Annotated in this window: 56 protein-coding genes (1 of these 56 only partly in view); 28 read left to right on the top strand and 28 right to left on the bottom strand. The window is 54.4% G+C overall.

Features of this window, described 5'->3' with window-relative positions; translation table 11 throughout:
* The first annotated feature begins 343 nt into the window (after window positions 1-343).
* Window positions 344-2,029, top strand: a complete 1,686-nt coding sequence (locus tag J1782_RS14550) for an NAD-dependent malic enzyme (RefSeq protein WP_371819785.1) — start codon at window positions 344-346, stop codon at window positions 2,027-2,029.
* 65 nt (window positions 2,030-2,094) lie between these two features.
* Here the strand turns inward: J1782_RS14550 and J1782_RS14555 are convergent, their stop codons facing one another.
* The 5 genes from J1782_RS14555 to J1782_RS14575 all read right to left on the bottom strand — a co-directional run bounded on the left by J1782_RS14555 (window position 2,095) and on the right by J1782_RS14575 (window position 7,805).
* A complete protein-coding gene (locus tag J1782_RS14555; RefSeq protein ID WP_217153387.1) occupies window positions 2,095-2,865 on the bottom strand; it encodes a DUF3750 domain-containing protein in 771 nt (256 codons plus the stop codon).
* A 379-nt stretch (window positions 2,866-3,244) separates the two neighbouring features.
* The gene (locus J1782_RS14560; protein ID WP_217153388.1) at window positions 3,245-4,225 is read right to left on the bottom strand and encodes a LacI family DNA-binding transcriptional regulator; all 981 of its coding nucleotides are present in this window, start codon (window positions 4,223-4,225) and stop codon (window positions 3,245-3,247) included.
* Between the two features lie 110 nt (window positions 4,226-4,335).
* Window positions 4,336-5,481, bottom strand: coding sequence for a Gfo/Idh/MocA family protein (locus tag J1782_RS14565; RefSeq protein WP_217153389.1), 1,146 nt, complete (start codon window positions 5,479-5,481; stop codon window positions 4,336-4,338).
* The gene (locus J1782_RS14570) at window positions 5,474-6,547 is read right to left on the bottom strand and encodes a sugar phosphate isomerase/epimerase (RefSeq protein WP_217153390.1); all 1,074 of its coding nucleotides are present in this window, start codon (window positions 6,545-6,547) and stop codon (window positions 5,474-5,476) included. The genes J1782_RS14565 and J1782_RS14570 overlap by 8 nt, the downstream gene beginning before the upstream one ends.
* Window positions 6,548-6,560: 13 nt before the next feature.
* Window positions 6,561-7,805 carry an MFS transporter gene (locus J1782_RS14575; protein WP_165060332.1) on the bottom strand — a complete coding sequence of 415 codons (1,245 nt, stop codon included), beginning with the start codon at window positions 7,803-7,805 and terminating at the stop codon, window positions 6,561-6,563.
* Window positions 7,806-8,053: 248 nt separating this feature from the next.
* Here J1782_RS14575 and J1782_RS14580 point away from each other — a divergent pair, with 248 nt between their 5' ends.
* From J1782_RS14580 to eagI, 6 genes are all read left to right on the top strand, one after another.
* Entirely contained in the window at window positions 8,054-8,731 is a 678-nt protein-coding gene (locus J1782_RS14580) for an SDR family oxidoreductase (protein ID WP_165060330.1), read from the top strand.
* Window positions 8,732-9,011: 280 nt separating this feature from the next.
* Entirely contained in the window at window positions 9,012-10,253 is a 1,242-nt protein-coding gene (locus J1782_RS14585) for an MFS transporter (RefSeq protein WP_217153391.1), read from the top strand.
* 289 nt (window positions 10,254-10,542) lie between these two features.
* Window positions 10,543-12,273 (top strand): ABC-F family ATP-binding cassette domain-containing protein, encoded by a 1,731-nt coding sequence (locus J1782_RS14590; protein ID WP_217153392.1) that lies wholly within the window; start codon window positions 10,543-10,545, stop codon window positions 12,271-12,273.
* A gap of 347 nt (window positions 12,274-12,620) precedes the next feature.
* Window positions 12,621-13,370, top strand: a complete 750-nt coding sequence (locus tag J1782_RS14595) for a pirin family protein (protein ID WP_217153393.1) — start codon at window positions 12,621-12,623, stop codon at window positions 13,368-13,370.
* 975 nt (window positions 13,371-14,345) lie between these two features.
* Window positions 14,346-15,590, top strand: a complete 1,245-nt coding sequence (gene mtr / locus J1782_RS14600; RefSeq protein WP_152323865.1) for a tryptophan permease — start codon at window positions 14,346-14,348, stop codon at window positions 15,588-15,590.
* Window positions 15,591-15,775: 185 nt separating this feature from the next.
* Window positions 15,776-16,426, top strand: coding sequence for an acyl-homoserine-lactone synthase EagI (gene eagI / locus J1782_RS14605; RefSeq protein ID WP_152323864.1), 651 nt, complete (start codon window positions 15,776-15,778; stop codon window positions 16,424-16,426).
* Here the strand turns inward: eagI and J1782_RS14610 are convergent.
* The gene (locus J1782_RS14610; RefSeq protein WP_152323863.1) at window positions 16,392-17,153 is read right to left on the bottom strand and encodes a LuxR family transcriptional regulator; all 762 of its coding nucleotides are present in this window, start codon (window positions 17,151-17,153) and stop codon (window positions 16,392-16,394) included. The genes eagI and J1782_RS14610 overlap by 35 nt on opposite strands.
* A 337-nt stretch (window positions 17,154-17,490) precedes the next feature.
* On the bottom strand, window positions 17,491-19,029 hold the full coding sequence (norR, locus tag J1782_RS14615; protein WP_217153394.1) for a nitric oxide reductase transcriptional regulator NorR: 1,539 nt from the start codon (window positions 19,027-19,029) through the stop codon (window positions 17,491-17,493).
* Between the two features lie 157 nt (window positions 19,030-19,186).
* Here norR and norV point away from each other — a divergent pair, with 157 nt between their 5' ends.
* Window positions 19,187-20,620 carry an anaerobic nitric oxide reductase flavorubredoxin gene (gene norV, locus J1782_RS14620; RefSeq protein ID WP_217153395.1) on the top strand — a complete coding sequence of 478 codons (1,434 nt, stop codon included), beginning with the start codon at window positions 19,187-19,189 and terminating at the stop codon, window positions 20,618-20,620.
* Between the two features lie 11 nt (window positions 20,621-20,631).
* The gene (gene norW, locus J1782_RS14625; RefSeq protein ID WP_217153396.1) at window positions 20,632-21,765 is read left to right on the top strand and encodes an NADH:flavorubredoxin reductase NorW; all 1,134 of its coding nucleotides are present in this window, start codon (window positions 20,632-20,634) and stop codon (window positions 21,763-21,765) included.
* A 6-nt stretch (window positions 21,766-21,771) separates the two neighbouring features.
* Here the strand turns inward: norW and J1782_RS14630 are convergent, their stop codons facing one another.
* From J1782_RS14630 to J1782_RS14655, 6 genes are all read right to left on the bottom strand, one after another.
* Window positions 21,772-22,344, bottom strand: coding sequence for a hypothetical protein (locus tag J1782_RS14630; RefSeq protein WP_217153397.1), 573 nt, complete (start codon window positions 22,342-22,344; stop codon window positions 21,772-21,774).
* A gap of 109 nt (window positions 22,345-22,453) precedes the next feature.
* Entirely contained in the window at window positions 22,454-23,041 is a 588-nt protein-coding gene (locus J1782_RS14635; protein WP_217153398.1) for a flavin reductase family protein, read from the bottom strand.
* Between the two features lie 57 nt (window positions 23,042-23,098).
* The gene (locus tag J1782_RS14640) at window positions 23,099-23,953 is read right to left on the bottom strand and encodes a metal ABC transporter permease (protein WP_152323857.1); all 855 of its coding nucleotides are present in this window, start codon (window positions 23,951-23,953) and stop codon (window positions 23,099-23,101) included.
* Entirely contained in the window at window positions 23,950-24,801 is an 852-nt protein-coding gene (locus J1782_RS14645; protein WP_152323856.1) for a metal ABC transporter permease, read from the bottom strand. The genes J1782_RS14640 and J1782_RS14645 overlap by 4 nt, the downstream gene beginning before the upstream one ends.
* Window positions 24,798-25,592, bottom strand: coding sequence for a metal ABC transporter ATP-binding protein (locus tag J1782_RS14650; protein WP_217153399.1), 795 nt, complete (start codon window positions 25,590-25,592; stop codon window positions 24,798-24,800). The genes J1782_RS14645 and J1782_RS14650 overlap by 4 nt, the downstream gene beginning before the upstream one ends.
* Entirely contained in the window at window positions 25,589-26,530 is a 942-nt protein-coding gene (locus tag J1782_RS14655; protein WP_152323854.1) for a metal ABC transporter substrate-binding protein, read from the bottom strand. Before J1782_RS14655 ends, J1782_RS14650 begins: the two co-directional genes overlap by 4 nt.
* Window positions 26,531-26,718: 188 nt before the next feature.
* Here J1782_RS14655 and mntR point away from each other — a divergent pair, with 188 nt between their 5' ends.
* From mntR to J1782_RS14670, 3 genes are all read left to right on the top strand, one after another.
* A complete protein-coding gene (mntR, locus tag J1782_RS14660) occupies window positions 26,719-27,174 on the top strand; it encodes a manganese-binding transcriptional regulator MntR (RefSeq protein WP_152323961.1) in 456 nt (151 codons plus the stop codon).
* Window positions 27,175-27,380: 206 nt separating this feature from the next.
* The gene (locus J1782_RS14665; RefSeq protein WP_165060311.1) at window positions 27,381-27,716 is read left to right on the top strand and encodes a hypothetical protein; all 336 of its coding nucleotides are present in this window, start codon (window positions 27,381-27,383) and stop codon (window positions 27,714-27,716) included.
* A 14-nt stretch (window positions 27,717-27,730) separates the two neighbouring features.
* A complete protein-coding gene (locus J1782_RS14670; protein WP_217153400.1) occupies window positions 27,731-28,270 on the top strand; it encodes a glycine zipper family protein in 540 nt (179 codons plus the stop codon).
* A gap of 92 nt (window positions 28,271-28,362) precedes the next feature.
* On the opposite strand, the gene J1782_RS14675 is transcribed toward J1782_RS14670, so the two are convergent.
* The 6 genes from J1782_RS14675 to J1782_RS14700 all read right to left on the bottom strand — a co-directional run bounded on the left by J1782_RS14675 (window position 28,363) and on the right by J1782_RS14700 (window position 33,997).
* Window positions 28,363-29,175: a Cof-type HAD-IIB family hydrolase gene (locus J1782_RS14675; RefSeq protein ID WP_217153401.1), complete on the bottom strand. Its 813-nt coding sequence runs from the start codon at window positions 29,173-29,175 to the stop codon at window positions 28,363-28,365.
* Window positions 29,176-29,281: 106 nt separating this feature from the next.
* Window positions 29,282-30,463, bottom strand: a complete 1,182-nt coding sequence (locus J1782_RS14680) for an MFS transporter (RefSeq protein ID WP_371819786.1) — start codon at window positions 30,461-30,463, stop codon at window positions 29,282-29,284.
* A gap of 98 nt (window positions 30,464-30,561) precedes the next feature.
* Window positions 30,562-31,560, bottom strand: a complete 999-nt coding sequence (locus J1782_RS14685; protein WP_217153402.1) for an ROK family protein — start codon at window positions 31,558-31,560, stop codon at window positions 30,562-30,564.
* Window positions 31,561-31,695: 135 nt separating this feature from the next.
* The gene (locus J1782_RS14690) at window positions 31,696-32,418 is read right to left on the bottom strand and encodes an amino acid ABC transporter ATP-binding protein (protein WP_165060580.1); all 723 of its coding nucleotides are present in this window, start codon (window positions 32,416-32,418) and stop codon (window positions 31,696-31,698) included.
* Entirely contained in the window at window positions 32,405-33,169 is a 765-nt protein-coding gene (locus J1782_RS14695) for an amino acid ABC transporter permease (protein WP_152323849.1), read from the bottom strand. The genes J1782_RS14690 and J1782_RS14695 overlap by 14 nt, the downstream gene beginning before the upstream one ends.
* Window positions 33,170-33,229: 60 nt before the next feature.
* Window positions 33,230-33,997 carry a basic amino acid ABC transporter substrate-binding protein gene (locus J1782_RS14700; RefSeq protein WP_165060300.1) on the bottom strand — a complete coding sequence of 256 codons (768 nt, stop codon included), beginning with the start codon at window positions 33,995-33,997 and terminating at the stop codon, window positions 33,230-33,232.
* A 207-nt stretch (window positions 33,998-34,204) separates the two neighbouring features.
* Between J1782_RS14700 and J1782_RS14705 the strand changes: the two genes are divergently transcribed.
* The gene (locus J1782_RS14705; protein ID WP_235937407.1) at window positions 34,205-34,984 is read left to right on the top strand and encodes a hypothetical protein; all 780 of its coding nucleotides are present in this window, start codon (window positions 34,205-34,207) and stop codon (window positions 34,982-34,984) included.
* Between the two features lie 62 nt (window positions 34,985-35,046).
* On the opposite strand, the gene kup is transcribed toward J1782_RS14705, so the two are convergent.
* A complete protein-coding gene (gene kup, locus J1782_RS14710) occupies window positions 35,047-36,921 on the bottom strand; it encodes a low affinity potassium transporter Kup (RefSeq protein WP_217153403.1) in 1,875 nt (624 codons plus the stop codon).
* Between the two features lie 113 nt (window positions 36,922-37,034).
* The gene (locus J1782_RS14715) at window positions 37,035-37,895 is read right to left on the bottom strand and encodes a LysR family transcriptional regulator (RefSeq protein WP_217153404.1); all 861 of its coding nucleotides are present in this window, start codon (window positions 37,893-37,895) and stop codon (window positions 37,035-37,037) included.
* Between the two features lie 115 nt (window positions 37,896-38,010).
* Here J1782_RS14715 and J1782_RS14720 point away from each other — a divergent pair, with 115 nt between their 5' ends.
* The 3 genes from J1782_RS14720 (at window position 38,011) to pptA (ending at window position 40,223) form a co-directional block, all read left to right on the top strand.
* The gene (locus J1782_RS14720; RefSeq protein WP_152323845.1) at window positions 38,011-39,015 is read left to right on the top strand and encodes a nitrilase family protein; all 1,005 of its coding nucleotides are present in this window, start codon (window positions 38,011-38,013) and stop codon (window positions 39,013-39,015) included.
* Between the two features lie 347 nt (window positions 39,016-39,362).
* The gene (gene mntP / locus J1782_RS14725) at window positions 39,363-39,935 is read left to right on the top strand and encodes a manganese efflux pump MntP (protein WP_152323844.1); all 573 of its coding nucleotides are present in this window, start codon (window positions 39,363-39,365) and stop codon (window positions 39,933-39,935) included.
* A 57-nt stretch (window positions 39,936-39,992) separates the two neighbouring features.
* On the top strand, window positions 39,993-40,223 hold the full coding sequence (gene pptA, locus J1782_RS14730) for a tautomerase PptA (protein ID WP_152323843.1): 231 nt from the start codon (window positions 39,993-39,995) through the stop codon (window positions 40,221-40,223).
* Between the two features lie 90 nt (window positions 40,224-40,313).
* Here the strand turns inward: pptA and J1782_RS14735 are convergent, their stop codons facing one another.
* The 5 genes from J1782_RS14735 to J1782_RS14755 all read right to left on the bottom strand — a co-directional run bounded on the left by J1782_RS14735 (window position 40,314) and on the right by J1782_RS14755 (window position 45,023).
* Window positions 40,314-41,222 (bottom strand): SDR family oxidoreductase, encoded by a 909-nt coding sequence (locus J1782_RS14735; RefSeq protein ID WP_208950780.1) that lies wholly within the window; start codon window positions 41,220-41,222, stop codon window positions 40,314-40,316.
* A 387-nt stretch (window positions 41,223-41,609) separates the two neighbouring features.
* A complete protein-coding gene (locus J1782_RS14740) occupies window positions 41,610-42,467 on the bottom strand; it encodes an MBL fold metallo-hydrolase (RefSeq protein ID WP_217153405.1) in 858 nt (285 codons plus the stop codon).
* Window positions 42,468-42,520: 53 nt separating this feature from the next.
* On the bottom strand, window positions 42,521-42,721 hold the full coding sequence (locus J1782_RS14745; RefSeq protein ID WP_104925015.1) for a hypothetical protein: 201 nt from the start codon (window positions 42,719-42,721) through the stop codon (window positions 42,521-42,523).
* Window positions 42,722-42,850: 129 nt separating this feature from the next.
* Window positions 42,851-43,858, bottom strand: a complete 1,008-nt coding sequence (gene trpS / locus J1782_RS14750) for a tryptophan--tRNA ligase (RefSeq protein ID WP_165060288.1) — start codon at window positions 43,856-43,858, stop codon at window positions 42,851-42,853.
* A gap of 238 nt (window positions 43,859-44,096) precedes the next feature.
* A complete protein-coding gene (locus J1782_RS14755) occupies window positions 44,097-45,023 on the bottom strand; it encodes a DMT family transporter (RefSeq protein WP_208950777.1) in 927 nt (308 codons plus the stop codon).
* Window positions 45,024-45,263: 240 nt separating this feature from the next.
* On the opposite strand from J1782_RS14755, the gene J1782_RS14760 reads away from it, so the two are divergent.
* The 3 genes from J1782_RS14760 to J1782_RS14770 are packed head-to-tail and all read left to right on the top strand — an operon-like array spanning window position 45,264 to window position 47,815.
* Complete coding sequence (locus tag J1782_RS14760; protein ID WP_217153446.1) at window positions 45,264-46,103, top strand: transporter substrate-binding domain-containing protein; 840 nt, start codon at window positions 45,264-45,266, stop codon at window positions 46,101-46,103.
* Between the two features lie 3 nt (window positions 46,104-46,106).
* Window positions 46,107-46,817 carry a 5-oxoprolinase subunit PxpB gene (pxpB, locus tag J1782_RS14765; RefSeq protein WP_217153406.1) on the top strand — a complete coding sequence of 237 codons (711 nt, stop codon included), beginning with the start codon at window positions 46,107-46,109 and terminating at the stop codon, window positions 46,815-46,817.
* Between the two features lie 11 nt (window positions 46,818-46,828).
* On the top strand, window positions 46,829-47,815 hold the full coding sequence (locus tag J1782_RS14770) for a biotin-dependent carboxyltransferase family protein (protein ID WP_217153447.1): 987 nt from the start codon (window positions 46,829-46,831) through the stop codon (window positions 47,813-47,815).
* Between the two features lie 71 nt (window positions 47,816-47,886).
* On the opposite strand, the gene J1782_RS14775 is transcribed toward J1782_RS14770, so the two are convergent.
* Window positions 47,887-49,089 carry a pyridoxal phosphate-dependent aminotransferase gene (locus J1782_RS14775; protein WP_152323836.1) on the bottom strand — a complete coding sequence of 401 codons (1,203 nt, stop codon included), beginning with the start codon at window positions 49,087-49,089 and terminating at the stop codon, window positions 47,887-47,889.
* Between the two features lie 131 nt (window positions 49,090-49,220).
* On the opposite strand from J1782_RS14775, the gene J1782_RS14780 reads away from it, so the two are divergent.
* From J1782_RS14780 to J1782_RS14815, 8 genes are all read left to right on the top strand, one after another.
* On the top strand, window positions 49,221-49,385 hold the full coding sequence (locus J1782_RS14780) for a hypothetical protein (RefSeq protein WP_217153407.1): 165 nt from the start codon (window positions 49,221-49,223) through the stop codon (window positions 49,383-49,385).
* Between the two features lie 73 nt (window positions 49,386-49,458).
* A complete protein-coding gene (nac, locus tag J1782_RS14785; RefSeq protein WP_217153408.1) occupies window positions 49,459-50,382 on the top strand; it encodes a nitrogen assimilation transcriptional regulator NAC in 924 nt (307 codons plus the stop codon).
* A 140-nt stretch (window positions 50,383-50,522) separates the two neighbouring features.
* Window positions 50,523-50,963, top strand: a complete 441-nt coding sequence (locus J1782_RS14790) for a biotin/lipoyl-containing protein (protein ID WP_217153409.1) — start codon at window positions 50,523-50,525, stop codon at window positions 50,961-50,963.
* Complete coding sequence (locus J1782_RS14795) at window positions 50,960-51,757, top strand: LamB/YcsF family protein (RefSeq protein WP_217153410.1); 798 nt, start codon at window positions 50,960-50,962, stop codon at window positions 51,755-51,757. The genes J1782_RS14790 and J1782_RS14795 overlap by 4 nt, the downstream gene beginning before the upstream one ends.
* A 117-nt stretch (window positions 51,758-51,874) precedes the next feature.
* A complete protein-coding gene (locus J1782_RS14800) occupies window positions 51,875-52,624 on the top strand; it encodes an SDR family oxidoreductase (RefSeq protein WP_152323832.1) in 750 nt (249 codons plus the stop codon).
* Between the two features lie 65 nt (window positions 52,625-52,689).
* Window positions 52,690-53,385, top strand: coding sequence for an amino acid ABC transporter permease (locus J1782_RS14805; protein ID WP_101077553.1), 696 nt, complete (start codon window positions 52,690-52,692; stop codon window positions 53,383-53,385).
* A 4-nt stretch (window positions 53,386-53,389) separates the two neighbouring features.
* A complete protein-coding gene (locus J1782_RS14810) occupies window positions 53,390-54,145 on the top strand; it encodes an amino acid ABC transporter permease (protein ID WP_217153411.1) in 756 nt (251 codons plus the stop codon).
* 9 nt (window positions 54,146-54,154) lie between these two features.
* Window positions 54,155-54,892 carry an amino acid ABC transporter ATP-binding protein gene (locus tag J1782_RS14815; protein ID WP_152323830.1) on the top strand — a complete coding sequence of 246 codons (738 nt, stop codon included), beginning with the start codon at window positions 54,155-54,157 and terminating at the stop codon, window positions 54,890-54,892.
* A gap of 50 nt (window positions 54,893-54,942) precedes the next feature.
* On the opposite strand, the gene J1782_RS14820 is transcribed toward J1782_RS14815, so the two are convergent.
* Complete coding sequence (locus J1782_RS14820) at window positions 54,943-55,959, bottom strand: sensor domain-containing diguanylate cyclase (RefSeq protein WP_152323829.1); 1,017 nt, start codon at window positions 55,957-55,959, stop codon at window positions 54,943-54,945.
* 326 nt (window positions 55,960-56,285) lie between these two features.
* On the opposite strand from J1782_RS14820, the gene J1782_RS14825 reads away from it, so the two are divergent.
* A protein-coding gene (locus J1782_RS14825) for an MFS transporter (RefSeq protein WP_217153412.1) crosses the window boundary here: on the top strand, window positions 56,286-57,132 show its 5' portion. It continues 359 nt past the right edge of the window; 847 of the gene's 1,206 nt are visible here — the first part of the coding sequence; the start codon lies at window positions 56,286-56,288; the stop codon falls past the right edge of the window.

Genomic DNA, 57,132 nt, shown 5'->3' on the forward strand with positions numbered 1-57,132 from the left:
ACATAAATTTCAATGAGTTACATTAATATCAATTATTTAACTTAAGTTCAGAGTCATTTTGTTACTTACGTTGAATTATTCTGAAATATCCAACAACACACTGACGTCTTTCATCACTAAGTAAGTATTTAAATGCTTTTGTAATTTGTGTAACCAGAACCCTCCCCACTCGCGTGATATAAAAACAAGACAATAATAAATACTATTTCCGGCTGCTGTGCGCCATTGTCTTTATTTCCCATTCACTCCAATTCGATTGTTTATAGGATTTTACTGCGAGGGATCCTGAGGCGAAGAAATAACGCCCGGGGAAATCACTGAGTACAAACTCTAAGGCTTAATGATGTTAAAAAAACGCCCACTCTACACGCATTACACCGGTTCGCTGTTACTCGAAAATCCGCTGCTGAACAAAGGTTCGGCCTTCAGCCGCGAAGAACGTCTCGCGCTTAATCTGAATGGATTGCTGCCAAATCAGGTTGAAACCATCAGCGAACAGACCGACCGTGCATACACTCAATTCTCTGAATTCAAACGTGATATCTCCAAACACGTCTATCTGCGCAATATCCAGGACACCAACGAAACACTCTTCTATAACCTGGTGAATTCTCATCTGGAAGAAATGCTACCGATCATTTACACCCCGACCGTTGGCGAAGCCTGCGAGCATTTCTCTGATATCTACCGCCGGGCGAGAGGGTTGTTTATCTCCTACCCAGACCGCGACCACATTGATGAAATGCTGCAAAACTTCTCCAAGAATGACATCCGGGTGATCGTCGTCACCGACGGCGAACGCATTCTGGGGCTGGGCGATCAGGGCATCGGCGGGATGGGTATTCCTATCGGTAAACTGTCGTTATATACCTCCTGCGGCGGGATCAACCCGGCCAATACGTTGCCGATCATGCTCGACGTCGGCACCAATAATGCGCAGCGCCTCGACGATCCGCTGTATATGGGCTGGCGCCACCCGCGCATTACTGACGGTGAATACAATGAATTCATGGATATGTTCATTCAGGCGGTAAAAACACGCTGGCCGGACGTATTACTTCAGTTCGAGGATTTCGCGCAAACCAACGCGATGCCCTTGCTGGAGCGTTATCGCGAAGAGCTTTGCTGCTTCAATGATGATATTCAGGGCACCGCCGCTGTCACGCTGGGCTGCCTGATTGCCGCCAGCCATGCCGCCGGAACGCAACTGCGCGACCAGCGCGTCACTTTCCTTGGCGCGGGTTCTGCCGGCTGCGGTATCGCAGAAAAAATTGTTGCGCAGATGATTGCCGAAGGCGCTACGGAAGATGAAGCGCGCAGCCAGGTCTTTATGGTGGATCGCTTTGGCCTGCTGACGGATGACATGCCGAACGTGCTCGGTTTCCAGCGCAAACTGGTCACGCGCAAAGCCAACATTGCCCACTGGAAAGTCGATGCACAAAATATCTCTTTACAGGATGTTGTGCACAACTCCAAACCGACAATACTGATTGGCGTTTCCGGGCAACCGGGGCTATTCACAGAAGAAATCATCCGTGAAATGCACCACAATTGTCACCATCCGATCATCATGCCGCTGTCGAATCCGACATCGCGCGCTGAAGCCCGCCCGCAGGATGTGATTGCGTGGACAGAAGGCGCCGCGCTGATGGCCACCGGCAGCCCGTTTGCCCCTGTGCATTATCAGGACCGCACCTACCCGATCCCGCAATGTAACAATGCGTATATCTTTCCCGGTTTAGGTTTAGGGATCCTGGCCGCCAAAGCGCGTCGCGTTACTGATGGAATGTTGCTGGCCGCCAGTCAGGCGCTGGCGAGCTTATCTCCGCTGGCAACCACCGGTAAAGGTTCGCTGTTACCGGCTATTGCCGATATTCAGCACGTGTCGAAAGTGATTGCCGCCGAAGTCGCCCGTGTGGCGCAGCAGGAAGGTGTGGCGCCGGAAATATCGCAAGAGACACTGCAAAATCGTCTTGATACTGAATTTTGGAAGCCAGAATACCGTTCTTACAAGCATTCATCGTTCTGATCATTTTGTCTGGCCGGAGAGATACCGGCCATTTTTAATTCTGAAGTACATCCGGGGAATAAACGCTAAAGCCCGGCATTTTGCGGATTATCAAAACCAACGCGCCCTACAAACGGCAAACGCAGCGCCGGATTTTTGAAATCAATTCCCAGATTCAGCCCTAACACATTCACTTCAACACCTTCTTCAACGCCAAGCGTGACGCCCAAAAGCCCCAGCACTGAAACCTGCACACCACGCCCTGAAGGTGGCAAACCGATCGGGTTTGTGATGCCGCGATAATCTTTGCCAATGGCGTTAGACGGCATATCAAGTTGGAGATCCGGCACTTCGCGGCCAATGTGCGCCATAAATGTGTTGCTGTTGGGCCCCGGCCACGCGTGATAGGTATGCGGATACGGATAACGTTTAATCGCCGCGACAATATTGGGGATCATCGCTTCTGCCTGAGCCCCGCGATGATCGACCAGTAATTTGGGCTTTGACCCAAACCAGTAACCGTCAGGGAGGGCATAATTGCGGCGAACAACGTCCGTGCTGCCCCAGCTAATGACGTCATAACGTGTATACGCCGTTTCGCCTTCACGTTTAAAAATAATCCACGGATGTACCGCCACCAGCCCGCGCCAGCCATAGGTCGGCGCGGCATATATCTGGATAATTGCAGTACTGCGTAGTCTGACCGGATCCGGCGCAATACCCGCAGAATCACGACGCGCCGTCGCCCAGTTCTGACTGGCAGGCTCTGTTTTAGTGTGCGACGCCCTGGCATAACTGTAACCCAATGACAGCAACAAAATTCCTACAAAACATAGAATTATCCATTTAACGGCCATTTTTTCACTCACTCTTGTCAGCCATTTCGAAAGAACAACAGTACGCATTCATAACAAGGCTGGCAACGTGAAAGTCTGGCCCTTTGGGAAACCTGATTTGTGAGCGCCCTCACACTCCTGATCATCATCCTACCTATGTTTTGTAATCGATTACTTTTTAAGTGTAAATTTTGTAATCGATTACAAAAATGAAGGAAATAAGTATGCTTTTAAAATCTCACCTCTCAGGCGGATTGTTAGTGTTGTGTTCTCTGGTCGCTTTGCCTGTACACGCTGCGAAACCGGCCTGCGATAAACCACTTCCTACAAAAACCTGAGCAAAGCGCTGTCAGCAACAGAGAAATAATGGAAATGCCCGCCTCGCTGCGGGCAATTTAACTCAGGCACTCGCGCGTACAATAAAATGCCAGTCCATCATCAGGCGTTCTGCCGGAGATTCGGGGTTATCGATTTTTTTAATCAGTAAGGAAACCGCCTGCCGGCCAATATCGCGCGAGGGTTGTTGGATGGTCGTGAGCTGCGGAGAAACCATTTCGGCCAGTTCGGTGCCATCAAAGCCAATGACCGCAATATCCTGCGGAACCTTCAGCCCGGTGTCCCCGATAGCACGCATCGCGCCTGCGGCCAGCGTGTCGGAGACGGCAAACACACCATCAGGTTGTTCCGCGGCTTGCAGCAATTTTCCCATCGCCGCTTTTCCCGCGCTAAAACTCAACTCGCTGGCATATTCAATGGCTTCATAACCGTGCTCTTGTTCCTGCATCACCGTTTTGTACCCCTGTTCTCGCAGCCGGGCATATTTGTAGCTCAGGTCGTGGTTGATAAGTGCAATACGACGACAACCGCGGGCAATCAGATGCCGGATGGCAAACTCGGAGGCGTCGGTGTCACTGATCCCGACGCAGGAAACGTCCCCCGTATCCGCGTATTCGGCGCACTGCACCCACGGCGTCTGACCGATCATACTCGTCAGTTCGGGGAGTTTGGAAAAGGCATCCATGGTGATAATGCCGTCGACCATTTTGCCGGAAAGCAGGCCGAGGCTGGATTTAGAGCGTTCGATGTCGGAGCCGGAATTGCACAAAAGAATACGGTAGCCGTTCTTTTCGGCTTCTTCTTCAATGCCTTTCACAACATCAGCACAAAACGGATTGGCGATATTCGAGACCATCACCAGGATCATTGAGCTTCTGGACGTTCTCAACTGGCGGGCCAATAAATTGGGCTGGTAGTTACTTTCCCTGATCGCTTCCAGTACACGTTCGCGGTTTTTGCTTTTGACGGAATCGCTGTTATTGAGTACACGCGATACCGTTGCCACCGAGACACCGGCCAGTTTGGCAATTTTCTGAATCGACATAACGACAACACATCCTGCGGTCTGCTCTTTTTTGCCAGAGGCTACCACAGATCGGAGATGGCATGAATGGAAGCCCGGCGTTATCTTTGCGCCGGGCGTGAAGAAAGGACTTAAACCCTTACCCAGCGCTGCTGCCGGTGACTTTGCAAAATGGCATCGACAACGGACATCACGCGGGCGCCTTCATAAAAAGTGGCAAACGGGCTGTGATCTTTGGCCGGTGGACGCCCTTCCCTGACGGCAGTATAAAACTGCAACATCATGTTCCTGAACGCATCCGGCCAGCCTTCAATGTGCCCGCCGGGAAATTGCGCGCTGTGAACCACATCGGCATTCATCAAACCCGGATCGTCCGTTAACAACTGATTCGGCTGCGCGCGCTGCCCTACCCAAAGTTGCTGCGGTATTTCCTGATCCCAGGCCACTGACGCCCCGCTGCCGTTCACTTCGAAACTCAGCCGGTTTTTACGGCCTGCGCTGACCTGCGAAACATGGAAACAGCCTTTACTGCCGTCATCAAACCGCAGCAGCACAAATCCCATATCTTCGGTTGTGACCGGCCGGTCTTCATAATGCGTATCAGCCTCTTTGGCGGCAAACGTTGAATCGCCCTGCACGATAGCTTTACGCGTGGGCCAGACGATAGAGAGATCGGCCATCACTTCGGTGATGCGTTTGCCGGTGACAAACTGAAGCGTATCGCACCAGTGCGAACCGATATCCGCGATGGCCCGCGAAGCGCCGCCCTGAGCCGCATCAACGCGCCAGTTATAGTCCGTTTCCAGCAACATCCAGTCCTGCAAATAACTGCCGTGCGCCGAAAATAACTTCCCGAGTTGCCCCTGACGCACCATGCTCGCGGCCTGCTGAACCATCGCGAATTGCCGGTAGACAAAACTCACGCCGTGAACGACACCCGCGTTTTCTGCCATTGCCACCAGCTCCTGCGCCTCCTCCGGCGTCATGCACAAAGGTTTTTCGCTGAAGACGTGTTTCCCGGCGCGAAGGATCTTGCGGTTAATCTCCGCATGCAGATGGTTCGGCGTGCAGTTATGCACCACGTCCAGGCCGGGGTGTGCCAGCAACGCGTCGATATCACTGTACGCATGCGGGACATTCAGCTGTCCGGCTTTTTTCTGCGCGGCCTCAAAAGGCGTATCACACAACGCGACCACATTGACAAATCCCAGCCGTCGTAACGCTTCGAGGTGCGCAGGGCCGATAAAACCGGTGCCGATAATGCCGACATTAATCATGAAAAACATCTCCGCCCAGGCCGAGCATCCGGCGTGCCTGCTGGCGGTCATTCTGGCCAGCAGCAAAATCATCAAACGCCCGTTCTGAAACCGGAATGATGTGACGGCGGATAAACTCACTGCCCTCACGCGCTCCGGTTTCGGCGTTTTTCAGGCAGCACTCCCATTCCAATACTGCCCAGCCGAAATAATCGTATTGCGACAATTTGCTGAAAATACTTTTGAAATCAATATCGCCATCGCCGGGCGAGCGAAAACGCCCCGGTCTGTCAGCCCAGTTCTGATAACCGCCGTAAACACCGCTCTGGCCGCTGGCGGCGAATTCCGCGTCTTTAACATGGAAGGCTTTGATACGGTCATGATAGCGGTCGATGAAGTCCAGATAATCCATATGCTGAAGCCGCAGATGGCTGGGGTCGAAGAGAATATTGCAGCGGGGATGGTGATTAACGAGCGCCAGAAAACGCCCGAACGTCACGCCGTCATGCAAATCTTCGCCCGGATGAATTTCAAAACATACATCCACACCGTGCTGATCAAAACAGTCCAGAACGGGCAGCCAGCGCTGCGCTAATGTGGTAAACGCCTCTTCCAGCAAGACCGCATTATGCGGCGGCCACGGATAAAAATACGGCCAGGCCAGCGAGCCTGAAAACGTCGCGTGCGCCGTCAGCCCGAGTTTTTCAGAGGCTGCCGCCGCCTGTTTTAACGCCTGCGTCGCCCACGCCTGACGCGCTGAAGGGTTTCCGCGCACCGCTTCCGGTGCAAAATTATCAAACGCCAGATCATACGCCGGATGCACGGCCAGCAGTTGTCCTTCGAGATGGGTAGAAAGCTCGCTGATCACCAGCCCGTGCCGCGCCAGCGTGGCGGTAATTTCGTCACAATACGCCTGACTGGTTGCCGCTTTCGGCAAATCAAAAATGTGCGGATGGTTGCACGGGATCTGCAACGCTTTATAGCCCAGCGCCGCGGCCCATTCCGCCAGGCCTTCTAAGGTGTTAAACGGGGCTTCAGCCCCGATGAACTGCGACAAAAAAATGCCCGGTCCTTTAATGGTTTTCATTGCACCTCCTGAGTTACTCAACACGCTCTTTCTCGTCATATCTGAACGAGAAGAGGAAAATTAATGCGATAACCGCAGCGGAAATCGCCGGGATCCACCAGAACGTCACCCACGCCTGCGGCACGGTTTGCCCGGCGACCAGACGGTTATAAAGCGCACCGGAAATCTGCGACCCCAGCAACATACCGATGCCGTAGGTGAACATGACGATCATGCTCTGCGCCTGACCTTTCACTTTTTCCCCCGCCACACGGTCGGTGTAAATAAACCCGACCACAAAGAAGAAGTCGTAGCAGACGCCGTGCAGTAAAATCCCGATATAGAGCAGAAAACGCCCTTCCTCGCTGACGCCCAGCGCAAAGAAGGCATAACGGACAAACCAGGCGAGCATGCCAATCAGCAGCATGTATTTCACGCCCAGACGGCGGAACAGCAGCGGGATCACCAGCATGAAGAAGATTTCTGACATCTGGCCGAAGGACATTGCGGTACTGACATCCGCTATACCGGTATCCGCCAGATACGACGCGGTGTACGCGTAGTACGTCCCGAGCGGCACAGAGATCAACATGGCGCAGAGCGAGAACACAAAGAAATGACGGGTTTTCAGCAGTGCAAAGGCATCAGCACAAAACAGATCGCGCAGTGCAAACGGCAGGCCTTTGGCGGGGGCGGGGGTATGTGGCAACGTCAGGCTGTAAGCCGCCAGCACCACGGAGCACACCGCGGCGATCGAGAAGATACTGACGCTCGCCGAGACGCCGGTCACTCCGATAAAAATCCCTGCCACAATCCAGCCAATCGTGCCGAAAACGCGCACCACCGGGAAACTTTTATCGATGTTTTTCAGGCTGTGGAAAGAGATGTTGTTGGTCAGCGCCAGCGTCGGCATGTAGCAGAGCGTGTAACCGAACAACAACGTGATGAGCAACGTACCGTTTTCTGCGATCAGCGCCTGCGGCACAAACCACAAGATCACCGCGCCCGCCAGATGCATTACCGCCATCACTTTTTGTGAGGGGAAGAAACGGTCGACAAGCATCCCGAGCACAAACGGCGATAAAATTGACGCGATCGGCCCTGCCGAGAAAGCATCGCCGATCAGCAGTGACATGTTGTGATGCGCCATCACCAGCCCCAGCGTCACCGACCAGCTTCCCCAGATAAAGAACTGTAAAAACATCATCAGTGATAAACGAGGCACCAGAAAACGGTGCCGGATATGACTTTTTTCATGGCTTTCTAATGCTGACATCATTTTCGCCTCACAAAAAGTAATCGATTACAAAACGTGTTTTAGGAAAAGTAATCGATTACAAAATTATTATCCCGTGCTTCATCGCAAATTTGCGAGAAAGCTCACGATAAAAAATCCCGTCAGGAAAATCGGACTCCAGCCCATTGTTGCCAGCGGCGGGCTGTCCCATACTGAAACTCACGCTATGAGGTTTTACAGGTTTAATGAAAACTATAAATTAACGTTACGCATTGAATAAAAGGATGAATATGACTGACTCTAAAAAAGCATTGATCATCGGCGCTTCACGCGGTATCGGTTTAGGTGTGGTGGACGTTCTGGCAAAACGTGGCTGGCAGGTCACGGCGACAACGCGGGCTGCCGTTCCGGCCAAAAGTCCGTCTTCGGTTGAATGGGTCAAACTGGACATCAATAAATCCGAAGCGCGGGAAGCGGTTAAAGACGCACTTTCCGAAAGCCGTTTTGATCTGATTTTTGTGAATGCGGGCGTATTTGGCCCTGACCATCAGGACATTCATCAGGCATCCGATGAAGAAATTTTACAGCTGCTTCTCACTAATGCCATTTCCCCTGTCCGCACCGCGGCTGAATTCCTTCCGCTGCTCAACCACCGCACCGGCGTGCTGGCGCTGATGACTTCTGAGCTTTCCAGCCTCAATGAGAATGAAGTCGCCACCTATCCGCTGTATTCCGCCAGTAAAGCCGCGCTGAATATGCTGACGCGCGGGTTGCAGGAAGCGACGGAGAAACAGGAACTGACGCTGTTGTCCGTCCATCCGGGTTGGGTGAAAACGGATATGGGCGGCGAAGATGCCACGCTGACCGTAGAAGAAAGCGCCACCGGGATTGCCGATCAGTTCGACGCATTCCGCGGCAAAGGCGGCCATCACTTTGTGGAATATTCCGGCCGTAAACTGCGCTGGTAAATTCCCAGTTCCGCGCTTGCTGACGGCCTCACCCGAGGCCGTTTTTAATTCTAAAACACAACCGTAATCCCCTCCCCGCGAACTCCATTCCTTCTTCACAATATGACGGCAGACTCCGTTATATGAAGATTTGCTGAACCTTTTGTGATGTTTCTCTTTTATGGTAAAACTAGCCGGTCGGTTGGTTGTTAATAATTTGTACACACAATAATTGCCGGGCTAACTTATTCCAAAATAAGGCTCAGACGCGGCGTATAAACGTTTTTTTCAGGGATTTATCATGCCTCCTGCTTCCTCAGCGGATTCAGATTCACTGTTACAACATCGTTCATTTGTGGCGTTCTGGATAGCGCGCGCCGCGTCCAGCTTTGGTTTTCAGATGCTTTCCATTGTGGTGAGCTGGCAAATCTATTCCATCACCGGCCGGGCGTTTGATCTCGGGCTGATCGGGCTGGTGCAGTTTTTCCCCTCTGTCGCACTGGCGCTGGTCGCCGGGCACGTCGCCGACCAGTTTGATCGCCGCCGCGTCGTCTTGCTCGGGCAAATCGTCGAATGGCTGGCGATTGGCGCGCTGGCCTGGTTATCGATCACGCATCACGTTAATGAAGTGATTGTGCTCGGGCTGATTTTCATTATTTCGACCGCCAAAGCGATGGAAGCGCCGTCGTTGCAATCGATGCTTCCGGCCCTGGTTCCGCCGCATTTACTGGCACGCGCGATGGCGGCAAACAGCGTTTCCGGCCAGGCAGCGGCGATGGTTGGCCCGGCATTGGGCGGTTTTTTGTATGTCGCCGGGGCGGGCGTGGCTTATTCGGTCTGCGCCGTGCTGTATCTGCTGTCGATCCTGATGGTCAGTCGTTTACGCTATGAACAGGCACCTCCGCGCCGTGTTCCTGCCACGTTCAAAACCCTGTTTGCAGGCATCAGTTTTATCCGTAACCGGCCGGACGTTCTGGGCGTGATTTCGCTGGATTTGTTTGCCGTACTGCTGGGCGGCGCGACGGCCCTGTTGCCAATTTTCGCTCACGATATTCTGCACACCGGCCCGTGGGGTTTGGGCTTGCTGCGCGGCGCGCCTGCAGTCGGCGGGTTAATCGTCGGATTCTGGCTGAGCCATCGTGCACTGAAACGCAATGTCGGGATGACTATGTTTACGGCGGTGGCCGGTTTTGGCGTCGCGACGTTAGTTTTCGCCTTCTCAACGTCGTTGTGGCTTTCCATGCTCGCACTCTTTGCACTCGGCGGTTTCGACATGATTAGCATGGTCATTCGGGGCGCGCTGGTTCAGCTGGACACGCCGGACGATATGCGCGGCCGCGTCAGCGCCGTGAATTCCATTTTCATCAATACCTCCAATCAGCTTGGCGAGTTTGAGTCGGGTTTACTGGCTGCCTGGGTCGGTGCAGTGCCCGCTGCGGCGATTGGCGGCGTCGGTACGCTGATCGTGGTGGGATTATGGATGACCTGGTTCCCGGCCTTGCGTAAACGGCAGAAGCTGGAAAATGATACGGTGACACCGTAACGCTTTTCGGGGTTTCCGGGACTGGAACAATTTGGAAATCCCCAATATAATCCGTTCATTCATTCACCAACTGAATACATAAGGAGGATTGCCATGCTGACCCGTGAAGTTTTTTTAATTTCACTCGTCCTTAGCGATCGTCACTGCTCAGGCGTTACCGGTATCGTGCTGCGATAACCTGCTTGAGCGAAGCTAACTGACAATCTGAGAACTTCCCTCCGGCTTACCGGTTATCGTCGGCTTTATTGACGAGAGGCATTTTTTTGCCTGTAAAACTTGAGTAAGCACCATGACATTATTATCTGCACAATCCTTATCCTTCGATAATTCCTTCGGCCCTTTGCTGACGGAAATTTCTTTCGGCCTGAAAAAAGGCGACCGCATCGGGCTTATCGGTCATAACGGCTGCGGGAAAAGTACCCTCCTGAAAATCCTCAACGGCGAACTGGCGGCGACGTCCGGCCAGCTGACGCTGGCGACTCAGTGCATTATGGCGACGGTAGAACAACATCTTCCGGCCGCATTGCAAGATGCGACGCTGATTGATGCGGTGCAAAACCATTTACCCGGCAGCCTTCATCAGCCGGAAAGCTGGCAGGCCGAAGTGCTGCTCGCCACGCTGGGCTTTGGGGAAAAAACCTGGAGTCTGGCCGCAGGAACGCTCAGCGGCGGGCAACATACGCGGCTTATGCTGGCGCGTGCGCTGGTCCGGCAACCAGATTTACTGCTGCTCGATGAACCGAGTAACCATCTCGATCTGCCCACGTTGCTGTGGCTTGAACAGTTCCTGCAAAACTGGGGCGGCAGCTTTGTGCTGGTTTCCCACGACCTCAGCCTGCTGGACAGCGTAACCAACTGCACCTGGATCCTGCGCGACAAAACGCTGCAATTTATCCGTCTCCCCTGCACGCAGGCGCGTCAGGCGCTGGCCGAAAAAGATGCGGCGGACGCATTACGACGCAGAGCAGAGCAAAAGGAGATCGACCGTGTCACTAAAAGCGCCAAACGGCTGTCCGTCTGGGGCAGTATTTACGACAACGAAGGTCTGGCGCGCAAGGCCAAAAAAATGGAAAAACAGGTTGACCGGATGAGGGAAGAACAAACCGATGTCACCGCGGGCAATCAGTGGCAGTTGCGGCTGCGCGGAGAAGCCTTACCGGCGGATCGCGTACTGGCGCTTTCTGCCTTACAGATCCGGCCCGCCGCGGATGCGCCGGTCTTGTTTGAACTTGGCGAACTGCGGGTGAAAAGCGGCGACCGTATCGCGCTGGCAGGCCGCAACGGCTGCGGAAAATCATCGCTGCTGCACCATCTGTGGCAGGCTTACAGTCAGCCGGAAACCACCGCTGAGGGCGTGATGTTCCATCCCAAAGTGCGTACGGGCTATTACGATCAGAGCCTGCGGCAACTACAGGATGAGGATTCGCTGTCGGATGCGCTGGCACATTTTGCGCCGCTGACCGAAGAACAGCGGAAAATGGCGCTGATCGGTGCTGGTTTTCCGTATCTCCGCCATCAGCAAAAAGTCAGCACCCTGAGCGGCGGCGAGCGTTCGCGGTTGCTGTTTACCGGTCTGATGCTGGCGAATTACTCGCTGTTGCTGCTCGATGAGCCGACCAACCATCTGGACATGGAAGGTAAAGAGGAGCTGGCAGAAACGCTGAAAAACTTCAGCGGCGCGGTATTGCTGGTTTCTCATGACCGGACGCTGATTGCGCAAAGCTGCAACCGCTTCTGGCTTATTCATCAGCAACGGCTGGAGGAATGGCACAGTCTCGCGCCGGTCTGCGCGATCCTCGCCGATATTCCGGTGGCGAATACCCTGGCTGCGGAAAAACCACAGGTGGCTACATCTGCGGTTCCCGAAACCGAAGAGGAGCACTGGCTGGCGACGCTGCTGGAGCTGGAAAGTAAACTGGAAGAAGATCTGGCGCGAAAGCCCAGACATCAGAAACCGGAATTACAACGCCAGTGGCAACAGCAAATCGCCGAACTGAATGCCTTACTGGAACTGAGCTAACGTTTAAATATTTCCCCTTTAAGGCCGCAGAAATGCGGCCTTTTTTCGTGCAAGCCTGTCGTTTTTACCCGCGTCGGTTATGCTTAAAAAGCAGAAATATATTACCGGTTTGATTTAGCGACGCCGGAGAAGAAAGCGTTCTATTTAGGCAATAAGCAAAGCGTGATTTCCTCGCCCAACTATATTTGCAACAGCACGGGCGAGCGCCACGCCTTCGGCTTTCCTGAGGATATTCTTTGAGAAGTAAGCCCGGCGTAAGGAAGATCCGCATTCTTAACAAAAAGATCACACCCTCTTCGCCTCCTTGATAGACTGGCCTGAGACTAAAATAAGCTGCCGGAGAAAACATGTTTAACGTATTACGTGCTGAACCCAAAACGACTTTCGAATACGGCCCTTTCCGGATCCGGCGTATGCGTCCGGGGCAGATCCTGCCTGAGCGCGGTGACGATGCTTTCGGCCCGCTGAGTGTTATTGACCACGCGAATCTCGAACAGGGGACGCTGGTGAAAATGCATGAGCACAATAACGACGAAATCCTCAGTTATATGTGGCGCGGTTCGATGGTTCACGAAGATTCTGCCGGCAACCGCGTTCCACTTTCACCGAAAAAACTGATGATGATGAATGCCGGGGAAAGTTTCTGGCATGAAGAATCCACGCCTCTGGTTTCGGCTGAGATGCTGCAAATTTTTATCCGCCCGCGCAAAGCGAATCTTGAAGCCCGCGTGCAGTTTATGGAACGTCGGGACGGCCCGAAACAAAACGCATGGACGCTGATTGGCGCACCGGAAGGCATTGAGTCTCCGCTGGAAATCCGCCAGGCCATTTACGTTTACGATATCCGTCTGGACACTGACACGACGATTGAAATCCCCACGCATCCGGGATTTGCGCAGTGGCTATACGTGATGGACGGCGAAATTACGATTGGCGGTCACACGCTGGGTAAAGGTGACGCAATCAGCGACGAAACCAGCGCACTGACGCCTGCAACGGCCACAAAAGAGACAACGCTGGTGTGTTTTCTGGTGTATCTGGATGCGGAATACGTTCTGGAAGGCACTATCAGCGGTAAGTTCGGTAATGTGAAATAAGGCGACAGGCCAGTGTTACGAATAATCCGAGATATTACAGTGCCCTGAATGAAAAAGCCCCAGCAAGTTATTGCCGGGGCTTTTAAGGTACTATCAAATTAGTATTTAACATTCATCAACTTAATTACAGATACTTACTTCTACAGATGTACATCGTTTCACAGGATATATTTTTGAAACTGGTTAACGCTATCCTCCTATAATATTATGGAATAACATCGCTATCCTGTTCATTTCACTCAGCCTGGTTTTTCATGTCAGGATAAATGAGTACATCACCCTCGCGATATAGACTCTTTGATGCGTGGCCTTACTCTCTTCGCGATATTCTCGATTTCAGACTTACGTACCCAAATCGCGAACATTACTCTTAATTACAAGGCGTTACATCATCGCGTTTTCGTCCACATAATGCGATTGCACAGATTTACCGCGTGGCCTTAAAGCATCATCTCACAGACATTCAAATATCGCCTGATATTGAATCACCCAAACAAAAATACTTCGTGGCCTTTATCGCATCTCATTACTGACAAGTTTATCAACTTGTTAAATGCACCGGGAAATAAAATCTTCACTTCATTTCTCTGCGGGGCTGACTTCTAATTTACTCGTTATGAGCAGTGTGTCAACACTGTATTTAAGCACAGGTTTTTACTCCCTTTTTTGATAAGTAATAATAATGAAAAATGTGATCTGCACCAGATATAGGGGTTAGCGTTTTAACCTAAAAAATCAACATTTTCATATTTTAGAAACATCTCAATTCACGCCCTGCCCGGCATCTTCGCCAATGCGCTGTTTTGTACCAGCAAACTAGTTCAACAGTGTACATCCGGCACAAGATGCACTATATTGCGGCGCGTAAGGCTAACAAGGCAGGATAAAACTGCGATTTTTGGTCAATTCCCCTATCAATTCTTTTACAGCAATTCTTGAACGAATCGTGATAAAAGCCACGCGAGGAACCGCACTATGGCGACGCTTTCCGTGACCACCCCACAACGCTCGGTGCTGGGTGGCGCAATGATTATCGGAGGAACCATTATTGGTGCCGGGATGTTTTCCCTGCCGGTGGTGATGTCCGGTGCCTGGTTTTTCTGGTCTGTCGCGGCACTGATTTTTACCTGGTTCTGCATGCTGCATTCCGGCCTGATGATCCTCGAAGCCAACCTGAATTATCCGGTAGGATCGAGTTTCAACACGGTGACCGGCGATCTGCTGGGCAAAAACTGGAACCGGCTTAACGGCCTAACCATCGCCTTCGTGCTGTATATTCTGACGTATGCCTATATCTCAGCCAGCGGTTCCGTGCTCCAGCATACGATGCGCGAAATGTCGGTGAACTTCTCCCCGCGTCTCGGCGGGCTGATAACGGCGCTTGCCGTGGCGTTTATTGTCTGGCTGAGTACCCGCGCAGTAAGCCGCATGACGGCAATTGTGCTGGGCGCTAAAATCATCGCGTTCTTCCTGACGTTCGGCAGCCTGCTGTGGCACATCAGGCCGGTGAATTTACTCAACAGCGTCGAAATTAATCCAAGTTATATGCCTTACGTGCTGGCGACGCTGCCATTCTGCCTCGCATCATTTGGTTATCACGGCAATGTGCCGAGCCTGATGAAGTATTACGGCAAAAATCCCCAGATCATAAAAAAATGCCTGCTGCTGGGCACGCTGATGGCGCTCGGGCTTTACATCATCTGGATGCTGGGGACGATGGGGAACATACCGCGCCCGGAGTTCATTGGCATTGCGGCCCGTGGCGGCAACATCGACGTGCTGGTACAGTCACTGAGTCAGATCCTCAACAGCGAAGGATTAGATCTCCTGCTGACGGTCTTCTCCAACTTTGCCGTCGCCTGTTCATTCCTCGGCGTGACGCTCGGCCTGTTCGACTATCTGGCGGATCTGTTCGGGTTTGATGACAGCCGAACCGGACGCTTTAAAACCGCACTCGTGACGTTCATCCCGCCCATCGTTGGCGGCGTGATTTATCCGGATGGCTTTATCTATGCGATCGGTTTTGCAGGTCTGGCGGCGACCGTCTGGGCAGTCATCGTTCCGGCACTGATGGCTCGCGCATCGCGTCAGCGCTTTGGAAGCCCGCTGTATCGCGTGTGGGGCGGAAATAAAATGATTATGCTGGTATTACTGTTTGGTGTGCTCAATGCGGTCGTACATATTCTTTCCAGCGTAAATCTGTTACCTGTTTATCACTGAAAGCGCATAAATATCGGCATCTGGCCATGTCTAAGCGGCATGGCTTTTTTTTGTTTTACATCACAAACTCCCCTCATAAATAAATTCCCCCTACAGACGGTGATTTATTTGCCGATTGTATATTGTAATAATCAATTCAGATGCCAAATATAACCCTTCGACCGTATTCAAAATCAGGAAAAAAAATGCTGGAAATTTTCGATGTGAGTTACAACGACCTGACAGGCAAACGTTCGGATGATCTCTACAAACTGAGGAAAAAAACGTTTAAAGACCGCCTTGACTGGGCCGTTCAGTGCAGCAATGACATGGAATTTGATGAATTTGATAATGCCGATACGCGCTACATGCTGGGTATTTACGACAACCAGCTGGTGTGCAGCGTGCGCTTCGTTGATTTACGTCTGCCGAATATGATCACCCATACTTTTAACCGGCTATTTGATGACGTGAAATTACCCGAGGGTGATTATATCGAATCGAGCCGATTTTTCGTGGATAAGAACCGCGCAAAAGAATTACTCGGCAGCCGTTTCCCGATCAGCCATGTTCTGTTTCTTTCGATGATTAATTATGCGCGCCATCACGGACACACCGGAATATACACCATTGTCAGCCGGGCGATGCTGACGATTGCGAAACGTTCCGGCTGGGAAATTGAAGTGATCAAAGAAGGTTTTGTCAGCGAAAATGAGCCTATTTACCTGCTCCGTTTGCCGATTGACTTGCATAACCAGGGCATCCTTGCCCGACGTATCAGCGATCAGTCCGAAGCCTCGCTGGAAGCGTTATGTGAATGGCCTATGTCTTTGCCTGTGACACCAGTACAGGTTTGATGAGTTCCAGTTCAACGCCAAGCCGGATTGCCTGCTTGGCGTTAATAACCCCCAGCTTTTTCACCACGTTAGCCATGTGATATTTCACGGTTCGCGTCGTGATGTTGATGATCTGCGAAATCTCGTCGTAGGTTTTCCCCATGCTCGCCCAGTGCAGCACTTCGTTTTCTCTCGGTGAGAAAATCGGTTTCCCGCCCGACACCAGCGATGGCGAAATCTGCGATGAACGCGCCGCGCTCTGGTTAAGCATCAGCATCTTCTCGTGGGTTTTGATCAGCAGGCATTGCAGCTTGTCCATATCCTGAGCGACCCTATTTTCCGGCCCTTTATCCGCGCCCGCTTCCATAATCAGTGACAGCATGCCCAGATTATTCATGTGGTCATGAAGCACGAAAGTGAAACCGTTCGCGATATTATATTTCTTCGACAACGAGAAAATTTTGGATGATTTTAAATCAGAAAGCACGGTAAGATTTTCATCCCACGCGAACGGCGAAACACGTTTAAGCGCGGTCAGAACCACCGGGTCGATATGCTGGTAATTATGCGATTTATAGATATCGGCCCATTCATCCGGATAGCTGGTGACGACAAAGATGTCGACCGGATTTCTTTTATTGATCACCAGATAGGTGTATTTCAGATTGCCGTAAGGAAGTAATTTCCTTTCGAGATAATCACGTAACGTATCGATAATTTTTTCATCATTTCTAACACGCGAATGCATTCCTCTTCCCCCCTGGCTGACGCGGCTTCCCTTTTGATTTTCGTGGTCTTTCTGTCACAAAGTACAGTGCACGATTACACCTTAGTACAACTATCGGGTTGCGTCTCCCCCCGTATAATCACCGCATAATAATTAATTAGCAAAAAAAAACCTGACCGGTAGAGTCAGGTAGCAACATTAGCCAACACCAGGGAAATTTTTAAAAGAAGTTATACCTAAAATGCTACAGAAGCGAACGCGTTTCAACAGTTCTCGCTTCCGTAGCATTTATTATTTTCGCGCCTCAAACTATTTTGACTCATTATTCGCCAGCCCCACGCCTTAATCCCCTCTGATATTACGCCTTCATTCCTAACCGCTTCGCCAGCCGGTGAAGATTTCCGCCGTCCATTTCCAGCGCTCTCGCCGTTGCAGACCAGTTCATCTGATGTGCCTGCAAGATTTTGGTAATTTGTTGCCGCTGAAAATCCTGCGTGACCTGTTGCAGATTGAATGAAGTTACCTCCGGGACTTCGGTTTCGGGCGCTGCCATGACTTCCGGATTTCCGGCCTCAGAAAAGTTAAACAGCGCACGATGTAGCGTGACATCGCCCTGAATTTGCGACGCCCGCGCCAGCACTGCCGCACGTTCAATTGCGTGTTTCATCTCACGTACATTGCCGGGCCAGCCATAGCTGACCAGCATCGAAAGCGTGTCAGCAGGCAGCCTGAGCTGCGAAATCCCCAGCTTGTTTTTGATGTGTTCGACAAAAAAACCGGCCAGCAGAACGATGTCACCCTTTCGTTCGCGCAGCGGCGGCACGAAAAGCGGAAACACGCTCAGGCGATGGAACAGATCGACGCGGAAAGTCCCGTCCACCACCGCTTTTTTCAGGTCGCAGTTCGTCGCGGCCAGGATCCTGACATTCACGCGTTTGGTGCTGTCATCGCCGACCCGTTGCAGGTCACCGTACTGAATCACGCGCAGTAACTTGGCCTGAAGCACCAGCGATAACTCGCCGATTTCATCGAGAAACAGCGTGCCGTTATCCGCCATCTCAAATTTGCCCGTGCGGTTATGGATGGCGCCGGTAAACGCCCCTTTCACATGACCGAACAGTTCACTTTCCGCCACACTTTCCGGCAGCGCCGCGCAGTTGAGATACACCAGCGGTTTTCCCGCTCGCGGTGAAAGATGATGCACGGCATTGGCCACCAGCTCTTTACCCACGCCGGTTTCACCGGTGATCAGCACGTTGAGATCCGAACCGGCCACCACGCTGATTTCATGCCGTAATTGCTGCATGGCGTCGGAAAGCCCGATCATTTCCTCCTCCGGACGGCGGACGTTTTGTTTGCGCGCATTCGGCGCGGCCATCGCCGGTAACGCCTGCTTTTCAAGGGCATCCACCAGCAGCGCATTATTGAGGGCGGAAGACGCCAGCGCGCCGATGAGCCACAACTCCTCATCGCTGAACGCATCAAATTGTTGCGGATTCAGGCTGTCAAACGTCAGCGCGCCAATCAGCGCCTGATCGGCAAACAACGGTAAACCGATGCAGGCGTGAACTTTCAGATCGTCATGACCGGGGATGAGCCCGTCGTACGGATCAGGCAGATGGCTGTCCGCCGGAAAACGCACCACATTCCCCGCGCGGGCAATGGCCTCGAGACGCGGATGTGAGGCCAGCGCGAAACGCCGTCCGAGCACATCCGGCGATAAACCATCGATCGCCAGCGGCCTGAACTGCTGTTCTTCATAACGCAACAGCGCTGACGCATCACATTTGAGGAGTTGGCGCACGCTGGCAATCAGATGCTGAAAGCGATCCTCACCGGACAAACCGTTTTGTAACTCAATGGCAATGCCCGCCAGGGACTGAATGGATAAGCTCATAATGTCATTCCGACACAGTTAAAGTCATTTTGACAATAATAGCGTATTGTCAAAATGACTCATAAGATTATTTAAATATTTAAAATCAATATGATAAACACTGGCACGGTCATTGCTCTCTGAAGAAGACCATCCATTACTTTTTCAGGAAACTATCATGGCTATTCAGGTTAAAAATAACATCAGTTGGGTTGGGCAACGTGACTGGGAAGTTCGCGATTTTCACGGCACCGAATATAAAACTCATCAGGGCAGCAGCTATAACAGTTATCTGATCCGTGAAGGCAAAAACGTCCTGATTGACACCGTCGATCATAAATTCAGCCGTGACTTTGTTGCCAATCTCGAGAAAGAAATCGACCTTGCGGCGATCGATTACATCATTATCAACCATGCCGAAGAGGACCACGCCGGTGCGCTAACCGAACTGATGTCCCGCATTCCCGACACGCCGATTTACTGCACCACCAACGCGATTGATTCCATCAACGGCCATCATCATCACCCTGAATGGAATTTCCACACTGTGAAAACCGGCGACTCGCTGGATATCGGTAACGGCAAAACGCTGATTTTTGTTGAGACGCCAATGCTGCACTGGCCGGACAGCATGATGACGTATATGACGGAAGACGCCGTTTTGTTCAGCAATGATGCCTTTGGCCAGCACTATTGCGACGAGCATTTGTTTAACGATGAGGTCGATCAGACAGAGCTCTACGAGCAGTGCGCCCGTTATTACGCCAATATTCTGACGCCGTTCAGCCGTCTGGTGACGCCAAAAATTAACGAGATCCTCGGCTTTAATTTGCCGGTAGACATGATTGCCACCTCGCACGGCGTGGTATGGCGCGACAATCCGACGCAAATTGTGGCGAAATACCTTGAATGGGCGGCGGATTATCAGGAAGACCGCATCACTATTTTCTACGACACCATGTCCTCAAACACCCGCATGATGGCCGACGCCATTGCACAGGGCATTCACGACACAGACCCGACCGTTGCGGTGAAAATCTACAATATTTCCCGCCACGATAAGAACGAGATCCTGACGCAAATCTTCCGCTCCAAAGGCGTGCTGGTCGGTTCATCCACCATGAATAACGTGATGATGCCGAAAGTGGCAGGCATGCTGGAAGAGCTGGCCGGTCTGCGTTTTCGCAATAAAAAGGCCTCCGCGTTTGGCAGCTTTGGCTGGACCGGCGGCGCGGTTGACCGCATTCAGACCCGGCTGATGGATGCCGGTTTTGATATCGCGTTGTCACTGAAAGCTAAATGGCGCCCGGACGGCAAAGCGCTGGAAGAATGCCGTGAACATGGCCGCAAAATCGCCCGCGAATGGGCTTTGCATCCGCTCAAAGAAACCAGCGCGCCGGTGCAGCCCGTTGAATCTGCCTGCGGATGCAATGCTGAGTCGAAAGCCGACGCCGGTGTTTCAATGATTTGTACCGTGTGCCAGTGGGTTTATGACCCGGAGCTGGGTGAGCCGTTGCAGGATGTCGCGCCGGGAACCGCGTGGTCTGACGTACCGGAATCCTTCCTTTGCCCGGGCTGTGCGCTGGGTAAATCCGTCTTTGATCCGCTGTGAAAGGAGGCCAGATGGAACACAACATTGTGATTATTGGCGCCGGATTTGCCGCGCGCCAGCTGATAAAAAACATCCGCCGAGCCGATAAACAGGTACCGGTCACGCTGATCGCCGCAGACAGCGCAGACGATTACAACAAACCGGATCTGAGCCATGTTTTCACGCAAAAACAAGGCGCGGATGACCTGACGCGCCAGAGTGCGGCGCAGTTTGCCGCGGAAAATAATCTCACGGTGGTTTCAAACACGCGGGTCACGGCTATCGATCGCAGGAATAGACGCGTGGTGTGCGGCGACCGGTTTTTTGATTATGAGAAACTGGTGCTGGCGACCGGCGCGCAGGCGATATTGCCTGCGTTGCCGGGCAGCGAATGGATTTTCACGTTTAACAGCCAGAATGAGTACCGGCAGAATCAGGACGCGTTGCAGTCGGCGAAACAGATTGTGGTACTGGGCGGCGGCCTGATTGGCAGTGAACTGGCGATGGATTTACACCGCGCCGGAAAACAGGTGACGGTGGTTGATCGTTCCCACAGCCTGCTGGCTTCGGTGATGCCTGCGGAAATCAGCAGCCGGTTACAGCATAAATTCAGCCAGATGGGCATTCAGCTGGCGTTAAATAACGAACTGGAATCGGTGGCTAAAACGGCTGATGGCCTGAATGTTTCGCTGAAAAATGGCCTGATAATACGTGCTGACGCCGTGATCGCCGCCATCGGCCTGAAACCGGAAACCGCCCTCGCCGCAGACGCCGGTTTGCACACGCAGCGCGGCATCGTGGTCAACGGTCAGTTACAAACGTCGGATCCGGCCATTTACGCGCTTGGCGACTGCGCAGAAATTGAAGGGCGAATTCTGCCTTTCCTGCAACCGGCGCAGATGGGCGCAATGACGCTGGCGAAAAACCTGATGGGCGGCGCAGAAACGCTGAATCTTCCCGCCATGCTGGTGAAGGTCAAAACGCCGGATTTACCCCTGTTCTTTGCCGGTGAAACCACACGCACCGACCTGAGCTGGGACATCACGTTCAACGGTCAGGGCATGATGGCGAAAGGCCGGGACGACCAGAATCAGCTGCGGGCGTTTATCGCCAGCGAGGAACACACCAAACAGGCTTTCCTGCTGTTGCGTGAACTGAGCGTGTAAACCCGATCACGCACGATGCTGATAAAACGCCAGCACGTGACGCGGTTCGAAAGAAAAAATGACATATTCCCTGCCGTTCAGCGAGAATTCGCCCGCTTCTGTCATCGGGTAATGCCGGTGAATGAGCAGGGATTTATGATTTTCTTTATCAACAAAAGCCACACCCAGCGCAAAGTCCTCTTTCAGCGCATCGCAAATATGTATAAGGAGTTTCGTCAGTAATCCTGTACCACGATATGCCTTTCTGACACTGACAGGCCCATAGAGAAAAATCTGTTCCGCCGTCGCCACACCGGAGGCAAGTATCGCGTTATACGCTGCCTGCGCAGGGCCGTGTTTCGCCAGACTGCCGCGCGTGGTCATCGCCACACCGGTAATCACCGGCTGTCCTTCATGTTCATCACGGCTGACAAACACGCCACTGCCTGACTGGAATTTTGCCAGCAATTCAGCGTCCATCGTTCCTTGCGTAAATCCTTCTTCTCCGCGCTGCTGCGCCGTCAGATTATCGCCTCTGGAGCCGCTTAAAATACTGAGGATCTCAGCAATGTCATGATGATCGGATTTCGTAATTTGCATGCGTCTCATCTTCCTGTTGATGACTTTCTTCAGGTGTGATTATGGCAAAGGTTTGGAGGATTGGCGCGCAGAGGGAAAACGGGGCGAAGAATATGCCCCGTCAGAAATATCAGCCCAGATCGGTATTGGCGTTCAGGGCTTCGCCGGTGGCATAGAACTGGCCGCCTGCGATGTAATGCAAGCTGCGCAGGGACGGATCGGCGCCTTCGAAATGCCAGTGACCGTTGCTGAATACACGGGTATCCGCCCAGGCACCGGCAATTTCACCGATAAACAGATCATGCGCCTGCTGGTTGTGCGGCTCAGGGATCAGCTTACACGCCAGCCACGCAGAGCAACCGGCGACAAACGGCAGGTCGCCGTGCCCTTCCATACGAAACAGCTCTGCGCCGCAATGCTGTAATTTACCCGGATCGTTACGCAGCGTTCTGGTGCCCAGATCGTACGTCATCTGCAATTGCGCCACCGTTGGCACCTGAATCACGAAATAACCACTTTGCTCAATCAGCTCGCGGGTACGGGCGATTTTATCGATCACCACCGTCAGTTTTGCTGGTTTAAAATCCAGCCCGCACACCCAGGACGCTGACATCACGTTGTCCACGCCCGCGTGATGGGCGGATACCAGCGCGGTGGCTCCGTGGTTGATCAGGCGGTAGGCTTTTTCCAGTTCGACGGGCGCAAATTGTGGGGTCATCAGAATCTCTCAGCAAATAATGTCAGAAAACAGCATGGCAAATCAGCCCGGCCAGCACTACGCAATCGGTGCGGACTGTCGCGGTTTTAGGGATTTTCGCAGTAAATTAGCCGTGAGCGCCAGCAGGAAAAACAGCGCCTGAATCAGCACAATTGTCGGCCCCGTCGCGGCATCAATATAAAAGCTGATAAACGTGCCTGACACTGCAGCGGAAAGTGACACCGTCACTGCAATCATTACCATTTTCGGCAATGTTTTACACAGCAGAAATGCGGTAATACCCGGTGTGATCAGCATCGCCACCACCAGCACCACGCCGACCGCCTGAAGCGCCGCGACAATGGTCATCGCCAGCATGCACAGCAACGCGTAGTGGTAAAAACGAACCGGTAACCCGATGACTTTGGCCTGAACCGGGTCAAAGCAAAACAGCACCAAATCCTTAAATCTGAACAGGATAGCCAGCGTCACCACTGCCGCGATAATCAGCGTTTGCAGCATTTCGCTGTCCGTTACGCCGAGTACGTTGCCAAACAAAATATGGCTGAGATGCTGCCCGGTGTTCACCCGCGAGAAAAGCACCAGCCCGGCGGCGAACATTCCGGAAAACACAATGCCCATCACTGAATCTTCTTTTACCCGGCAATGCTCTTTAATAAAACCGGTGGCGACGGCGCAGAAAAGCCCGGAACCAAACGCCCCGATGGCCAGCGGAATACCCGCCAGATAGGCCAGCACCACGCCCGGTAAAACGGCGTGAGAAATGGCGTCGCCCATCAGCGACCAGCCTTTCAGCACCAGAAAACAGGAAAAAATCGCACAGACGATACTGGTCGCCGCCGCGGTCAGCAGCGCGCGCTGCATAAATTCGAAGCCCATCGGCTCAAGCAAAACATCCAGCCAGCTCATCATGCGCGGCTCCTGCGGAGCCGGAAGTGATTAACCAGCCAGCCGTGTTTCGGCGCAAACAGAAACGCCAGCAGGAAGACGACGGTTTGCAGGCAGACAATAACGCCACCGGTCGCGCCATCCAGGTAATAACTCAGCCACGCGCCCGCCGCACTGGTGACCGCGCCAATAATCACCGAAATAATCAGCAAATGTGAGAAGCGGTCAGAGAGCAGATACGCCGTCGCGCCGGGGGTAATCACCATCGCGATCACCAGAATCGCGCCGACGGTTTGCAATGCGGCCACGCTGCACGCGCTGAAAATGGTGAAGAAAATGATTTTCAGCTTCAGCGGAGAAAGCCCGACCGACACGGCGTGCGCTTCATCGAAGAAGACCGCCAGCAGATCCCGCCAGATAACGCACAGCACCACCAGCGAAATGCCAACGATGATCTGCACCTGCAAAATATCCGCGTCATCGATGCCTAAAATATTGCCGAACAGGATCGACTGGACGTTGACCGACGTCGGGTTAAGCGACACCAGCAGCAGGCCGAGTGCGAAGAACGTGGAAAAGACGAAACCAATAATCGCGTCTTCTCGCAGTTTGGTGAAATGGCGCAGCAGCGTCATGGAAAGCGCGGCCAGAATGCCGGTGCCGAAAGCACCGACGGCATAAGGGAATCCAAGCGCATACGCGCCCGCCACGCCCGGAACGACCGAATGGGATAAGGCATCCCCCATCAGCGACCAGCCTTTGAGCATCAGATACGCCGACAAAAATGCGCACACCGCGCCCACGCCCGCGCTGACCCAGATGGCTTTGACCATGTAATTATACTGAAACGGCTCAAGCAGCAGTTCGGTCATACCACCCGCCTTACCGCTGTCTCCGGCAGGCTCTCTTTCTGCACTAAATAGCCGATATTGCGCAGTGCGCCGCCAAAGGTGTTTTCCAGATTCTGATGCGTAAACGTGGCTTCCAGCTCACCGGCGGCCATCACCGTCCGGTTGATAAGCACCACGCGATCGCAGAAATCCGGCACGCTGGCGATATTGTGCGTGGACACCAGAATCAGATGCCCTTCCTCACGCAACTGGCGCAGAAGTTCGATAATGGCATTTTCCGTTTTGATATCCACGCCGGTAAAAGGCTCATCAAGCAGCAGAACGCGCCCCTGCTGAGCCAGCGCGCGCGCGAGAAAAACACGTTTTTTCTGGCCGCCGGACAGCTCACCAATCTGACGATGCGCCAGATCGGTCAGCCCGACACGCGCCAGCGCCGACGCGACCTGATCTTTATCTTCCTGCGAGGGAATACGCAGAAACGACATTTTGCCGTAACGCCCCATCATCACCACGTCACGCACCAGTACCGGAAAATTCCAGTCCACTTCTTCGGACTGCGGCACGTAAGCGATCAGATTCTGCTTCAGCGCTTTAGCGACGTTCAGGCCATCCAGCGTCACGCTGCCGTGCGTCGGCCGGATAATGCCCATAATGGTTTTGAATAACGTGGATTTGCCGCTGCCGTTAACGCCCAGCAGCGCGCAAATCGAGCCGCCGTGCAGCGTAAAACTCGCGTCTTCAATGGCGGTGTGACCGTTGCTGTAGGTCACGGTGACATCATCAACCCTGAGGTGAAGCCGCGAGTCATTCATTGCCCGAACCCTTGCGCAATCGTGCCGACCGTCACTTTCAGCAAATCAATATACGTGGGCACCGGGCCGTCCGCGGCGGACAGCGAATCGACATACAACACGCCGCCATATTTCGCGCCGGTTTCCTTGCTGACCTGTTTCGCCGGTTTATCCGAAATCGTACTTTCGCTGAAAACTACCGGGATATTTTGCTGACGCACCAAATCAATCAACTTTTTCACCTGCTGCGGCGTGCCCTGCTCTTCGGCGTTGATCGGCCACAGATACGCTTCTTTAAGATCGTAATCTTTCGCCAGATAACTGAATGCGCCCTCGCTGGTCACCAGCCAGCGCTGACCGGCCGGGATTTTCGCCAGACGTTCGCGCAGCGGCGCATCAAGCTGCATGATTTTCTGCGAATAATCTTTGGCATTGCGGTCGTAGGTCGCGGCGTTTTCCGGATCATATTTCACCAGCGCGGCGCGGATATTCTCGACGTAGACCAGTGCGTTTTTCGCGGACATCCAGGCGTGCGGATTCGGGTTACCGAGATACGGCCCTTCCTGAATTGGCATTGGCGTAATGCCGTCCGTGACCGTCGCCGATGGCACATCTTTGATATTGGCAAAAAAGCGCCCGAACCAGCGTTCGAGGTTAAAACCGTTCCACAGAATCAGATCCGCAGACTGCGTTTTGACGATATCGCGCGGCGTCGGCTGATAATCGTGGATCTCCGCGCCCGGCTTGGTGATCGACTCTACGGTCGCCGCATCTCCGGCGACGTTCTGCGCGATGTCCTGGATCACCGTGAAGGTCGTCACCACTTTGAACTTTTTTTTGTCTTTCTCTGCCGCCGTCGCATTTCCGGTGATCAGCGCAACAATCATACCGATCAGCATCAGACGCAAACGAAACGGTGAATAACTGAATAATTTTAAGAGGCTCTGTCCATTTCCCATCAACGTTCTCCTGTGAAACACCACAACAACCGGCGGTTTATTATTCAGGTATAGCACAGGCTATACTCCATAGCCAAGGCAAAGTTTTCAGAAATTGGTAGATGTGTGCACTTGGTTTACAATGCACGGATTGCTGCGGTGAGCGCGGCTGCGGTGGAAAACCGTTGAGCAAGAAAGAGGCAGGCGTAGTGAAAGATAAAAAAATAAATCCATTACTGGATGTGGAAGAACACGCTCAGGGTTTTTTACAGGTGCGCGAGGCGCATCGCCGCGAATTAATGGACGATTACGTTGAGCTGATTTCAGACTTAATTCATGAATTTGGTGAAGCAAGACAGGTCGATCTGGCCGCACGTCTGGGCGTTTCGCAGCCGACGGTGGCGAAAACGCTGAAACGTCTGGCTAACGCCGGGCTGGTTCATCAGCTGCCGTATCGCGGCACTTTCCTCACGCCGGAAGGTGAGAAACTGGCGGCGGAAAACCGCGAACGTCATAACGTCGTTGAAGCCTTTTTCATCGCGTTGGGCATCAGCGCAGAAACGGCGCGCCTTGATGCGGAAGGTGTGGAACATCATGTCAGCGACGAAACGCTGGCCGCTTTCCGGCGCTTTACCGCAAGCCAGGAAATCAGCGCGAAAAAGTGACTTTTTGGCCCGTCTGCGCAGGGCAGCGGGCAGTTCGTCAACAAACGTATCTCCCTGAATTTTTTATACACAATTACACCCAAACTCTTGTCACATTCCCCCAGTTCTCCTGCCAACCTTTTACACCCCTGAAGCGTATCTTTAGCCTCAGGAGTGGTGTCATTTTTTCCGCTCCGTGCATCCGGTCAATGTGCTTCGAGGTGGTTATGAAAAGGCTGTTGTTGTTGATGCTTACCGCTGGCGCGCTGATGTCAGCCAGCTCTGCGTCTTTCGCCTATGGGTATTACGGTCATGGCTATTACGGCCGCGGCTGGTATGGCGGACCGCGTGTTGTTGTCGGTATTCCCTGGGGCCCGCCGCCGCCGGTGTATTACGGGCCACCGCCGGTTGTCTATGTTGCGCCTGCGCAACCGCAGACTTACGTCGAGAAAACACCAAATTATGCTTACTACTGCCAGAATCCGGCGGGATATTACCCGCAAGTTCCACGCTGTGCGCGCGGCTGGATGAAGGTCGTTGTGGGTGATTCCGCTCCACGTTAACAGGCGATAATGTCATGAACAGGTTTACTCCGCTGGCGGTTATCACCCTGGCCGCAGCGCTTTCCGGCTGCGTATCTCCCCCGACCCGCCCGGACGTAATGGTTTTACCGGGTACGGGAAAGGATTATCAGCAGTTTCAGAGGGATGAAATGTCCTGCCGGAATGCGGCCTACGCCAGCGTGAACGGCGGTGCACAAACGGCCAATAATACTGCGGTGAATACTGCGGCGGCAGGCACCGCGGTCGGTGCCGCAGCCGGTGCTTTGCTGGGCGCGGCGTCACATCAGGCGGGTGCTGGCGCGCTGATTGGCGCAGGCAGCGGGCTGCTAATCGGCAGCGCGATGGGCAATAACAGTGCCGGTGCCAGCAGCGGCGATTTGCAGGATCAGTACGATACGGTTTACACCCAGTGCATGTACGCCAAAGGCAACAAAGTGCCGGTGGACGCCAGCTACAGCGACCGTCAGGACTCTGCGCCGCAAAGCCCGGTACCGCCGGATTACTATCCGTCTCAGCCGGGCGACAACGGCGTTCCGCCTGATTACGTTCAGTAAACACTAAGCAATAACACAGGCAATAAAAAAAGGCTGCCGTAATCTGCGGCAGCCTTTTCGTTTTAACCGGATTTAGCGCCGGTTTGCGTCAGTCATGCGAACGGCGGACGCGCATTGAATACATCGTCAATCACCTCAAGTACCCCCTCGTTTTCATGGGAAGGCGCGCGATATTTCGCTGCGGCTTTTGCCGGGGCGGACGCATTCTCCATCGCAAAACCGTAGCCTGCGTAACTCAACATTTCCAGGTCATTACCGCTGTCACCGAACGCCAGCACTTCATCATCACGGATACCGTAAATCTGCTGGATTTTGCGCAGCCCGCTGGCTTTATGATTCCCGGCGATAATCAGGTCAACGGATCCATGTCCGCTGGTCACCGGCGCGACAATCCCGCCGAGCTGTTCTGTGATTTCCCCCATCAGCGGGTAAACGTCGTCTTCCACGTAGCTCAGCGCGAATTTGAAAATCGTATCGCTGATTTCTGCATAACTTTGCACTTTGGTCAGACGATGATAGTAGCGACGCATCCGGCTGATAAATGCTTCGGGCGTGCCTTCCAGCACATACGCGCCCAGCCTGCCGCAGACAATCGTGTTGATCCCCGGCGTGCGGCTGATCCAGTCCAGCACCAGCGTGACCTGTTCAGGTTCAAGCTTGCCGCAGTAGATTTCCTGCTTTTTATCGACGACGTAACCGCCGCCTTCCGCCACGTAAGCGATCTCTTCATCGATGTCATCAAAGAAGGATTTCAGCTGGTAATACTGGTTACCGCTCGCGACGACAAACTTGATACCGCGCTCCAGCATTTGCGCATACTGCCCGCGAAAACGGGCTTTGTTATATTCACCATTCTGATCCAGGAAAGTGCCATCCATGTCGACGGCAATAAGTTTTACGGCCATTACAGCTCCTTACAGGGTCGGATTTGAAACAATCATCATAAACAAAAAAAGGCTGGCGGGGTTCTGCACACCAGCTGGCAAGATGCCACTCAGTTATAAACTTTTATTAATCAGCCTGATATTTTAATTTGTACGCGCCGAACGTCACGATCAGGAATGCGGCAGCGACGGCGGAAAACGCCACGTACAAACTCGACAGGTGCGCGACAAAACCAATCAGCGCCGGACCACCCAAAATTCCGAGATACCCGAGCGTTGCGACAAACGCCACTGACATGTTCACCGGCATCACTTTTTCCTGACCGGCCAGCGTGATAAGCACCGGCGCAATGTTTGCCGCACCAATCCCGACCAGCGCAAAACCGCAAACCGGCAGGAACCAGCCCGGCAGCAGGATCACCATCAGATAACCGGCAATCCCGAGAATTCCGCCCATCACCAGAACGCGTTTACGGCCCAGCGCGCTGACAATCGCGTCGCCGGTCAGGCGCATCACGGACATCGCAATGGCAAACACCGCAAATCCCCATCCCGCATGTTCAAGCGCCAGCCCGCGCTCGCGGGTCAGGAAAACGCCGCCCCAGTCGAGCACTGCGCCTTCCGCCATAAAGCAAATCATCGCCATAACCGCCATCAGGATCAGACGGAAATTAGGCCGTGCTTTAGCTTTACCTTCGTGCGAGCTTTCCTCGTGCGCCCCGAACGGCAGCAGGCTGCGCCACGAAAACGCCGTCCCCAAAATCACCAGCACGATGGCGAAAAATGTGCTGCCCACCGGCGTGATACCGGCGCTGAGCAACAACGCACCGCCACCCGCGCCCGCAATCCCGCCGACGCTCCACAGACAGTGAAATCCCGACATCAGCGGTTTATCCGCGGCCTGTTCAACCATCGTGCCCTGCACATTGACCGCCACATCCGCCAGCCCGATGCCCATGCCGAAAATGAACAGACTCAGCGCCATCAGCCGGATATCGCTGAATGTCGCCAGCAGCGGCATCATCAGACAATACATCACCACGGCGGCGAGGATCACCGCGCGGCAACCGAATCGGCCGATGATCCGGCCGGAGCCTAACATCGACAACAACGATCCTGCGCCGAGACACAACAGCAGCATACCGAGCGCACCGGCTTCGGAATGCGTTCGCAGCTGCGCGTAGGGCACCAGCGCGCCCCACAATCCCATCGCCATGCCGGTGACAAAAAATATCATCCGCGTAGCCACACGGCGGCCCGGTGCGCCGACCCACTCAGCGGGTTTTTCTAATTCAGGTGACAGTGACAAAGTGCGCTCCTGTGCCGTACTGGATAGTTATTAAAAGACTTTTAATAAGTGCGCAGTATATTGATCAGGACAACGCAAAGTCAACGCCTGAGGCGCGATTAGTTTCCGAAAGCGATATGCAGGTTGTAGTTATTCAGCGTGAGTTCAGTGATGCCTTGCAGATAGTCCTGCCGCATCGACGGGCGATAAATCAGCGCGGGCATATGCTGCGCGGGAATATGCTCCTGACAGCGTTGGGTAAGTTCGGGGATCAGCGCATCGCTGATTTTCGGGCCGGAGAGCGCAATTGTCGCCGGGTTGATAATGGCACTGAGCGAGACAATGACCTTGGCCATTTCTTCCGCCACAGGCAGCTTATCGAGATCTTTATACGGCAGGTTCGACACCTCGCCCGCAAACTGACTGGCGCCCTGCAACACCTGCCCGTTGATGACCATTCCGCAGCCGAGGCAAGGCACGTCAGGCTTGAAAATGTAGGCTACCGGCGCGGTTTCTCCCGCGCAGCTGCTGCGGTAAAAACCATAGGCGGTGTAGTTCATGTCGTTGTCAGCCTGCACGTAGATACCGAATTTTTCGCGCAGCTGTTGTTCGATATCCACACCGGCGAACGCGCTGATATCACAGGTCGCCACGCGCCCTTTCACCACCACGCCCGGCAGGCCGATACCGAGGGCTTTAATGTTCGGGTAATCCGCCAGCAACCCCGCAATCTGCTGATAAAACGTTTCCAGGCTGAGCGGCAGAAAGCGCACTTCGCCCTGCGCCAGGCTCGCGCCCGTGGCCGAATTCACCGACCAGATAATCTGCGCCGCCGCATCGCTGCCCTGCGCATAGAGACTCAGCACGGAGAAATAATCGGGGTTATACGCGTAACGCTGCGCAGGCCGCCCGCCGCGGGATTCTTCCAGCTCAAGCGCCAGCACTTCACGCGTCAGACGTAATTCATTAAGCACCGCGCCGCAGGTCGCAATACTCAGCCCCGTTTGCGCCGCCACTTCCGCTTTGGTCGCCGAGCCCAGTGATTTCAACGCCTGAGTGACCAGCACCACGTTATTGATCTTCATTTCGCGGGTTGTACGGTTTTGCGGGGTAATCATGGTGCCTCGGGATGCGGGGAATTTGAGGGTAATTTAGCACAAAATCAGGGCGCGGACTTTTGGCCGATAAAACTCAGAGGGGGAAGTGTTTAGAAGGAGGAAGTATCCGGAGGCAAGTCACCTCCGGATGACGGATTACAGCACCTTACTCAAGAACTCGCGGGTACGCGGATTGGTTGGTGCGGTGAAAAGCTGCGCTGGCGGCCCTTCTTCCTGGATCACACCCTGATCAATAAACACCACGCGATCGGCCACTTCACGGGCAAAGCCCATTTCGTGGGTCACGATCACCATCGTCATGCCTTCGAGCGCCAGCTGTTTCATAACGGCCAGCACTTCGCCGACCAGCTCGGGGTCGAGCGCAGATGTCGGTTCGTCGAACAAAATGATCGAAGGTTCCATCGCCAGCGCCCGGGCGATCGCCACACGCTGCTGCTGACCGCCGGAAAGGCTGGAAGGCCAGGCGTCGATTTTGTCGATCAGCCCGACTTTTTGCAGCAGCTTCTCAGCACGTGAAACCGCTTCGGCTTTCGACAACCCTTTCAGCGACATCGGCGCCATAATCAGGTTTTCCAGCACCGTCATGTGCGGAAACAGATTAAAGCGCTGGAACACCATTCCGACGCCGGAACGCAGCGTATTCAGATTGGTTTTCGGGTCATGAACCGCGAAACCGTTCACCACTACTTCGCCGCCGTTCGGTTTTTCCAGCGCGTTCAGGCAACGCAGGAAGGTACTTTTCCCCGAACCGGACGGGCCGATGATGCACACCACTTCTTTCTCTGCGATATCACACGAGATGCCGCGCAAAACGTGGGTTTCACCGAACTGTTTCTGTAAATCCTTAACGTGAATCACTTTTGCCAAACCTCTTTTCCATGTGTTGAACCAGCAGCGAGAGCAGGAAAGTCAGAACCCAGTACACCAGCGAAATCGTCAGGTAGGGTTCCCAGTAGGTGGCGTAAGCGCCGGAAACAGTTCGCGCCGCGTAAGCCAGATCGGCCAGGCCGATGGCGGACGCCAGCGAAGAATCTTTCACAATCGCAATCGCGTTATTGCCCAGCGGCGGCAGAATACGACGAAACGCCTGCGGCAAAATCACTTTGCGCATCGTTTTGCCCCAGCCCATCCCTAATGCACGTGACGCTTCCATCTGGCCGTTATCAATCGACTGGATCCCGGCGCGGAAAATTTCGGAAACGTAAGCGCCCGCGTTCAGCGTAATCGCGACGACACAGGATAAAAACGCGCCGTAATCGGAGCGTAACGCACGGGCGAAATCCGAAGACATCAGGCCGTTGGTCACTAAAATCCCGTCACGCGGATTGATGAACAGCGGAACCAGCGCGAAGTGAACCACCATAATCTGCACAAACAGCGGTGTCCCGCGAAATGCGCTGACGTAAATGCGCACCGGCCATTGCACGGCGAAGCGCAGAACATATTTCCACGGGCCGTCGTCGGCGCGGGCCATGCGTCCGAGGCCGAGCAGCAGGCCCCAGGTGGTGCCTAAAATGACGCAAATGAGGGTGCATTTGATGGTCATCAGCGCGCCCTGTACAAACAGCGGCGCATATTCTGAGATTATCTCCCAGCGAAATCCGGTCATACCTGTCCTTGTTCAGGGGCGCTTTCACGCCCCTGCATATCAATATTTTTCTGGGGGGATTTATTGCGCTGGCAGCGTTGGCACGTTCTTATCAAACCAGGTTTCGTAGATTTTTGCGTAGGTGCCGTCAGCCACGATTTTCTTCAGACCGGCGTTGATTTTACCCAACAATTCCGTGTTGTCTTTGGCGACCGCAATGCCGAAATACTGACGTTCGAACTTGCTGTCCGGCACCAGTTTCAGGGCTTTTTCAGGATGGGATTTGATGTAGTACTTCACCACGCCGACGTCGCCAACCGCTGCGCCAATGCCGTCTTCCGCCAGTTCCTGCAACATCAGCGGCGTGTTATCAAAACGTTTGATGTCCGTGCTGTTTTTGCCCAGTGCGTCAGATACCACGATGTCGCCGGTGCTGGAGTTCACTACGCCGACTTTCAGGCCTTTCAGCGCAGCAACGGAATCCACTTTGGAATCCGCAGGCACCACGATGGATTGTTCTGCCGGGAAATACGGCGCAGAGAAATCGACCATCGCTTTACGTTTGTCGGTAATGGTGATGCCGGAAATAATGATGTCACGATCACCGGAATTCAGGGTGGCGAAAATCCCTTCCCACGGCGTATTGACCAGTTTGATGTCAAAATCTTCCGCTTTAGCGATAGCTTTGATGATGTCGATATCAAAACCTTCCAGCTGTTTCTGGCTGTTTTCATATTCGAAAGGGCGATACGTGCCGCCGGAACCGACCACATATGTGGTCTGCGCGGCGTAGGCGGAAGTGATTAAGGAAGAAAGCAGGCACCCGGTGAGAACTAAAGACTTGAACATGGACACTCCTGTGTGTTTGTTATTTTATGCAGATAATTTGCATAAAAATACACAAATTGACGAAGCGCTTCAACCGAAAATTTGGTGAGGGTGACAGACAGATAAGAAGAATCCTCCGAGTTCCCCGCGGCGACATTCATCTCAATCCTGAGATCGGGTATATTGGTACGCAGATCACAAAAATCCCTTAAAGGAAGACGTCGCACTATGAGTTATCGTTTCACCCTGGCCGCCGTTGCGGCCGTTTTCGCACTCACAGGATGCGCAAACACCAAAACCGCTGAAAAACCGGCGTTCGATCTCGGTTCCACGCGTCTGACCGTCACACACGTTCCGACCAAAACTGACGATGGCACCCAGATTTACGTCACCATTGATGGCAAAGATGCCGGTGCGCTGGGGCTTGGCGAAAGCGTGGAAGTGCAGCTTCCGGAAGGTAAACATCAGGTCGGCGGTTATGCCCGTTCACTGATCGGACGCGTGACTATTGCGCCTGTCGATGTGACAACGTCACGCAACGATATCAGCCATGTGACCTATTCCGTTGCGAATCTCAAGCCGACATTCCTGGTTCGCGCGACAACCCCGATCCCGAAACCTAAGTCAGAGTCGGTGCCGTTAGAACCGATCCCGGCCCTGCCAACGCAAATTGAGGCACCGGCAACGGACGTTCAGGCGCAAACCACAACGCCAGCGGCGGCATCAGCAACGACGCCAGCAGAAACTACAGCACCTGTAGCAGCAACCGCAACAGCAACGCCAGCCACTACAACGCCGGCGACGACAACCAAAACCGAAACCACTACAACGCCGGCTGCGGCAACCACGACTCCGTCTACCACCACGCAGACTGAAACCACGACTACACCGGCAACCCAGACCACTACGCAGTCTGTGCCTGTCACCACGTTGCAGTCGCAGACGGATACCACGACGTCATCGCCTCAGGCAGCTAACATCACTGAACTTCAGGATCCGCAGAGCTAAACTGTTCTGCTTTCCGCACGGCCCGTTTCCGGATTTCATCCCCGGAAACGGGCCGTTTGCTTTTAGAATTTCACCACCGCACCCAGCTCAATCAACCGGTTTGGCGGAATATGATAATGTTCCGGCGCACGCAGGGAGTTACGTTGTAACACCTGGAACAGTTTCCCCCGCGCTTTGAGATACCAAGGACGCGGATCGCCCAGCACAAACGTATCCCGCGACATAAAGAACGACGTTTCATTCATCGTACACTTCAGCCCTTCCAGCCCGCAGCGGTACAAAATATCAGTGACATTAGGTTTTTCCCGCCAGCCGTAACTGGCGATAACACGCCAGAATGACGGCGAAAGCTGCTCAATCGTTACACGCCGGACGTTGTGCACGTACGGCACATCTTCCGTGGCGACCGTCAGTAACACCACGCGCTCATGCAATATCTTGTTATGTTTCAGATTATGCAGCAGCACCAGCGGCACTTCATATTGCCCGCGTGACATCACCACGGCGGTACCGGGTACACGTTTCGGCGGCGATTTTTCCAGTGACACAATCAGCGCTTCGAGCGCTTCCGGATCCTGACGTAAACGCCTCAGCAGGCGATTACGTTCAGTTTTCCAGGTGAGCATAATCAGCAGAATCGTCAGGCCGATCACCACCGGCAGCCAGCCGCCGGAGAACAGTTTGACCAGATTCGCGGCAAATAACGGCACATCAATCAGTAGCATGACCGCCATCATCAGGCCGCCCACCCCGCTTTTCCAGCCCCAGTTTTTCACCATCACAATGCCTATCAGCAGTGAAGTAATGACCATCGTACCCGTCACCACAATGCCGTAAGCAGACGCCAGATTGCTGGAGTGTTTGAAGCTGAGGATGGCAATCAGCACCGCGAAATAGAGCAGCCAGTTGACGACCGGAATATAGATCTGCCCCGACTCTTCATCAGAGGTGTAGATGATGCGCATCGGCGGCAGATACCCCATCCGCACGGCCTGACGCGTCAGGGAGAATACGCCCGAAATCACCGCCTGCGAGGCAATCACCGTCGCCAGCGTCGCCAGTATCAGCAGCGGGATCAGCGCCCAGCCGGGTGCCAGCAGGAAAAACGGATTCTGGATGGCGTCAGGTTTGCTGAGTAACAGCGCACCCTGCCCGAAATAGTTCATCACCAGCGATGGCCCGACCAGAATAAACCACGCAATGCGGATCGGCTTTTTACCGAAATGCCCCATGTCAGCGTACAGCGCCTCCCCGCCGGTCACGGACAGCACCACCATGCCGAGCGCGAAAAACGAAACGGTTTTGTATTCCGCAAAGAAGTGCACCGCCCAGTACGGGTTCAGTGCGTGCAAGACCTGCGGATTACGCAAGATCCCGCTGAGGCCCAGCACGCCAATCGTGACAAACCACAGCACCATTACCGGCGCAAAGATTTTCCCGACGCTGCCGGTGCCATTTTTCTGAATGAAAAACAGCAGCGTCAGAACGGCAATGGAAAACGGAATGATAAAACGATCGAGGGAAGGCTCGATGATTTCCAGCCCTTCAATGGCGGAAAGCACCGAAATCGCCGGGGTAATGACGCCGTCGCCGTAGAAGAAACTGCCGCCCACCAGCCCGAGAAACATGATAAGTGGCACCCATCGCGGGCTCAGATTGCGCACGGCCAGCGACATCAGGGTGAGAATTCCCCCTTCGCCGTCGTTGTCGGCGCGCATCACAAAACTGATGTATTTGACCGAAACGACCAGCATCAGCAGCCAGAAGATCAGCGACAGAAAGCCGAACAGAGAGCTCTGTGTCAGGGTGATGCCCGCCTGGCCGGTCAGGCATTCCCGCAGGGTATATAACGGGCTGGTACCGATGTCGCCATACACGACACCAATACAGGCCACAGTCACAGTAAGCAGTGATGATTTCTTTTTTATATGTGTCATAAGTGGCTTCGCGATGTCTCAGGACAACCTTTGTTGTCCCATTTTCAGAGTATAGCTGCTGCCACCTGTTCGCCGCCTCAACAACCCTCATTTTCTTTACATAAAAGAAACATTTAACGCACAAAGCCTTTTACAATCGCAATAAAATTATCGCGGACAGAATCGTCATAGCGCGGGTCCCAGGCGATGCCCACCTGCCAGCGGGTTGCTCCCCCCGAAAGCGGCACAATATTCAACCCCGGTGGCGCGATATGCACCACGCTTTGCGGCAACAGGGCCACGCCGGTACCGGCAATAATCAGCGCGACAATCGTCTGAATATCTTCCACCTGCTGCGTGGCGCCCGGAAATATGTGCTGCTCGTGCAGGAACAGCGTCGTCTGCGTATCCAGGCCGCCGCCGCGCGCCGGGTACAAACGCAGCAACGGGAATTTTTGCAGCCAGTCTTCGATGCTCAGGCCAGTATTCTCCGGCGTGACCAGCACCAGATTATCGTCAAACAGGCTGTGATAACTGAGCGGTTTCGCCGGTGGCACACGGACAAACCCGACCTGCAACGCCCCGCTTTGCAGCATGTCGTATTGCTGCGCCGAGGGCAGATCTTCGAGCGTGATGTCAACGCCGGGATACTGCGCCCGGAACTGCGCAATACATTCCGGCGCAAAATAAAAACTGGACAGCCCGAAACCTGCCGCCAGAAAACCTTCGCGCCCTTTCGCCACCTGTTCTGCGTGATGCAAAAACAGCTCCGCCTGCGCGACGACTTTTTTCGCTTCCGGCAACAGCCGCTGCCCGCCCGCCGTCAGCGCGGTGCCGTGGCGGCCACGCGTAAACAGCGCCAGGTTTACCCGGGATTCCAGCAGATTGATCTGTTTGGTGAGCGCAGGTTGCGATATCGCCAGCGCCTCTGCTGCCAGGGCGTAATTTCCTTTTTCTGCCAGCACCACGAACGCCTTGAGCAGTCGCGTATTCATATTTTGCATTCCGTTTGGTTATCAAAAATGAAAAACAATTCATTATAAAGTTATCAGCCGGATTGCTGTAATGCCAGCGAAAGTCACCCTTTGTGACCCTTTACGGAGAACGGCGATGAGCGAAGTCACGGCAGTAAAATCGATAAAAACGGCAGTGGTTCAGTTTCAGCATCAGGCCAGCAATAAGGCTTATAACCTGTTGATTATGGAGAAATACATTGAACAGGCCGCCGCGCAGGGTGTGAAGATCCTGGCCTTCCCGGAAATGTGCATCACCGGTTACTGGCACGTGCCGGGTCTTTCGGCGGAAGAAGTGAATGCGCTGGCTGAAGCGGTTGAAACCAGCCCGTCGCTGGCACTTATCAAGGCGCTGGCGGCGAAAAATCAGATGCTGATTGGCGCGGGCCTTATCGAACGCGCGACAGATGGCCGGATTTATAACACCTACGTGGCCTGCATGCCGGACGGTTCTTATCACGCGCACCGCAAACTTCACGCGTTTGAACATCCTGCGTTTAGCTGCGGTGACGGTTTTACCGTTTTTGATACGCCGTGGGGCGTGAAGGTGGGGATCCTGATTTGCTGGGACAATAATCTGGTGGAAAACGTACGCGCGACCACGCTGCTTGGCGCGGATATCCTGCTGGCACCGCATCAGACCGGCGGCACCCATTCGCGCAGCCCGCACGGCATGAAACCCATTCCGCTGGAATTGTGGGAACAACGTGCGCAACGAAAGGAAGAAATCACCGCCGCGTTTAAAGGGGAAAGTGGCCGCGGATGGATCCTGCGCTGGTTGCCATCGCGTGCGCATGATAACGGACTGTTCATTTTATTCAGCAACGGCGTGGGCGCCGATGCGGATGAAGTCCGCACCGGCAACGCGATGATCCTCGACCCCTATGGCCGGATCATCAGCGAAACCTGGGTTGCCGCTGACGCCATGGTCAGCGCCGAACTGGATTTAACGCTGATCCCCCTGAGTTCGGGCCGCCGCTGGATCTACGGCCGACGCCCGGAATTGTATTCCATTCTCACCGAGCGTCAGGGCTACGAGCGCGACGCCATCACCGCACGTTTTTCCGAGGAAGCGACGGGGCCGGCATCGCGTAAAGTTTAACGTGTCATAGCGTAATGATTGTGGAAGCCGGTGATGTGCAAGTCCCGGCATTCATTCTTTCACCGTGTTTATTCAGCCGCCTGCAGACTGCGCCTCACCCGCTGAGAATTACTGAATCCCCCCCTCAGAACCTAACGGATTAGGATTACAGGCTTTTTTGCCCCTCTGCGGATGAATTTCAGGCCAAATGAAGCCTTTTCATACAAATATAGCCAAGGCTAACATTCTTAACCAACACTATAACTAGTTGAATATTATGGTTTTTTTATTTTGTTTTTTGTGGCAGACTGCGCGCTTCTGATGATAACCCGCCTTTTTGTCACCAAAGGCATGACCGGTCCGTTTTTATGCAACTTTATACTATCCTCATTCTGGCTTTTGGTATGTCTATGGATGCCTTCGCGGCGGCTATCGGCAAAGGTGCCGCGTTGCACCGTCCCCCGCTGAAAGAGGCACTGCGTACCGGATTAATTTTTGGCGTGATTGAAGCCATAACGCCGGTGATCGGCTGGGCTATCGGGCTGGCGGCCAGCCAGTTTATTATGAGCTGGGATCACTGGGTGGCGTTCACCCTGCTGCTGGTTCTGGGGATCCGTATGATTTCCGAAGCCTTCAAAAAAGATAAGGCCGAAGAAGTTGAAGCGCCGCGCCGTCACGGTTTCTGGCTGCTGGTGACCACCGCAATTGCCACCAGTCTGGATGCGATGGCCGTCGGTGTCGGGCTGGCATTCCTGCAAGTGAATATTCTGGTGATGGCGCTGACGATTGGCGCGGCGACCACCATTATGGCAACCTCCGGCATGCTGCTGGGCCGTTTTCTCGGCGCGGCCATCGGGAAATGGGCCGAAGTGCTGGGCGGTATCGTGCTGATTGGCATCGGTACGTCGATTCTGGTCGAGCATTTAGGTTTGCTGAGCTGACGTGAATTACGGTAGCTTTACGGGAAATGGTTCAGCCAATCCGACAGGAGCACCGTAATGCCACATATTGATTTGAAATTTTATCCGCGCGGGCTTTCAGAAGAAGCGACGCAAAAACTGGTCGATGACCTTTCCGCCGTGCTGATTAATCATCTGGGGACGACGGACAAAGCCATCTCCGTGATGTTGACGGAAGTTCAGCCAGAGGCGTGGAAAAGCGATGTGTATGATCCGGTCATCAGACCGGCATTAGATCAGATGGCGAAAAAACCCGGTTATACCCTGTAATCTCCTTCACTGCGTCATCCCCCATTTGAAGACCCCGTCACGGCTAACGTGACGGGGTCACTTTTTAGCACTCATTACTTTTAGCGCTAATTACAGTGTTCCCGTCCCGCCGTCAGAACACCAGACCTGTCCGGAGGAATAGCTGCTTTCCGGCGATGCAAACGCGACATACAGCGCCGCGATTTCCGCAGGCTGGCCGGGGCGCCCCAGCGGTGCCTGCTCGCCAAATTTTTCAACTTTCTCCTGCGGCTGCCCCCCCGAGGTTTGCAGAACCGTCCAGTACGGGCCGGGCGCGACAGCATTCACACGAATTCCGTCAGGCGCAAGCTGCTTGGCGAGCGATTTCGTAAACGCCACGATTGAAGCTTTGGTTTGCGAATAGTCGAGCAGATTCTCACTCGGCAAAAATGCCTGAACCGAGGTCGTGTTGATCACCGAGCTGCCGCGCGGAAGATAATCCAGCGCCGCTTTGGTTATCCAGAACATCGCGTAAACGTTGGTTTTAAACGTCGCGTCAAACGCCTCAGTCGTGAGATCTTTAATCGAATTGCAGAACTGCTGACGCCCGGCGTTATTCACCAGAAGATCCAGCCCGCCGAGCTGTTCCGCGGCTTCTTTTACCAGCCTCTGACAAAACTGCTCATCACGGATATCCCCCGGGATCGCAATAATCTTGCGCCCTTCACTGCGCAGTAAATCGACGACTTCCCGGGCATCCGGTTCTTCTTCCGGCAAATAGTTAATCGCGACATCAGCGCCTTCACGGGCAAATGCAATCGCGACAGCGCGGCCAATACCCGAATCACCGCCGGTCACCAGTGCCTTGCGGCCTTCAAGCCTGGAACTCCCCTGATAAGAGGTTTCACCGTGATCCGGAACCGGGACCATTTTGCTCGCCAGACCCGGGAACGGCTGTTTCTGCCTTTCAAAAGGGGGCTTTGGATACGCATCCACATGTGGCTGATTGAGGGACGGAGGAAGGGGTTTGTGACTGCTCATGATGGCTCCTTAAACTAAAAACGTAGTATTAAGGGTAGAACACCTCAGCCTGCCCGAGGTGTGTTACGGACAGTTCCGAGTTGAGGCCGGCAAGCATTGAGAGGAAATCAGGTGAACGTCATCGCCCCGCGTCCCTTCTTTTCGTAACGTCGTGATGATCTGAAAAATTCCGGCAACCGTAATTCAGACGCCAACCATCACCGCTGGCGCCGTAAAGATATGAACGCAGATATCCTCATCCAGCCTGATAGTGCTTTTTTGCTTTCAAATCACGCCCCTTCTGGAGAGCGACGTCCATTTCGCAAAATTCGAAGATTCACGGTACCCGACCTTTCACTGAGTGGGGATCAGGCTTTTGGGTGCTTCAGCGTCAGCGGTTAACCTCTCTCAGCTTTTCGGATAAGCCACATGATAGCCGTCGGTGTTGTCCGGCGGGGTCACCGGCACGATATGCGCAAAACCCGGTTCGCCGAAATGCATACCTGCCACCAGCAGTTTTTCGCGGGCGACCTGCGCCATGATGGTTTTACGGGTGTTTTCCGCCTGAACGGGATCGCAGTCAAAGGCGATGGAAACGCCGGGTTGCGCGGACTGAATGTGCGGGAAATGCACGATGTCGCCCCAAATCAGCAGGCTTTGATTGCCCGAATCAATGCGGTATCCGCTGTGCCCCGGCGTATGACCGGGCAGCCAGACGGAACGAATGCCTTTCACAATCTCCGCGCCATCAAGAAACTTCAGCTTCGCCGCGTAAGCCGTCAGCATCCGGCGCGCCAGCAAGAAATTACGCTGCCGGTGCTCCGCGACCTGCATCATTTTGCTGTCATCGCGCCAGTATTGGGCTTCGAGCGGGTGAATATGAATTTCTGCATTGGGATAAACCGGTTGCCCCTGCGCGTCCAGCAGCCCGCCGATGTGGTCCGGGTGCGCGTGCGTCAGCAGAACCGTATCGATATCTTCGGGAGCCACGCCCGCAGACCGCAGATTTTCACCGAGCTTTCCGCCGGAATTATTCAGCCCGCCGGTGCCGGAATCGACCAGAAGGGTGCGCCCCGGCCCGCGGATCAGGTAACAATTGATATGAATATTGCCGGGCTCTGCCAGCCCGGCGTCACGTTGTATTTTCGCGGCATCTGCCGTCTCAATGCCGGACAACAGATCCAGGCTTGCCGCCATGTTTCCGTCGCTCAGGGCCGTTACAGTAAAATCCCCAATCTGGCGGGACGCAAAAGACGGATTGTTCATAATCACCTCAGGTTAATTACGTGCATGAGGCTGCAACATTGTGGTTTAGCAACTCATAAGCCTTTGATGTGTTTGATCGCCAGCTGGAGCGCCGAGTTCGGCTCACCGTGGAAATCTAACGCCTCTTCCTGCGCACGTTCGAGACAAAAAACAATGCGCCTGCGGCTGACTTCCTCACAGTTCTGAGCAAGCATCAAACAACATTCACCCACCATCCTGCAGGCCTCTTCAAAAATCTGACCGGACTCTCGCATAGCAAACTCCATCACGCCTGAAAATAAAATACTGTTTTTAGGTTAACGGCATAATTTGATAAAAGTTTGTTTTTTTTACCGAACCTTTACTCAAATTTTCTGAGTTCGCGGACGGCGGGCAAGGCTAAATCAGAACATCACCGGCAACCCGAGCCCGCGTTTTACCTGCACCAGCGTTTGCTGCGTGACGTTTTGCGCCTGTTCGCTGCCGTGGCGCAGCAACGCCAGCAACTGACCTTTGTCCTGAATAAACGCATTCCTGCGGCTGCGGATCGGCGCGAGCAGGGCTTGCAGACAGCCTTCCAGTTCGTCCTTACAAGCCCGGTCGCCTAATCCTCCGCGCAAATAATGCGCTTTCATCGCGCTGACTTTTTCTGCGTCCGGGTGGAATGCGTCCAGATAGCTGAACACCACGTTGCCATCGACCTGACCCGGATCGTTAACCCGCAGGTGATTCGGATCGGTATACATCGCACAGACCGCCTGATGTATGTCTTCTTCGCTGGCGGAAAGCGTCAGCGTATTGCCAAGGGATTTCGACATTTTGGCCTTGCCGTCGATGCCCGGCAGACGCCCCGTTTTGCTCAGCAGCGCCTGACAATGGCGCAGCAACGGCTGACCCGTCAGGCTGTTCATCTTGTGGACGATTTCATTGGTCTGCTCAATCATCGGTAACTGGTCATCGCCGACGGGAATTAAATCCGCCTGAAACGCCGTGATATCCGCCGCCTGGCTGATCGGGTAGGTCATAAAACCGACCGGCAGCGAACGGGAAAAACCCTTCTGAGTAATTTCACTTTTCACGGTCGGGTTACGCTCGACACGCGCCACGGTCACGATGTTCATGTACAGCAGGGTGAGTTCGGCCAGCGCGGGCAATGCAGATTGCAGGCAGACCACCGTTTTGGTGGGGTCGATGCCCACCGCCAGGTAATCCGCCATCACTTCGGGAATATTACCGGCGACTTTTTGCGGGGAATTGCCGTTGTCGGTCAGCCCCTGAAGATCGGCGATCAAAATGTATTGCTGATTATCGTGTTGCAGCGCCACCCGCTGGCGCAGGGAGCCAGCAAAGTGGCCTAAATGCAGCTGACCGGTAGGACGGTCGCCGGTAAGAATGGTTTTTGCGTTATTCATGAGAGTTCCTTTTTGGTTTTTTACGCCGGAAAGGAGTCTGATAAACAACAAAGCCGCCTTCCGGCGGCTTTGTGAACAGATACAGGAATTCAGCCGCCTTTAGAGTGGCAGCCACCAGGAACAACGTGATGTGGTCATGGTGTGTATCTGAGTTTTCATGGCGGTAATTTATCATTACTTAGCACGAAAGGTAAATCACGAATTTCTTTGCAAGCCGCTCACTGCGGGCGTTGCGCGGCTATTCGGCTTTTACCGGTTTGATGAGCAACGCTTTTCCCCGGCGTCTTTCGCTCAATACGGCCAGTATTCCGGCGGCGGCAATTACCGATGCGCCAACCAGCGTCGAAACGGTCGGCAGGCTGTCGAGGAACAGGAAACCAATCATCATCGACCAGACCATCGTGGTGTAATCGAACGGTGCCAGCAGCGAGGCATCGGCGTAGCGCAGGCTCAGCGTAATGAGGATCTGCGCCATTCCGCCGAAAAATCCGCAGCCCGTCAGCAGCAAAAGCTGTCGGGTATCGGGGATTTTCCAGCCGAAAAAAATCGTCGCCAGCCCGATCAGCATGGTCATCAGCGAGAAGTAGAAGACGATCGCACCCGGCCTTTCGATACCGTTCAGAAAACGGATCTGCACCGACGACACCGCCGTACACATTGCCGCCAGCAGCGCCAGAATCACGCCAAGTCCGGCTGAAACTTGCGTAAACCCGCCCGAAAGCAGCGAACCGCTGTCACGCAGATGCGCCCACAGCATCACCAGAATGCCGGTGAAACCGACCGCCACCGCCATCCAGCGGGCGGCATGCACGTTTTCTCGCAACAAAATAGCGGCCATGATCACCGTAAACAGCGGCGCGGCGTAGCTGATTGCTGTGGCATCTGCCAGCGAGATATACACCAGCGCCAGATAGTTAAAATACATGCCGCCGGTGCCGGAAAATCCGCGAATTAAATGGCCGAATATATTCTTCGTTTTAATTTGCGCAATAACCGGCCCCTGCAATTTTAGCCAGATCAGCAGCGGGAATAAGGCGACGAATGAGCGAAAGAATATCACTTCTCCGGTAGGAATATTTCCCCCCAACCCTTTTACGCAGGCCAGCATGAGCGTGGCGCACAGGGCGGATAATATTTTCAGCGAAACACCCATTCTGGCGTTCATGTTTTACCCTTTTACTCTTTGAGATTAACGGTCTGAAACTGACCACTATTCTGGCAGAGCCCCCTTTTTTGCGGTCATACAAAAAGCGTATCGCCATACAGGGTTTACTTCTTATACAACGCCAGATTGAGCTTATATAGTCGGGTTGACCTCATAAGAAACCGCAGCCAGTTTTGCTCACAGTGAGCCAGGGGAAGTTGTCGTCACACACCGCTAATTAAAAGACCCGGAGAATGAATGATGAAACTGAAGTTACTGTCTTGCTCTTTGCTGACATTGCCACTGATGGCGGCCTTTTCCTCTGCGAAAGCCGATGTTCTCTCTGATATTCAGGCGCGCGGCGCACTTAACTGTGCCGTGTATTCCGATGTGCCGCCTTTCTCTTCGCCGGATCCGAAAACACGCCAGCTGGCCGGAATGGACGTCGATTTATGCACGGCGTTAGCCAAACAGATGGGCGTAAAACTCAATCTGATGCCGACCTCTATTGAAGCGCGCATCGCGGTGATCGCAACCGGCCGCGCCGACGTGCTGATTGCCAATCTGGCGTACACTAAAACGCGCGGCCAGCAGATTCAGTTCAGCGACCCGTATTACGTGGCGAAAGAAGTGCTGGTGGTGAAAAAGCCGAACGTCGATAAAACCCGTGCGGATTTTAAAGGCAAACGCATCAGCGCCACCAAAGGCACGACGTCAGAGCAATCCATTTATCTGGCGGGCGCGAAAGCCGTGACCTTCCAGGATGCCGCCTCGGCGTTTCTGGCACTCGAACAGAATAAAGCCGTGGGCTTTGTCACCAACACCCTGACCGCTATCAAGATGATTTCTCAGGCCGGAAAAGACGGCATCGAACTGGGGATGATCAAAGAACCGATGGCGCTGGAACCGATTGGCGTCGGTATGAAAAAGGACGAACCGGCGTTGCTGGCAAAAGTGAACGGCAGCCTGAAAGCGATGGATGACGACGGCACCATCGATAAAATCTGGGCAAACTGGATCGGACCAAATACCGAATACAAAATGGTGCGCGAAGACAAAGTTCAGCCGCTCTCCAGCCTTAAATTCGAACCTCTGGAATAGCCGATGACCATTGTGTCGCACGAGGTGCCTTCCCGCGTCTCTTATATTCTTGCCAGTCAGGGCGACAACGTCAAAATCTCCACCATCGGCAGCCGTGCGTGGCTGATTGAAGCACCGGGTGATTTCGACCTGCCCGCCCAGCGCCGCATCTGGTCGCTGGCGGCCACACTGCGCATGCGCGATGACGTCGAATCGCTGATCCCCGGCGTCACCAATCTGCTGGTGCTGTTTCGCCAGACGCCGGAAGATTATGACGCGACTTTCGCCCTGCTGGCCGGCGCGTGGGAACAGGCGCAGGCCGTTCATCCGCAAGGCAAACTGATTGAAATTCCGGTGATTTACGGCGGCGAACATGCCACGGATCTGGATGCGGTTTGTCAGCATACCGGGCTTTCGCCCCGCGACGTCATCCGCCGCCATTCTCAGGGCTGCTACACGGTATTTTCACTGGGCAGCGCGCCGGGTTTTGGCTATCTCCACGGGCTGGATCCGTCTCTCGCTACGCCGCGTAAAAAAGTCCCCTCGCTGAATATGCTCAAAGGCACCGTGACCATCGGCGGTGCGCAGACCGGCGTTTCCGCGCTCACCGGGCCCAACGGCTGGAACGCCATCGGATTCGCCGAACTGACGCTGTTTGACCCGTGCGCTGAGAATCCCGCGCTGATGGCACCGGGTGACAGCGTGCGGTTCCTGCCAGAAAGGATAGAACTGTGACCCAAAAAGCTGTGATTGAAATTGTGAAAACCGGCCCGCTGAATACCGTTCAGGACGCAGGCCGCAGCGGATTTCGGGATATCGGCGTGTCCGTCAGCGGCGTGATGGATCCGCTGGCGTTTCGCGCGGGCAACATCCTGCTGGGCAACGACGAAAACGCCGCCTGCATTGAAGTGCAGATGTTCCCGTTTAAAGTCCGGTTTCTTGCCGATACCAGCATTGCCGTTACCGGCGCGGATTGCCGCACGAAGCTCGACGGCGAAGAGCTTCCGCCCTGGTGGGCCTGTTCCGTCCGCACCGGACAGGAGCTGGAAATGCAGTTTCCGCGTTCCGGCGCGCGCAGCTATTTGTGCGTCGCCGGAGGCATTGACGTGCCGGTCGTCATGGGTTCGCGCAGTACCGCCCTGCGCGGCGGTTTCGGCGGAACAGACGGGCGACCGCTGGCGAAAAACGATCGTCTTGCGGCAGGCGATTCTTTCATCTCACCTTTGCCTGCACAAGGCATGGGTATCGAGCCGCCGCAGATTACGCTGGCCAACGTGTTCCCGACCAGCACTGAGGGACTGGTGCAACTGCGCGCCATTCCCGCCGGTGAATATGCGCTGTTTGAAGCCGATCTTCCCCGCTTCTGGTCGCAGCCCTGGAAGGTTTCCCTGCACAGCAACCGCACCGGTTACCGGCTGTCCGGCGAACCGGTCACGCCGTCGAAAGTCATTGAAATGCGTTCCTACGGGTTAATCCCCGGCATCGTGCAGGTTCCGCCTGCGGGCGAGCCCATCATTCAGCTGGCCGACGCTAATACTGCCGGAGGCTATCCGAAAATTGCCGGCATTATTGAAGAAGATTTGTGGCGTCTGGCGCAGGTTCAGCCCGGTCAGAGCATCCGGCTTGTCAAAAGCGATGCACGCGAAGCCATTGCCGCGGCACGTCAGATCAACCAGTGGTTCTCCCGCCTGCGCGATAACGTAATGCCGGTGAAGACGGTGATGGGGTTTTAAATTTCCCTCATGATGAAACAGAAAACGGGCCCGAAAAAGGCCCGTTTTTTTATGGTTGGAATTCAGAGGTTTTATTTCAGACCTGCACAAAATTCCGCGATCCGGTCGCAGCCGTCCTGCAAAATTTCCATACTGGTGGCGTAGGAAATACGGAAGTACGGGCTCATGCCATACGCTGCGCCCTGCACGGTGACGACGTGCTTTTCTTCGATCAGCGCCATCACAAAATCGGCATCATTATCGATGTGACGCCCGCCTGCGGTGGTTTTCCCGATACAGCCTTCGATATTCACGAACAGATAAAACGCGCCCTGCGGTCTATGGCAACGCAATTCATGCACGGACGTTAAACGCTCCAGCACGTAATCGCGGCGCTGACGGTAGATTTCGGCGCGCTCTTTCAGTAACCCCTGCGGGCCGTTAAGCACAGCAACCGCCGCCGCCTGCGTAAGCGTGGTGACGCCCCCGCTGTTTTGCGTGTTCACGTTGCTCATGGCTTTAATCAGATCTTTCGGACCGCCGCAAAAACCTAAACGCCAGCCGGTCATGGAATAGGCTTTCGACACGCCGTTAACCGTCAGCACGCGATCGAGCAAACGCGGCTCCACTTCGGCCAGCGTGTAAAACGTCACGTCGTCGTAAATCAGGTGTTCGTAGATATCATCGGTCAGGATCCACACGCCCGGATGGCGCAGCATCACTTCGCCAATCGCCTGCAATTCCGGACGCGTTGCCACGGAACCGGTCGGATTGCCCGGATAATTCAGCAGCAGCCATTTGGTTTTCGGCGTGATCGCCGCTTCAATGTCCTGCGGATACGGCTTGTAATTGTTCTCTTCCGGGCAGGCCACCGGCACCGGAATACCGCCCGCAAATTTGACGATATCCGCATAGCTGATCCACGACGGCGTCGGGATCACCACTTCATCGCCCGGATTAATCGTCGCCAGCATCGCGTTAAAGATAATTTGCTTCGCGCCGCCTGCGGTGAGGATCTGGCTCACATCGTAATCGAGGTGGTTATCGCGCTGGAATTTACGCGCGATAGCCGCCCGCAAAGCCGGGGTTCCGTCGGTTGGCGGATAGCGGGTATCACCGCCGAGCGCGGCGGCGTAGGCCGCTTCCGTGGCGTGTCGTGGCGTCGGAAAATCCGGTTCGCCGGTAGAAAGCGCGATGACGTTCACGCCGGCGGCGGCGAGATCACGGGCCTTTTGCGTCATGGCGACGGAGGCAGAAACAGAGACATTTTTTAAGCGGTCGGCGATATCAGGCATGGTCCTGGGGTTCCATTGTTTTTATCGAACGTAAAAAGACGGACAGCGATGAGGCACTACAGGGGGAAGAGTAATGAGGAACGGACCGCGCCGACCAATAGCGCTTTGTTGTGATGACATAACACAAAGCAATGGCTGAACGCGCAAATCAGGCAATTTGCACCGGTGCAGTGCAGGCGGAGGAAGTCATTTTCCGGCAGGCGGCGCAAACGCCGAAAATATCCGGCTACGCAATGACCAAACCGGCGTTGGAATCAGAAGGAAACCCGGCGTTCAGGCATAAATCAGCGCGTTAGTGCGTGTTGGCACTCATCTTGCTTCATACACATTACTTATAACACCACTCGTTGACGTGATGAGGATGCCATCGTGAATCTCCGCCGCCTTAAATATTTTATCAAGATTGTCGATGTGGGCAGCCTCACTCAGGCCGCAGATATCCTGCATATTGCGCAGCCTGCGCTCAGCCAGCAACTCGCCACGCTGGAAGGCGAAGTGAATCAGCAACTGCTGATCCGCACCAAACGCGGCGTGACGCCGACCGAAGCGGGCAAAATTTTATATATCCACGCACAGGCTATTTTGCGCCAGTGCGATCAGGCGCAGAGCGCGATTGACGGCTCGGCGCTGGCGCTTTCGGGCAGCGTTTCCGTCGGGCTTGCGCCGGGCACCGCCGCACAACAGCTGGCGTTGCCGCTGATGGAAGAAGTCCACCGGCAACATCCGGGTATCGTGTTGTATTTTAATGAAAACTTCGGCACCACGCTGAGCGAACTCATCATGAATGGCCGGATGGATATGGCGGTGATTTACGGCAACCGCGAAATTCACGGGCTACGCTTTATGCCGCTGATGAAAGAAGAGTTGTATTTCGTGTGCCCGCACGCACTCAGCAAACAACTGAAAACCGTCAGTCTGGCGCAGGTGGCAAAGTACGATCTGTTCCTGCCGCGTATTTATAACATCATGCGTAAAGTCATCGACGACGCGTTTATCCACGAAGAAGTGACGTACCGCGTGAAGTGCGAAATCGAATCGCAAACCACCCTCAATGCTGCGCTGGCCGCAGGATTAGGCTGCACCATCATGCCGGAATCCGCCGCCCGTGCGATGCTCAAAGCCTCCGGTTCGTGGATGGCGAAAATCGACAAACCGAATATTCAGGCGGCGCTGTCATTTTGTATGTCCGACCATCTGCCGCTTTCCCAACCCGCAGAAGCGGTCAAAGCGATTTTGCTGTCGCTGATGGCCAGCCGCACGGTAGATAACCGGCCACTGACGCTGGTGGGGTAATAAGCGCACCTTATTACCGCAAAGCGAAATCCTCTTTCCTGACGTCCGCAGTGACACGATAGAGTGCGTTTACCGCCCGCTCAGCGGGCCGTTTTGTCGTCGTTATTGCGCGGGGACACTCTCTCTTTGACGGGATAGATATGGAAAAAAAAGCACCAGCACTCAGCGAGCTGCGCTCTGTCGCACAGAAGATGCGCAAGTCCGGCCTCAGCCAGATTGAACTGCGCGGAAACGGCTTCCGGGTCAGCATAAAATACGCGCCCGTTTCCCCTGCTCTTTTGCCGTGCCGCGTGCCGGACGAAACGCCTGCGCTTCCCGCGCTGGCCGCCCCCGACACGGTGCGTGCGCCCTTCCCCGGTATCGTGTTGCTACAGCATCCGCTCAGCAAAATTCCGTTTACTCAGCCCGGTGAAAAAGTCGGGAAAGACGCGCTGCTCGGCCTGCTGAAAGTCGGCGTGATTTACCTGCCGCTGCGCAGCCCGGTGCAGGGCGTGGTGGAACCCCTTTCCGTAAAAGACGGTGACTGCGTGGAATACGGCGAGGAGATTTTCACGTTACGCCGCGAGGAGCTGGCCGCATGAAATATATCGATTTAAACGCCGATATCGGCGAAGGATTTGGCGATTACACCCTTGCCGACGACGCCGCGCTGATGCCGCTGATCACCTCCGCCAACGTGGCCTGCGGGTTTCACGCCGGGGACGCGGTGATTATGGCGAAAACCGTCGCGCTGGCGAAAAAGTATCAGGTGGATCTCGGCGCGCACGTCGGGTTCCCCGATTTGTCCGGGTTTGGCCGCCGCCGGATGCACATCGAACCGCAGGTCATGGCGCATTACGTCACTTACCAGCTGGGCGCGCTTTCGGCGTTTGCCAGAGCGGCGGATTACCCGCTGACACACATGAGTTTTCACGGCGCGCTGGGGAATATGGTCTCCGAAGACGCTCAGCTGGCGCGGGTGTTATTGCAGGCGGTGAAGGATTTCGATGCACAGATGATCATCAGCACAATGTCCGGCAACGCCGTTGAACGTATGGCGCGGGCGCTGGAGTTGCCGGTGATTTGCACGTTTCTCGCCGACCGCGCGTATGAAAGCAACGGGCTGCTGGTCAGCCGGGCGAAACCGGGCGCGGTCATTCATGACAAAGAGCAGGTGCGCGCGCGTATCCGCCAGCTGCTGAGCGAAGGCACGGTACAAAGCATCGACGGCGTGACGCTGCCGGTGACTGCAACGTCGATTCTGGTTCACGGCGATACGCCGGAATCCATCGAAATGGTGCATACGCTGCGGGAAATTATTGCCGAAATGGATATCGCGCTGATGCCGCCAGCCCGGCAACGCCGGGAGCTGGCGAGGGAAAACGCGGTGTTATAAGTCCCGCTTATCGCCTCACACAGTTTATGTCTTATACCGCCTGAGAATTACTGGATACAGTCAGAAAACACCCACCGGCAGAACATGACGGAGCCGGGGTTTAACAGGAGAGTCGCAATGCCATTTTCAGATTACAAAACCGCGCTGGTGACCGGCGCATCGGCCGGAATGGGTGAAGCCATTGTCGAACGCCTTTGTCAGGAAGGCATCACGGTTCACGCCGTCGCCCGCCGCGCCGATCAGCTGGCCGCCCTCGCTGCCCGCACCGGTTGTATTGCGCACGCACTCGACGTCAGCGACCTCGACGCCGTCACGCGCCTGTGCAGCGAAATCAGCGTGGATATTCTGGTGAACAATGCCGGTGTTTCGCGCCCCGGCTCTATCCTGAACGCCGATGAAGAATCCGTGGATACGCAGGTGGACGTGAATCTGCGCGCGGTTTTGCATCTCTGCCGCCTGCTGGTGCCGGGCATGATGGAACGCGATCGCGGCCACGTTATTAACATCACCTCAATTGCCGCGATTTATAACTTCGGTGGCAACTCGATTTATCACGCCACCAAAGCCGGCGTTCACGCCCTCTCGCGCCAGCTGCGCGTTGACTGCTACGGCAAGCGGGTGCGCATTACCGAAATCTGCCCCGGCCGCGTGGCAACGGACATTTTCGGCAACGTTTCCGGCGATCACGAAGAAGCCCGCCGCCGGTTCATTGACGGTTTTGAACTGCCTGAAGCCAAAGACATCGCCGACTGCGTGGCGTTTGCCCTGTCTGCGCCGGTTGCCGTGAACATCGGCAACATCGAGATCACCCCGACGTTGCAGGTTCCCGGTGGCCTTTCCACCATGCGCCCCGGCGAAGGTCTGTGATTTTCCCGCTAAACCCGTTTTCCTTATAAACCGACAGTTCAACCATTCAGGAGGGTGAAAATACGATGACGCTCGATTTCAGCAAAGTCCTGACCGGTCAGTTCGGGCAGATGATCGTCGATGGTATGGTTGTCACCCTCAAGCTGGCGCTGGGATCCTGGCTGCTGGCGATGTTTATTGCCCTGCTGCTGGTCGTCATCCGGCTGACGCACAAACGCGCCGCCGAATATTTTGTCCGTGCGTATGTGTCGTACCACCGCAATGTGCCGACGCTTATCCAGCTGATGATGTGGTATTTCGCCATTCCTACGCTGCTGCCCGAATCCGTGCAGATGTGGATTAACGATTTTAACGCCGAATTTCTGTTCTCGATGTTTGCGCTCGGATTGTGTCAGGCGGCGTATTTCTCCGAAGACATCCGCAGCGGTTTACGCGCTATTCCTGAAGGACAAACCGAGGCATCACGTGCACTGGGCATGAGTTACACCCGTTCTTTGCGCTCGGTGATCCTGCCTCAGGGCATCCGTAACGCGCTGCCGTCGCTGCTCAACCACACCGTTTTGCTGTTCAAAAACACCAGCCTGGCGATGGTCATTGGCGTGGCTGAACTGACTTACGTGACCCGTGATATTGAAAACCAGACGTTCCGCACTTTCGAATCGTATCTGGTGGCCTCTGCCGGTTATCTGTTCTTCTCTCTGCTGCTGATGGGTGCCGGTGCGTTGCTGGCCCGCCGGTTCCAGCGGGTCTACGCGAGGTAATCCCATGCTCGAAATGTTCACGATTTTGCACGACAACGGGATGCTGTTCCTGATGGGACAATACCCGCAGGGGCCGCTCGGCGGGATCCTCTGTACGCTGCTGATTTCCGTGCTGGCCGTTCTGTTTGCGCTGCCGGTAGGGGTTTTACTCGGGCTGGCGCGTTTATCGCCGTTCCGCTGGCTGAGCTGGCCCGCCGCCTGCTGGGTTTACGGTTTACGCGGTATTCCGCTGCTGATGGTGGTGTTCTGGACGTACTTTTGCGTCCCGCTGTTAATCGGCCACAACATCAGCGGATTCAGCACCATGCTGTGTACGCTGGTGATTTATGAAAGTGCGTATATCGCCGAGATAGTGCGCGGCGGCATTCAGGCGCTGCCGGGCGGCCAGTACGAGGCGGCGCGCGCATTGGGCATGAGTTATTTCAAAACGCTGCGCCTGATTATTCTGCCGCAGGCGTTGTACAACACGCTGCCAAGCCTGGTCAGCCAGCTGGTTTCCATCATTAAAGACAGCACGCTCGGTTACGTGATTAACGTACCGGAGCTGACCTTTGCCGCCAATCAGGTAAACAACCAGCTGCTGACCAAGCCGTTTCAGGTTTTCGCGATTGTCGCGATTGGCTATTACCTCATCTGTTTCAGCCTGACGTGGCTCGCCAATAAGCTCGAAGCGCGCATTACGCGCAAACGGCAGAACCGCGTGCCGGAAGCGGACAACGTGGCGCAGGCGATGCTGATGACCAAGACTCAATCACAATAAGGAGCGACGATGCGACCGGTGATCTTATTTAATCAGGTCAATAAATGGTATGGCGAATACCAGGCGCTGACCGATCTGAGTGCAGAAATTAAAAGCGGTGAAGTGGTGGTGGTATGCGGGCCGTCAGGCTCGGGTAAATCGACGCTGATCCGCACCGTCAACCGGCTGGAGCCGATTGAAGAAGGCCAGATTTTATTTGATGGCATCGACATTCACGGCACCAGCACTCGCCTGAATCAGCTGCGCACGCGCATCGGGTTTGTGTTTCAGAACTTCAACCTTTTCCCGCACGTTTCGGTGCTGGAAAATATCATGATGTCGCCGGTGAAAGTGCTCGGCGTGAAGCGTCAGGAAGCGCGTCAGCACGCGGGTGAACTGCTGGAACGCGTTGGTTTATCGCATAAAGCCAATGCCTATCCGGCGCAGCTTTCCGGCGGACAGCAACAGCGCGTCGCCATTGCGCGCGCGTTAGCCATGAAACCGCCGGTGATGTTGTTTGATGAACCGACGTCAGCGCTGGATCCGGAAATGGTTGGTGAAGTGCTGAACGTGATGCGCGGTCTGGCGCGGGAAGGCATGACCATGATGTGCGTAACGCACGAAATGAATTTTGCCCGCGAAGTGGCGGACACGATCTGGTTTATGGATCAGGGAAAAATTCTGGAGAAATCCACGCCCGAAAACTTCTTCACGCGCCCGCAGCACGCCCGGGCTCAGAAGTTTTTGAGCGATTTGCATCACAACTGATTTTTGAATACCGCGCCTTTGGGTAAAACGCAAAGGCGCAGGATCCGGCTTTACAGTGCTTTGGTTCTTCTCTGGTTTTTATCCAGATACATCGCCTGATCGGCTTCATGCAGCGCCTGATCCGGATTAACAGCAGCAGGATTAATCGCGATAGCGCCGATGCTCGGGCCGGCGTAATCCAGCGTGCAGGAATGCAGTTTGTATTCGCCGATGAGTAAACTGCGCAGACGGTTTTTGAACGCATCCGCCGCGCGCAGCGCGTCATCAAATCCTGACGGCCCTTCTCCGGCGACGATAAATTCGTCACCGCCGACACGCCCGAGGATCTCACCTTCCGCCGCGCCCGCTTTCAGCCTTTGCCCGACCGCATACAGGAAATCATCGCCCGTTTCGTGGCCGTAGACATCATTGATCTGCTTGAAATTATCCAGATCGGTAAACGCCACCAGAACATAATTCGCCTTGTCAGCGGCCCTGTCGAACAGGTCGGGCAACGTTTCAAACACTGCGCGGCGGTTGGGCAATTCGGTGAGTTCATCGGTCAGGCTGACGGCGGTCAGCGCGGCATTCGCCTCTTGCAGCTTTTTCAGCAGCTGTTCGTTCTGAATCTGCTGGGCGATCAGTTGCGCGAAAAGCTGCAACACCTGTTCGCTGCGTTCCGAAAGTTCGCGGTTTTCGGAACTGGCGGCGCACAGCGTGCCGTAAAGCGAACCGTCCACCAGCGTCACCGGCGTGCTCACGTAAGTCATGATCCCCAGCGCTTTTGCCGCTTCGGAATCGCCCCAGATACTGGCGACATCGCAGGTATAACGGCGGCCTTCGTCGAGCGCACGCTTGCACAGCGTATCGCCCCACGGCACCGAAATCCCTTCAGGAATTTGCATATCTTGTGAGTTGCGGGAGAACAGAATGTGCTGGTAATCGCCGTCCGGCTCAATGCGGGTGAGATACGTCGATTCCATGTTGGTCACCAGCTCAAGCATTTCAAGAAGCTGTCGAACGAGTCCTTCAAGCGTGTATTCAGATTCTAACGCACTCGAAATGCGCTCAATAAGATTGTCAGACATTACTCGGGATAAACCTTTCTTTTAATGGTCGTGCGGGGAAACCCTGGGCCGCGCATTTTATCATAGTTTCCGGCGAAGTAATCCCCTGCTGGCAGGATGCGTGTTGAAAAAATGATATAACAACCTATTGAATTAATTATAAATTCACAAAGTTTATGTTAAGTCGCATTGTAAAAATAGGACAAAAACGATACGGCACGCCCCGTATTCCATTGGCGAAGTTATGTCTACTAAGATGCGCCCGGAGAGGCCTTTCCGAATAATCCGAACTGCCGGATGATCAGGTTCAACTTTTCATCTGCACATTCGGTTCTACAAGGCTTTCAATGCAAAATAAAAATTCACTCCTGCTGCTGACACTTTCCGTCGCCGTCTTCAGCGTCATCACCACGGAAATTGGCATCATCGGATTGTTGCCGAAACTCATCGAACAACTCCACGTCACCGCCACGCAGGTCGGTTTTCTGGTCAGCATTTACGCCGTAATTGTCGCCGTCACCGGCCCGTTTATTACCCTGCTGCTGTCGGGTTTTAACAAAAAAAACGTGCTGCTTTCGATTCTCTTCGTCTTCGTGGTTTCCAACCTGATTTACGCCACTACAGAGGTCTTCAATATGATGCTGGTCTTCCGCATTCTTCCGGCACTCACACATGCGGTGTTCTTTGCGGTCGCACTGGTGGTCGCCACGCAGGCCGTGCCGAAAGAAAAAAGTGCCGGCGCGGCGGCGAAAGTGTTTGCCGGTGTGGCAATCGGGCTGGTGCTCGGCGTGCCGTTAAGCTCGCTGATCGCGGAACATTTATCGCTGGCCGATGCGTTCTACTTTGCGGCGATTTCCTGTGCCCTCGCGTTCGTCGGGATCCTCTTCTTCGTCCCTTCTATGCCTGCCACGGCCAAAGTGTCCTTTGCCAGTCAGGTGAGCGTGCTGCGTAACGGCAAACTGTGGCTGACCATCGTCACGGTCACGATGATTTTCGCGGCGATGTTCTCGAGTTTCAGCTACGTGGCGGATTACCTGTCACGCGTCACGCACCTTAACAGCAACATGATCACGGCGATGCTTATCGCCTTTGGCGTCTGCGGATTCGCCGGGAACTTTGTGTTCAGCAGCTTCCTGCAAAAAAACGCCAACAAAACCACGCATCTTTATCCGGTGGTGTACGCCCTGATCTTCA

Source organism: Rahnella sp. BCC 1045 (genome assembly GCF_019049615.1).
Lineage (GTDB): Bacteria > Pseudomonadota > Gammaproteobacteria > Enterobacterales > Enterobacteriaceae > Rahnella > Rahnella contaminans.

Bases quoted from the DNA above. Each gene is read 5' to 3' on its own strand.
- J1782_RS14685 (WP_217153402.1), bottom strand. From the start codon at position 31,560: ATGATTACCCCGCAAAACCGTACAACCCGCGAAATGAAGATCAATAAC.
- pptA (WP_152323843.1), top strand. From the start codon at position 39,993: ATGCCACATATTGATTTGAAATTTTATCCGCGCGGGCTTTCAGAAGAA.
- J1782_RS14595 (WP_217153393.1), top strand. From the start codon at position 12,621: ATGTTTAACGTATTACGTGCTGAACCCAAAACGACTTTCGAATACGGC.
- J1782_RS14800 (WP_152323832.1), top strand. From the start codon at position 51,875: ATGCCATTTTCAGATTACAAAACCGCGCTGGTGACCGGCGCATCGGCC.
- J1782_RS14550 (WP_371819785.1), top strand. From the start codon at position 344: ATGTTAAAAAAACGCCCACTCTACACGCATTACACCGGTTCGCTGTTA.
- pxpB (WP_217153406.1), top strand. From the start codon at position 46,107: ATGACCATTGTGTCGCACGAGGTGCCTTCCCGCGTCTCTTATATTCTT.
- J1782_RS14705 (WP_235937407.1), top strand. From the start codon at position 34,205: ATGAGTTATCGTTTCACCCTGGCCGCCGTTGCGGCCGTTTTCGCACTC.
- J1782_RS14585 (WP_217153391.1), top strand. From the start codon at position 9,012: ATGCCTCCTGCTTCCTCAGCGGATTCAGATTCACTGTTACAACATCGT.
- J1782_RS14775 (WP_152323836.1), bottom strand. From the start codon at position 49,089: ATGCCTGATATCGCCGACCGCTTAAAAAATGTCTCTGTTTCTGCCTCC.
- kup (WP_217153403.1), bottom strand. From the start codon at position 36,921: ATGACACATATAAAAAAGAAATCATCACTGCTTACTGTGACTGTGGCC.
- J1782_RS14700 (WP_165060300.1), bottom strand. From the start codon at position 33,997: ATGTTCAAGTCTTTAGTTCTCACCGGGTGCCTGCTTTCTTCCTTAATC.
- J1782_RS14655 (WP_152323854.1), bottom strand. From the start codon at position 26,530: ATGGGAAATGGACAGAGCCTCTTAAAATTATTCAGTTATTCACCGTTT.
- J1782_RS14820 (WP_152323829.1), bottom strand. From the start codon at position 55,959: ATGTCTGACAATCTTATTGAGCGCATTTCGAGTGCGTTAGAATCTGAA.
- J1782_RS14560 (WP_217153388.1), bottom strand. From the start codon at position 4,225: ATGTCGATTCAGAAAATTGCCAAACTGGCCGGTGTCTCGGTGGCAACG.
- J1782_RS14590 (WP_217153392.1), top strand. From the start codon at position 10,543: ATGACATTATTATCTGCACAATCCTTATCCTTCGATAATTCCTTCGGC.
- J1782_RS14635 (WP_217153398.1), bottom strand. From the start codon at position 23,041: ATGACCCCACAATTTGCGCCCGTCGAACTGGAAAAAGCCTACCGCCTG.
- J1782_RS14645 (WP_152323856.1), bottom strand. From the start codon at position 24,801: ATGACCGAACTGCTGCTTGAGCCGTTTCAGTATAATTACATGGTCAAA.
- J1782_RS14745 (WP_104925015.1), bottom strand. From the start codon at position 42,721: ATGCGAGAGTCCGGTCAGATTTTTGAAGAGGCCTGCAGGATGGTGGGT.
- norV (WP_217153395.1), top strand. From the start codon at position 19,187: ATGGCTATTCAGGTTAAAAATAACATCAGTTGGGTTGGGCAACGTGAC.
- J1782_RS14795 (WP_217153410.1), top strand. From the start codon at position 50,960: ATGAAATATATCGATTTAAACGCCGATATCGGCGAAGGATTTGGCGAT.
- J1782_RS14735 (WP_208950780.1), bottom strand. From the start codon at position 41,222: ATGAGCAGTCACAAACCCCTTCCTCCGTCCCTCAATCAGCCACATGTG.
- J1782_RS14575 (WP_165060332.1), bottom strand. From the start codon at position 7,805: ATGATGTCAGCATTAGAAAGCCATGAAAAAAGTCATATCCGGCACCGT.
- J1782_RS14755 (WP_208950777.1), bottom strand. From the start codon at position 45,023: ATGAACGCCAGAATGGGTGTTTCGCTGAAAATATTATCCGCCCTGTGC.
- J1782_RS14740 (WP_217153405.1), bottom strand. From the start codon at position 42,467: ATGAACAATCCGTCTTTTGCGTCCCGCCAGATTGGGGATTTTACTGTA.
- J1782_RS14760 (WP_217153446.1), top strand. From the start codon at position 45,264: ATGAAACTGAAGTTACTGTCTTGCTCTTTGCTGACATTGCCACTGATG.
- J1782_RS14715 (WP_217153404.1), bottom strand. From the start codon at position 37,895: ATGAATACGCGACTGCTCAAGGCGTTCGTGGTGCTGGCAGAAAAAGGA.
- J1782_RS14670 (WP_217153400.1), top strand. From the start codon at position 27,731: ATGAACAGGTTTACTCCGCTGGCGGTTATCACCCTGGCCGCAGCGCTT.
- J1782_RS14570 (WP_217153390.1), bottom strand. From the start codon at position 6,547: ATGAAAACCATTAAAGGACCGGGCATTTTTTTGTCGCAGTTCATCGGG.
- trpS (WP_165060288.1), bottom strand. From the start codon at position 43,858: ATGAATAACGCAAAAACCATTCTTACCGGCGACCGTCCTACCGGTCAG.
- J1782_RS14720 (WP_152323845.1), top strand. From the start codon at position 38,011: ATGAGCGAAGTCACGGCAGTAAAATCGATAAAAACGGCAGTGGTTCAG.
- mtr (WP_152323865.1), top strand. From the start codon at position 14,346: ATGGCGACGCTTTCCGTGACCACCCCACAACGCTCGGTGCTGGGTGGC.
- J1782_RS14675 (WP_217153401.1), bottom strand. From the start codon at position 29,175: ATGGCCGTAAAACTTATTGCCGTCGACATGGATGGCACTTTCCTGGAT.
- J1782_RS14640 (WP_152323857.1), bottom strand. From the start codon at position 23,953: ATGATGAGCTGGCTGGATGTTTTGCTTGAGCCGATGGGCTTCGAATTT.
- eagI (WP_152323864.1), top strand. From the start codon at position 15,776: ATGCTGGAAATTTTCGATGTGAGTTACAACGACCTGACAGGCAAACGT.
- J1782_RS14610 (WP_152323863.1), bottom strand. From the start codon at position 17,153: ATGCATTCGCGTGTTAGAAATGATGAAAAAATTATCGATACGTTACGT.
- J1782_RS14630 (WP_217153397.1), bottom strand. From the start codon at position 22,344: ATGCAAATTACGAAATCCGATCATCATGACATTGCTGAGATCCTCAGT.
- J1782_RS14580 (WP_165060330.1), top strand. From the start codon at position 8,054: ATGACTGACTCTAAAAAAGCATTGATCATCGGCGCTTCACGCGGTATC.
- mntP (WP_152323844.1), top strand. From the start codon at position 39,363: ATGCAACTTTATACTATCCTCATTCTGGCTTTTGGTATGTCTATGGAT.
- J1782_RS14805 (WP_101077553.1), top strand. From the start codon at position 52,690: ATGACGCTCGATTTCAGCAAAGTCCTGACCGGTCAGTTCGGGCAGATG.
- J1782_RS14665 (WP_165060311.1), top strand. From the start codon at position 27,381: ATGAAAAGGCTGTTGTTGTTGATGCTTACCGCTGGCGCGCTGATGTCA.
- J1782_RS14815 (WP_152323830.1), top strand. From the start codon at position 54,155: ATGCGACCGGTGATCTTATTTAATCAGGTCAATAAATGGTATGGCGAA.
- norW (WP_217153396.1), top strand. From the start codon at position 20,632: ATGGAACACAACATTGTGATTATTGGCGCCGGATTTGCCGCGCGCCAG.
- J1782_RS14650 (WP_217153399.1), bottom strand. From the start codon at position 25,592: ATGAATGACTCGCGGCTTCACCTCAGGGTTGATGATGTCACCGTGACC.
- J1782_RS14565 (WP_217153389.1), bottom strand. From the start codon at position 5,481: ATGATTAATGTCGGCATTATCGGCACCGGTTTTATCGGCCCTGCGCAC.
- J1782_RS14810 (WP_217153411.1), top strand. From the start codon at position 53,390: ATGCTCGAAATGTTCACGATTTTGCACGACAACGGGATGCTGTTCCTG.
- J1782_RS14555 (WP_217153387.1), bottom strand. From the start codon at position 2,865: ATGGCCGTTAAATGGATAATTCTATGTTTTGTAGGAATTTTGTTGCTG.
- J1782_RS14790 (WP_217153409.1), top strand. From the start codon at position 50,523: ATGGAAAAAAAAGCACCAGCACTCAGCGAGCTGCGCTCTGTCGCACAG.
- norR (WP_217153394.1), bottom strand. From the start codon at position 19,029: ATGAGCTTATCCATTCAGTCCCTGGCGGGCATTGCCATTGAGTTACAA.
- J1782_RS14695 (WP_152323849.1), bottom strand. From the start codon at position 33,169: ATGACCGGATTTCGCTGGGAGATAATCTCAGAATATGCGCCGCTGTTT.
- J1782_RS14780 (WP_217153407.1), top strand. From the start codon at position 49,221: ATGGCTGAACGCGCAAATCAGGCAATTTGCACCGGTGCAGTGCAGGCG.